We start from the raw sequence: 56122 nt of genomic DNA, 5'->3' as shown, positions 1-56122 counted from the left end.
CGACACCGGTGGCGTGCGGCGCTGCCATCGAGGTGCCCTGGAGGTAGCGGTAGAAGCCGCACTTGCCCTCGTCGTCGCACGCCTTCTGCACACCGGCGGCCACGCCGGCCGGGGTGATGTTGCCGGAGGCGTCGACCTGGCCTGAGTTCTGCAGGATGTGGGTCGGCGCCGTGGACAGGATCTGGTTGCCGTTGGCGCGGTAGGTCGGCGTGCCGAAGCCGTCGCGGAACCAGCCACCGGGAGCCGACACCTCGATCTCACCGGAGGTGAGGTCGGTGGTGTAGTTGGAGAAGTCCGACTTCTTGCCCGACGGGCCGAGCGAGGAGACGCCGATGACGTTGGGGCCCTCGACCGGGAAGATGTGGCAGGTGGCGTTGTCGATCGTGCGCTCGTAGGGGTCGGCGCCGTAGTCCGGGCTGGAGACGTCATGGCGCGGCTGGGACAGGTCCTCGTGGTTGTTGCCCAGCGAGCCGACCAGCGTGACGTCGTGGCCGTTGGCGTAGTTGATCGCACGGGTGATCGCCTCGATGGCAACGTCCTGATCGGCCGCCGCGCTGGCACTGTCCTCCGGCGCTCCGCCTGCGCAGTTGTAGAGCCACGGGTCGAGGTAGAACGACATGTTCACCACGTCGAGGCCGGCGTCGCCGGCGTAGGTGAGGGCGCTGGTGACCGGGCCCAGGAAGAAGTAGCCGCTGTCCTGGCCGGCCCGGATGTTGACCAGCGTGACGCCGGGCGCCACGCCGCTGAGGCCCATGCCGTTGAGCGCGGCCGCGACAGTGCCGGCGGTGTGGGTGCCGTGCCCGCTGTCGTCCCAGTTCGCCGGGTCGACGCAGCCGGCGAACTCGCACGGGCCGTCGATGTCGACGATGTCGGTGGTGAAGTTGCGCGACAGCTTCTTGCTGAAGTTGGAGTGCAGGTCGGGGTGGTCGCCGTCGATCCCGGTGTCGAGGATGCCGACGGTGACCCGGTGGTCGCCTCGCTCGATCTGGTGCGCGGCGGGAGCGTTGATCATGTCCATGCCCCACAACAGGCTGTCCAGCGGGTCGCCGGGCCGTGCCGAGGTGGCCGCGGCAGGCGCGTTGCCGGCGACGGCGGCCAGTTGGGCCTCGTTCTCGACTGCGTCGCGCGGGCCGGCTGCCTCGGGATGGGAGCCGATCGAGCGGTCGCGGCCGACGCCCTCGACGCCGGCCAGCCCACGGGTCCGGGAGACGAACCCGGTGTTGCGCGAGGTGACCGTGAGCAGTCCGATCGCCTCGTTGACCGAGGTGACGCTCGCGCCGTCGGCGCGCAACTGCTCAGCCAGCGTCTGGGCTGACTCGCCGGCCTGGGTGAGCACGACGTAGGACGTCGCCGCGCCCTGGTCGGACTGGTGATCGGCGTTCTGTGACGTGGCGCCAGCACTGCTCACGGCCAGTGCCGGCACGGCCAATGCCACGGCCACTGCCGCGACGATGATCCGGGATCTGCGCATATCGGGGTTGTCCCTCTCCTTCGGGGCGCGAAGGCGCCCCACCTAGCGTCAATCTAGGCACTGGGTAACAAAATAGGAACCCCTGGCGAATTGGCCGGACAAGGGCTTCCGCGACAGGGCCAGGTGCTGGTCCCATGCGGCCGCTGACTGCGGAACGGTCAGCACCTGACTGGTGGGCGCTGCGTGTAGCGCGCGGCCTCGCCCGCAGCGTCGCTATTGCAGTCGGCAGGAACAGCCCAAACCCAAGTAAATCCCGCATGACGGGCCGGGTGGCCAGCGATGGGAGCGAGGTATCGTCGCCTTGCAGACCCCGCAACCGCGCGAGGAGGCCGTCGATGAGAGTCGCGCTGTTCGCGACCTGCCTGGTTGACGGGCTGTTTCCCGACGTCGCCCGGGCTACGGTGCGGCTGTTGCGGCGGCTGGGGCACGAGGTGGTGTTTCCGCAGGAGCAGTCCTGCTGCGGCCAGATGCACCTGAACACCGGTTATCCCGCTGAGGCCCTGCCGTTGATCCGTCGTCAGGCTCAGGTGTTCGCCGACTTCGAGGCCATCGTGGCGCCGAGTGGGTCATGCACCGGCTCGATCCGGCACCAGCACGCCGACACCGCGCGCCGGTTCGGCGACGAGCGGCTTGCCGTGGCCGCCGAGGCGGTCGCCGCGCGCACCTACGAGCTGTCGGAATTCCTGGTCGACGTCGCCGGCGTCACCGACGTCGGCGCGCACTTTCCGCACCGGGTCGCCTACCACCCGACCTGCCACTCGTTGCGGCTGCTGCGGGTCGGCGACAAGCCGATGGCCCTGTTGCGAGCCGTTGCCGACATCGAGCTCGTCGAACTGGCCGCCGCGGACTCCTGTTGCGGCTTCGGAGGGACCTTCGCCCTGAAGAACAGCGCGGTGTCGGCGGCGATGCTGGCCGACAAGGTCGCCGCGGTCCGGGCGAGCGAGGCGACGGTCTGCTCAGCAGGGGACTCCTCGTGTCTGATGCACATCGGCGGTGGGCTGTCCCGGCTGCACGTCGGCGCCCGCACCCTGCATCTGGCGCAGATTCTGGCCAGCACCCGGTCCGAGCCGGCGCTGGTATGACGTACCTGGGCATGCCGACCGCTCCGCCCGGAGTGGGGCAGCTGCGCGGTGAGCAGTCGTTTCCCGACGCCGCCGAGGCCGCGCTGGCCAACCCCCAGCTCCGGCGCAATCTGGCCAACGCCACCGGCGCCATCCGCGCCAAACGGGCCGCGGTGGTGGCAGAGGTCCAGGACTGGCAGGAGCTGCGGGCCGCCGCCGCGGCGATCAAGGACGAGGTGCTGGCCAACCTGGACAGCTACCTGTCACAGCTCGAGGCGCGGGTCACCGAGCGGGGCGGGGTGGTGCACTGGGCGCGAGATGCCGCCGAAGCCAACCGGATCGTCACCGAGCTGGTAATGGCGACGGGCTCACGCGAGGTCGTGAAGGTCAAGTCGATGGCCACCCAGGAGATCGGCCTGAACGAGGCTCTCGAAGCGGCTGGCATTTTGGCGTTCGAGACCGACCTGGCCGAGCTCATCGTGCAACTGGGACACGACCGGCCCAGCCACATCCTGGTTCCCGCGATCCACCGCAACCGCAGCGAGATCCGTGACATCTTCCTGTCCGAGATGGCCGGTGTCGACCCGGAGTTGACCGATGAGCCGGCCGCGCTGGCCGAGGCGGCCCGCCGGTACCTGCGGCAGAAGTTCCTGAGCGCCAAGGTGGCGATCAGCGGCGCGAACTTCGCGGTCGCCGAAACCGGCGCCCTGGTGATCGTGGAGTCCGAGGGCAACGGCCGGATGTGCCTGACGCTGCCGGAGACCCTGATCACCGTGATGGGCATCGAGAAACTGGTGCCCAGCTTCACTGATCTAGAGGTGTTTCTGCAGCTGTTGCCGCGGTCTTCCACCGGCGAGCGGATGAACCCCTACACCTCCATCTGGACCGGCGTGCATCCCGGCGACGGGCCGAAAGAGTTTCACCTTGTCCTGTTGGACAATGGCCGCACCGCCACGCTGGCCGACGAGCAGGGCCGGGCTGCCCTGCGGTGCATCCGGTGCTCGGCCTGCCTCAACGTCTGCCCGGTCTATGAACGCACCGGCGGCCACGCCTACGGCTCGGTGTACCCCGGGCCCATCGGGGCGGTGCTGTCTCCCCAGCTGACCGGAGTGGCCGACAACGCCAGCCTGCCGTTCGCCTCCACGCTGTGCGGGGCGTGTTACGACGTCTGCCCGGTGGCCATCGACATCCCGACGATGTTGGTGCACTTGCGCGACCGGGTCAACCAGGACAAGGCGGCTGGCCACCGGCTGCCCACCGCTGAGGCAGCCGGCATGGCGGCAGCGTCCTGGGCGATGCGAGGTCGCCGGCGCTGGACGTGGCTGCTGCGCGCCGCTCGACTGGGCCGGCTGGCTCAGCTGTCCCGGCTCAGCAGGTCCGGCGCGGGGCGCCGCCTGTTGCCGCCGCCGCTGTCGTCCTGGGTGAACTCTAGGGATCTGCCGCAGCCGCCGGCGCAGTCGTTTCGCGACTGGTGGTCCGAGCAGCGATGACGGCCCGCGACGAGGTGCTGGCCAGGATCAGCGCCGCTCTGGCGCCGGTTCGCGGCCCGGCCCCCGGCGCCGGGGAGGTCAGCGCTCCCGCGGCGCTACCGCGGCGCTACCGCCGGGCCGGCGAGGTTAGCGCGGGCGATCCCGCTGGCGGCGCTCCTGCCGGCCCGGCGCACCGGGCGGGGTTGGCGGACCTGCTGATCGATCGGCTGGTCGACTACCGCGCCACCGTCACCCGGTGCGAGCCGGCCGGCGTCGCCGCCGTGCTGGCGCAGCGGCTGAGTCGGCATCGCATTGAATCGGTGCTGGTTCCCGACGGTTTTCCTGAGCGGTGGCTGATTGACACCAGCGCTGAGCGTCGCGCCGATGAGGCGTTGACGCCTGTGCAGCTGGACCGGATCGACGGCGTGCTGTGCACCTGCGCGCTTGCCATCGCCGAGACCGGGACCATCGTGCTCGACGCCGGGCCGGGCCAGGGCCGCCGGGCTCTCAGCCTGGTGCCGGACTACCTGCTTATCGTGCTCGAGTGCGAGCAGATCGTCGCAGGGGTGCCCGAGGCCCTGGCCCAGCTCGACGCGGGGCGGCCGCTCACCTGGATCAGCGGTCCCAGCGCGACCAGCGACATCGAGCTTCACCGCGTCGAGGGCGTGCACGGTCCGCGCACGCTCGACGTGATCCTGATCGACTCCGAGGGTGCCCTCGCCTGAGAAGGGCGGCCACTTGTTCCCTCGTGCGCACTTCGTCGGGCAGGGCGAAATGCGCGATCTTGCGCAGGCTCGAGGATGCGTGTGGGTGCGCCCGGCCAATAGGCGTGCCAAGCACCGTCAGCCAAGCTCGGCGGCAAGCGCTTCGATCCGATCACGGATGTCGTCTCGCACGCGCCGTACCACGGTGATGTCCTTGCCGGCGGGGTCTTCGAGTTCCCAGTCCTCGTAGCGTTTGCCCGGAAGGACAGGGCAGGTGTCGCCACAGCCCATGGTGATGACGACGTCGCAGTCGCGTACGGCGCCGACGGTGAGCAGCTTGGGCTGCTCGGTGGTGATGTCGATTCCCACCTCGCTCATAGCCTGCACGGCAATCGGATTGATCTGCTCGGCCGGTTGAGAACCCGCCGAGCGAACCTCGATCCGGTCGCCCGCCAGGTGCATGAGCCAGCCGGCGGCCATCTGGGAGCGTCCGGCATTGTGCACGCACACGAACAGGACACTGGGCTTGATGATCATGACTGGCCGATCAGCGCGCCCAGCTCAGCCAAGGCGTCCGTGCGCGCCCGGTAGTAGACCCAGACCCCCCGCTTCTCCCGATCCAGCAGGCCGGTTTGGTGCAGCACCTTCAGGTGGTGGCTGATCGTGGGCTGTGACAGGTCGAAGGCATCGGCCAGGTCGCAGACGCAGGCCTCACCGCCCTCCCGGGAGGCCACCAGCGACATCAGCCGCAGCCGCACCGGGTCGGCCAGCGCTTTCAACAGCGGGACCACCTGCTCCGCCTGCTCGGCGGACAACGGCTCCTGCGCCAGCGGACTGCAGCACGCGACCGGGCTCGCCGGGGTCAGCAACGGAAGCAAAGACTTCGACATAGATCTATATTGACAGCTGTCTATGTCTCAGGCAACCTTGACCAAGACATAGACGCCCATCTAAATCTCGGAGGCAAGCATGTCCCGCATCCAACTGGCCATCAACGTCGACAACCTCGACGAGTCGATCGCCTTCTACGCCAAGCTGTTCAACACCGAGCCTGCGAAGATCCGCCCCGGCTACGCCAATTTCGCCGTGGCCGAGCCGCCGCTGAAACTCGTCCTGCTGGAGCACCCCGGCCAGGGCGGCAGCATCAACCACCTGGGTGTCGAGGTCCCCGACATCGACACCGTCGATTCCGAGCAGACCCGCCTCGGCAGAGCCGGCCTGACCTCGATCGACGAACGCGGCGCCACCTGCTGCTACGCCAAGCAGGACAAGTTCTGGGTCGAAGGCGCGCCCAACGGTGAACGTTGGGAGGTGTACACGGTGCTGGCCGACAGCCAGACCTTCTCCGCCGAGCCGGCCGAAGCCGGCAGCACGTGCTGCGGAGCCGAGATCGGCGCGCAGGCCGAGCCCGCGGCTTCTGGCGCCTGCTGCTAGCCACCGGCGCCCAAGCCGGCTGCGGTTACAAAGCGCAGCCGGCCGAGGGACAGCGGCAGGTCAGGAAGGCGGTGTTCGGTCCAGCGACTCGGGATGCGCACCCCTGTCGGTGTCTCGGTGTGGGATGACGACATCGTCGGCTTGGTCACCGGCACTGGGGTAGAGAATCAGCACGATCACTATTCCGGCGATCAGGCCGAGAAGTTGCATGCCGATGAACCCTGGCGCCGAAGAAGGCGCGATGCCGGCGAAAGTGTCGGAGAAGACTCGCCCGATGGTGACCGCGGGATTGGCGAAGCTGGTGGAGCTGGTGAACCAGTACGCGGCGCCGAGGTAGGCGCCGACGGCCGGCGCTGCCAGAGCGCCTCGCTGGGTGCGTGCGAGGGCGAAGATGAGCAACAGCAATCCGGCAGTGGCGACGGCCTCGCCGAGCAGGTGGCCACCCGTTGCTCGGTGCTTGGTGGAGATATGGGTGCCCACGCCGAACATCGCATTAGCCAGCAGCGCCCCGCCGACACCGCCCACACACTGGACGGCGATGTAGGCGGCCACGTCCCGAACACTGAGGCCGGCTTCTGTGTGGCGCCCGAGGAACCAGTCTGCCAACGACACCACCGGGTTGAAGTGCGCTCCGGAGACGGGGCCGAGCATCAGGATCAACGCTGCCAGCCCGAACACAGTGGCGGTGCTGTTTTCCAGTAACTGCAGGCCGATGTCCTCAGGTGACAGCTGTTGGGCGGCGATGCCGGAACCGACGACCACCGCGACGAGTAGCCCGGTGCCGAGGAACTCCGCGAACAACCGGCGGCCCAATGGGGCGAGGCGGCCTACGGTCGGCGGCAGGTCGTTGGTCATGGTGGTCATCTTCCCGGCGCGGCTCCGCACGCTTGGCGGCGGGCTGGGGCGCTGATGAGCGAAGGTGAGGCGGGCGGCCTGGTAGGCGCAGTCTCTGGGCGCCTGCTTGGTGCTGACTACGGCTAGAGCCGAGGTTGGCCGGCGGCCTGAGCCGGTCAGCCGGGGTTGAGCGAGGACTCCTTGTGCGCTGCCTTGGCCCCGGACTTGTCCGACTCGACGATCCAGTACGGCTCGTCCGGCGAGGCGTTGAACTTCTGATCGGCGTGACTGAACGGCGCCGTCTTCTTCTCCACGGCGTGGCCGTGAGTGAGGCCCTGCGAGGTGTTCCACGTGACCTTGTCACCCTTGCTGATCGCCATCTTCTCACCGTACAAGCCGGCGGAGCCGCTCGACCAGGATGTCTCGAGCAGCGGGTGGCGCTGAGGTGAACGAGGTGGCTGGAAGTGAGAGAGTGTCGTCATGACGCATCTACCGACCTGGACCTACCAGGGAACCGTGCCGTTCACCGGCGACCTGTCCATCCTCGAATCGACGCTGCACTCCGGTCGGGTCGCGGCGGCTGAGCTCGGCTACACCGCCGAGCCGCAGACCATAGACACCGAAGAGGCGATGTTGGGCCACCCGGACGGCGACCCGGACACCGACCTGCTGACGGCAGAGCAGGCGGTGGCGGCCGGCGTCGAGTTCAGTCCCACGGTGCTCCGATACCAGATGACATGGGCTGCCGAGGGTGAGCCGGACAGCGATGGCACGCCGGACGGCAGTCGGGACAGTCTCAGCGACTCGGTCGGCTGAGCGCGCGATCCACCGCCGCAGCGGAGAAGACCTGCTGACGCACCAGGGCGGCCGCGCCGGTGATGCCGGCTTCGTCACCGAGCTGGCTGGTGGCGACCAGCAGGTTCCGGATCGCCAGCGGCTGGCTTCGCTGGTAGAGGACCTCTCGCAGGCCGCTGAGGTAGTGGTCATCGGTCAGCGACAGGTCGCCGCCCAGAATCAGCGCCGACGGGTTGAGCAGGCTGACCGCGGTGGCGATCACCTCGCCCAGGGTCTGGCCCGCTTTGCGGGTGAGCGCCACCGCTTCGGGGTCACCGAGCTGGACCAGCCGGGCGACGTCCCGGCTGCTCTGCACGCCATGTCCCGCGGCTGCCAGCTGGCGTACCAGAGCCGCGCCGCTGGAGACAGCGGCGAGGCAGCCCTCGGCGCCGCAGGAGCAGCGCAGGCCCGCGGCGGCGGGAACCTTGACGTGGCCGATGTCGCCCGCGCCGCCGGCGGCCCCGCTGTAGATCTGCCCGCCCACGATCAGGCCGGCGCCGATTCCCGTCGCCACCTTGACCAGCAGCAGCGACGGTTGGTTGGGATGCGCCAGCTGGGCCTCACCCAAGGCCATCAGGTTGGCGTCGTTCTCGATGAACGCCGGCACGTCGAAGCGCTTGGCCAGGTACTCGATGATCGGGTAGTCATGCCAGCCCGGCATCAGCGGCGGCTGAACGAGCCTTCCGGTCTCGGCGTTCACAGGTCCGGGCAGCCCCACCCCGATGCCGCACAGCGAGGAGGCCTGGCGTCCGGTCTTGTGCAGCGTCCGCTTCCACTGGGCGACCAGGCGAGTGAGCACCGCGGCGGGGCCGGCGTCGATCCGGGACTCCAGCGCGGTGTCGGCGATGACGCGGCCGGCGCCGTCCAGCACGGCGATCCTGCCGTGGGTGGCGCCCAGGTCGGCGGCGAGGATCGTCATCGCCTCGAAATTCGGGACGAGGGTCTTGGGCGGCCGGCCGCCGGTGGACAGGTTCTCACCGGCCTCGCGCAGCAAGCCGGCGCCCAGCAGCGCGTCGACCCGGCTGGTCACCGTCGAACGGGCCAGGCCGCTGTGGGATATCAGCTCTCCTCTGGTGCGCACGGTTCCGGCGCGGAAGAGCTGAAAGATGGCGCCGGCGGAGTTGGGCAGCCCGGCGCCCTCAGCCTCCTGATCCTCTGCCATGTGCCGCCCTTCGGTTTCTAGCCCTTTTCCGCTCCGGCCGTCAGGCCTTCGGTGAGCAACCGCTCGGAGAAGAAGAACAATATGAGGATAGGCAGTGTGAGGATCACCGAGCCGGCCATCAGCACTGTCGTCGGTATCTCGATGCTGCCCGACAGTTGCGCCAGGCCGAGTGACACCGTCCACCGGGAGCGGTCCTCGACCAGGAACAGCAGCGCGAACAGGTATTCGTTCCAGGCGATCATGAACACGTAGAGCGAGGTCGCCATGATCGCGGGCTTGGCCAGCGGCAGCGACACGCTCCACAAGATCCGCATCCGGCTGCAGCCGTCCACCGCGGCCGCTTCCTCCAAGCTAGCCGGAATCGTCTCGAAGTAGTTGCGCAGCATGTACACCGCGACCGGCACGGTCTGGGAGATATAGACGATCACCAGTCCTGCCAGGCTGCCGCGCAGGCCGATGCGGGTGAAAAGCACGAACAACGGAATCGCCAGGACGATGCTGGGGAACAGGTACACGGCGAGGAACAGGAAATGAACCTGTCGCCGGCCGGTGAAGCGCAACCGGCTGACGGCGTAGGAGCCCGGGATGGAGACAGCCAGGGTCACCAGCACGGTCAGCACCGAGATCAGGCCGCTGTTCCTCATCAACGTCACAAAGCCCTGGCCGCCGGAGTCGACGGACTTCAGCACCGCGGTGTAGGTCGAGAGGGTCAGCTCCTCGCGTGAGGGCAGTAACCGTCCCGGCTCCAGCAGCAGCTGCTGGATGCTGCGCAGTGACAGCAACACCATGTAGTAGAAGGGGAACAGGCACGCAAGGACGAACCCGGCGATGACGAGCCAGCGCAGCACCCGAAGGACCGAGGTCTCGACGTTGTCACGGGTCCACTGGAACGGCGGCTTCCCGCGCCGGCGCCGATCCGGGGTGACGCGCTCGACTCGGCGGTCCTGCTGCTCGGGAATCGCACGGGCGCCGGTCACTCTGAGGCCCCCGGCTTCTGGTTGCGGCCGAAGAAGAGGAAGTACCCGGTCAGGCAGATCGCCAGGATCACGGCGAGCACCGTCGCCTGGGCCGCGGCGCCGCCGACGTCGGCTTGGGCTGTCAACAGCTGGTACACCCGTACGCTGACCACCTCGGTGCCGGCGCCGCCGCCGGTCAGCAGGTAGACGTCGTCGAACTTGTTGAAGGACCAGATGAACCGCAATACCGCGAGCATCGCGATCACCGGTTGCAGCTGTGGCCAGATGATGTGGCGGAAGCGCTGGGTCGGCGTGGCGCCGTCCACCCGGGCTGCCTCCTCCAGCTCACCTGGCATCGCCTGGATACGAGCCAGGATGAAGAGGAAGGCGAACGGAAAGTAGCGCCACGCCTCGAAGGCGATCACGGTGACCAGCGCTGTCGGCACCGTGAGCTGCCATCCGAGAATCGACAGCTGACCGGTCTGCTCGGACAGGAACGGAATCGCCTGGTTCCAGCCGAGGATGTTGACACCGGCGTGGTTGACGATGCCGAATTGCGGGTCCAGCATGATCTGCCAGACGAACGTGGCCGCTACCACTGGCGCCACGTAGGGCAACAGCATGACCCCGCGCACGATCGTCCTGCCGCGAAAGGGCGTTCGCACGGCCAGCGCTGCGACCATCCCGAGGCTGATCGAGGTGGCGGTCCCCCCGACCGTGTACACGAGGGTGTTGATCAGGGATCGCCGCAGGTCCGGCGAGCTCAGGACGTCTTTGACGTTGTCCAGGGTGTAGGAGCTGAAAATGCCGGCGGTGCGGATGTTGAGCAACCGGATGTCCTGAAATGCCAGCATCACGGTCCAGAGCACCGGGACGATCACGACGACGAAGATGATCACCACGGTGGGAAAGATCAAGGCGAGCCCGGCGCGAGACTCCTGCTGGGCCAGGCTGCGGGTCCGGCCCCGGCGTGCCGAGGTGGAGGCCGTGCTCGTCATGCGGCTGCTCCTTGCGACAGTCCACGCCGCGGGCCGCCGATCCGGAGGCGGCCCGCGCTGCGGTATCGGGACATCACTTCAGCGAGGACTGCAGCTTCTGGACCGCCTGCTGCGCCTGCTTGGCGGCCTGCTCACCCGAGACGCCGCCATTGGCCGCGGCGTTGACCGCCTTCGGAACGGGCAGCGGCCCAAGAGTCGCGCCGAGCAAGGCGCCCTGACCCTGCGGCAGCGCCCAGCGAGCGATGGCCGCAGGGCTGTTCTTCAGAGCGTCCAGCACGTCGCGGGGATAGAACTGGGACAGCGGGGCCTTGCGGTCCACACCTGTCTGCAGCGCGGCCCAGGCGTCAACGAACTTCTTCGGCTCCGCGGAGCTGCCCTGCCGCACCGGGAACTTCCCCTCAGGAGACAGCCCGAGCCAACCCTGGTAGCCGTCGTTGAGCATGAACTCGACGAACTTTCCGGCGGCCTCCGCATTGGCGGACTTGGTGATCGTCCAGGACCCGATCTCGCCGAACTGCGCCGGCTTGGCCTGGCCTGCGCCCTGCAGCGAGGTGACGATGCCGCTGTTCTTGGCGAGGAATGCCGGGTCGGATTTGCACTCCGGGCAGGTGGGGAGCGCGTCGTCGCGCAGTCCGGCCATCTCGTCGAGGACGAAGGAGGACCACACGAACATCGCCGACTTTCCGGCGAGGTAAGTCGCTCGGGTGGTGTCGACATCCTGATTTCCGCGTACCGAGGTGTTCTTGATCAGGTCTGAGTAGGTGGTGAACGTGTCGACGCAGGCCGGGCTGTCGAGGGTGATCTTGCCGCTGTCATCGACCATCTGGCAGCCGTTGGCCAGTGCGAAGTACTCGAAGCTCTGCTGGGTGAACGAGTCGTTCGGCACGGTCGCCATCGAGATGCCGGCCAGCTGCGGGCTGTTCAGCTTCTGCGCCGCGGTCTGGATGGCAGCGAAGCTGCTGGGCGCGGCAAGGCCGGCCTTGTCGAAGAGGTCCTTGCGGTAGATGAGCATTTGCACCCAGGCGTCGCTGGGAACCGCCGCCTGCTTTCCCTTGTACTGGGTGAGGCTGACGGCGTTGGCGTTGAAGGTCTTGGTGTCCAGGTTCTGCAGCACCTGTTGCGCTGCGTCGGTGTTCACCAGGTCGTTGCTGGCCATGTATTGCACACCGGCCAGCGGGAGCGCGCCGATCACATCGGGGAGCTTGCCGGCTGCGGCCCCTGAGGTGATGAGCTGCTGGAACTGCTGCTCGTCGATGCCGACGATCTTGACATTGACGCCGGTGGCAGCGGTGAACTTCGCGGCCAGCGCCTGGGTGGCCTTGACGCGGTCGGCGTCGTTCTCCTCGCTCCAGACGGTGAGCTGCTTGGCCCCGTCCTTGCCCGTGGAGGACTCCGAGGACGAGCACGCGACGATGCTGGTGACGCCGAGCACGATCGCCGCGGCAGCCACGAACGCTTGTGGTTTCATTGGTTTCCCTTCGACTTGTCCCCGTGCGATTGGTCAGGCCGTGAGCAGTGGCGCGAGCGTGCGCTGAGCGATCTTCAGTCCGTTCAGGATCCGGTCATCGGCGCCGCGCCAGATCGGGTCCTCGTGCTCGATGGAGACCACGCCGTCATAGCCGCCCTCGTAGAGGACGTCGATGATCCGGCTCCAGTTCACCTCGCCGAGGCCAGGCATCCGGAACCGCCACCACGTGTGGTCCCAGGGGCCCTCGCGCTCGAGGGTCTTGCCGAAGAAGCTGTAGCGGTTGATCGCGCCGGGCAGCACCTCGATGTCCTTGGCTTGCACGTGGGCCACCTTGCCCACGTGGCCGCGCAGCACGGTGACCGGGTCGATGCCCAGCCCGACGAGATGGGAGGGGTCGTAGTTGAGGTAGAAGCCGAGTCCGATCATCCAGTCCCACAGCTCCGGCGAGTACGCCAGATTGGCCGGGTAGGCGTCGGGGTGCCACCCCTGCATCGGGCAGTTCTCCACGACGAGTCGCACGCCGCGTTCGGCGGCGTACTCGACCAGCGGTGGCAGCACCACCTCGCCCTCGCGCAGGTTCTGCGCCACCGACTTCGTGATGTCCCGACCGACGAACGTGCCCACCGTGGGCGTCGACAGCAGCGCCGCGGCGTCGACGCAGGCGCGCACATGGGCGTTGACGGCGGCTCGGGACTCCGGATCGCAGTGCAGGTTGTTCTCGTAGTAGGCGAGGCTGGAGATGACCAGGCCACGCTCGTCGAGCCGGCCACGAAGGTCGGTGGCCTGCTCGGGGCTCAACTGCTCGACCGCGATGTGCGCGGCGGTGAAGGGCCGGTCATCGATCGCTGGCCAGGCCGACACCTCCAGCGCCTGGAAGCCGCTGGCCTGGGCCCAGTCGGCGATCTTGTCCAACTCCCAGTCCGGCAGGCAGGCGGTGAGGAATCCGAGCTTCACAGTTGACGTCCAGTCGCCTCGACGCGATCTCTCGCAGGAATCAGTTCTGCATGATTGAAGCCTTACTTTGGTCGGTTGACAAGACTTAAGTGGGAACGTTGACTGGAGCGATGACCGAACCCCCCGCCGAGGTAGTCCGGTTCCTCGGCGCCAGGTCTGTGGACCTGCATCCCACCGCGCCGCTGACGCCGGCGCCGGACCAGGTCCGGTTGCGCACCCGTTACTCGGGGATCTCCTCGGGAACGGAGATGGCCACTTACACCGGGTCCAACCCGCATCTGCATCGCAGATGGGACGCCGACAGCCAGCTGTTCCTCGACGGCGCGCCCTCCATCAAGTACCCGGTCGTCGGCGCGGGCTATGAAGAGGTTGGTGAGGTCGTCGAGGTGGGCGCCGACACCGACGGCGTCGAGGTGGGAGACATCGTCTGGGGGGTCTGGGGGCACCGCAGCGACGGCGTCATGCTCGGGCTGGACGCGGCGGCCCAGAAATTGCCGGCTGCCATCGACCCGCTGGTAGGCGTGTTCGCCAGGGTCGGAGCCGTGGCGTTGAACGCGGTGATCGACGCCGACGTGCACGTGGGCGAGACCGTGGCGGTGTTCGGCCAGGGCGTCATCGGGCTGCTGGCCACCAGGCTGCTCGCCCTCAGCGGCGTGGACGTCGTCGCGGTCGACCTCGAGCCCGACCGGCTGCGGCTCAGCCGCGAGCTCGGCGCCCGGCACACGCTGCTGGCCGCCGACTCGCCCGCCGCGGCGGTCCGGAACGTGACCGGCGGGCTCGGCGCCGACGTCTGCATCGAGTTGAGCGGCTCGTATCCGGCCCTGCAAGAAGCCATTCGCACCTGCGGGTACAGCGGGCGGGTGATCGCCGCCGGCTTCTACCAGGGGGATGCCACCGCGCTGCGGTTGGGCGAGGAGTTCCATCACAACCGCATCGAGCTTGTGTCGTCTCAGATCTCGGGGTCGGCCGCGCGCTACGAGCGCCGCTGGAGCAGGCAACGGCTGCACCGCGGGTTCATGCGGCTGGTAGCCGACGGGCGCGTCGACCCGCTGCCGCTGGTGAGCCGGGTGCTGCCGGCAGCCGAGGTGAGCCAGGCCTTCGAGCTCATCGCGAGCAACCCCGAGGTCTTGCAGGTCGTCCTCGACTTCAACCCGAAGGCCATATGAGGCTCGCCTGCCAGGAGCAACTGCTGCCGGGCGTCACCCTCGAGGAGAAGTTCGAGTGGGCGCAAGACAACGGCTGGGACGCGATCGAGTTGCGCGGCAAGGGCAATCTGTCCTTCCGTGATCGGCTGCCCGAGCTGCGGCGCGCCCGGCGCTGCGGGGTGCAGATGCCCACCGTCTGCGTCGAGATGGCTCACTTCATCGGGGCCTTCGACGCCGAGCTGCGGGCCGACGCGGTCAAGAACATGACCTCACAGCTGAGCGTGATCGCTGAGATCGGCGGCCGCGGCGCCATGACACCGGCGTCCTGGGGGATGTTCAGCTACCGGCTGCCGCCGTTCACCCCGCCTCGCACAGCCGAGGAGGACCGCAAGGTGCTTGTCGAATCGCTGAGCACGCTGGGCAGTCACGCGCAGCGAGAGGGCGTGGAGCTCTATCTGGAACCGTTGAATCGCTACGAGGACCACATGGTCAACCGGTTGCAGGACGCCGTCTCGCTCATCGAGGAGATCGGCTGCCCGGCGATCAAGGTGGTGGCTGACTTCTTCCACATGGATATCGAGGAGACCGACATCAGCGCGTCGCTGCGCGCCGCTTTCTCCCACCTCGGCCACCTGCAGGTGAGCGATTCCAACCGTCTCGAGCCCGGCGCCGGGCACCTGGACTGGGCGCCGGCGATCGCTACCCTGACCGAGCTCGGCTACGACGGTTACTACGCGTTGGAGAGCAGGCTCAGCGGGCCGGCTGAGCAAGTGATACCGGCCGCGGCCGCCTTCCTGCGTTCGACCGAGCGCCGGTGAGCGGTTCGGCCGAGCTTGAGGCCGCGGCCGCCGCGGTGCTGCGGGCGAACTGGTCCGGAACGGCGACGCTTCCCTCGCGCGATCAGTACCCGCATCAGTGGAGCTGGGATTCGGCCTTCATCAGCATCGGTCTGGCCCGAGTGGACGCCGGTCGGGCCAGGCAGGAACTGCGCTCGCTCTTTCTCGGGCAGTGGAGCTCCGGGCTGGTTCCGCAGATCGTCTTCGACGCCGCCACCGATCCCGAGGCTTACTTTCCGGGCCCGGCCTTCTGGCGCAGCGCGGCCGCCCCCGGCGCGCCCGCGGCCGCGACGTCGGGCATCGTCCAGCCGCCGGTGCACGCCCGGGCGGTGCTGGCCGCCTACCTGGCCGAGGAGGGCTCCGACGAGGCATGGGAGTTCCTGCGCAAGACCTATCCGCGGCTGTGTGCGTGGCACAACTACCTGTATGAGCAGCGCGACCTCGGCGGCGCCGGGCTGGTGGCCATCGTGCACCCGTGGGAGTCGGGCCTGGACAACAGCCCGATGTGGGACGGCATGCTGCGCCACGGCGGCGAGCCTGCTGGGGACGCGCCGTTCCAGCGACGAGACCTCTCCCACGTCGACGCCGGCCACCGGCCGACCGACGCCGACTACCTGGCCTACGTTCAGCTGGCCACCCAGTACCGGGACGCCGGCTACGCCGATGCCAATCTGGGCGAGCATGGCTTCGTCGTGGAGGATCCGCTGTTCAACGCCTTGCTGCTCGACGCGGAGCTGTGCTGCGCGCGTCTGGCCGAGATCCTGGGCGCGGACCCGGCGCCGCACCGCGAGGCCGCGCAGCGCCTGCACCACGCCATGACGGCCCGCCTATGGGACGCGGGCAATTCCCGGTTCGCCGCGCGCGACGTCCGGACCGCGGCCCTGTCACAGGTCGCGACCGTCAGTTCGCTGGTGCCGCTGCTGGACCCGTGGCTGAGCCCGCGGGTCAGGCAGGCAGTCCTGGACCTGGCCTGGTCGCCGGAGTTCCTCGGCGGCTGCGATTACCCGCTGCCCAGCACCTCGTTGGCCTCGCCGCACTTCGACCGTCGCCGGTACTGGCGGGGTCCGACCTGGATCAACACCAACTGGCTGGTCTGGCACGCCGCCTGCCAGGCCGGCGCCACCGAGTTGGCCGACCGGGTCGCGGAGTCGAGCCTGGCTCTGGTGGCTCGCGGCGGCTTTCGGGAGTACTTCGATCCGATCAGCGGGGACGGGCTGGGCGCGCAGGACTTCAGCTGGAGCGCCGCGCTCACCCTGGACTTCCTGCACCACGCGCAGTCTGGCGCCGCCGGGCGACCGGCGGCGCCTGCCTCGGACGAGGTGGGCTCACCGGCAGGAGCCTCTGACACGAGGTGAAGCGAAAGGGCCGCCCGGCGCGTGAGCGCAGGACGGCCCTCGTGGCGTTTCCCAGCCTCAGCCGGTGACCTGCTCGTTGGGCACGCAGTGCGTCATGACCAGCCCGGTCACGTCGCGGGAGCCGTTCTTGCCCAGGTTGGCCAGCCGCTCGCGCTCGGCGTCGGTCAGCGTCTGGCTCTGCAACGGCGGCAGGTGCCGGACGTCATCGGCGGAGATGCCCAGCCCCTCACCGACCCGGCGCCCGTACTCGTCCTCGCAGAGGAACAGGTGCCAGACCATCCGCTCCTGGATCGGCCGGTCGCACTCGCTGAGCGCGTCGACCAGGTTGGCCACCAGGTCGTCCTGCTCCCACTGCTCGGAGAGCAGGAACCGCTCGCCGGCCTGGCGGTAGTCGTCGGTGCGCGGAATCCGCTTGCGGGTCAAGCGCCCGACGATCTCCGGGCCCTGCTCGTCATGGCTCGGGTAGGTGGCCTCGCGCAGCCCGCCGAGGATCGAGGGCTCGTAGTTGACGTGCGGGTTCTCCCCGGCCTGATCCTGGTAGTAGGCCATCTGGCCGTCACGCTGGTTGGTGTGGACCTTGGCGTGCTTGGCCTGGTTGACCGGCAACTGCAGGTAGTTCGGGCCCACCCGGTAGCGCTGGGTGTCGCTGTAGCTGAACGTCCGGCCGACCAGCATCTTGTCGTCGCTGAAGTCCAGGCCGTCGACCAGGACGCCGGTGCCGAAGGCGATCTGCTCGCTCTCGGCGAAGAAGTTCTCCGGAATCCGGTTGAGCACCATCTTGCCGACCGGCTTGAGCGGGAAGTCGTTCTGCGGCCAGACCTTGGTGTCATCGAGGGGGTCCCAGTCCAGCTCGGGATGGTCGTGGTCGTCCATCAGCTGAACGTGCAGCTCCCACTCCGGGTACTCGCCGCGCTCGATGGCCTCGTAGAGGTCCTTGGTGTGGTGACCGAGTTCCTGTCCCTGCAGCTGGGCCGCGGTCTCGGCGGTCAGCGACTTCACGCCCTGCTTGGGAATCCAGTGGTACTTGACCAGCTTGGTGTCGCCGGCGGCGTTGACCCACTTGTAGGTGTTGACGCCGAAGCCCTGCATGGTGCGGTACGAGGCCGGGAGGCCGCGCGGGCTGAACACCATGGTCACCATGTGCATGGCTTCCGGGGTCTGGCTGATGAAGTCGAAGACGCGGTTGGCGACCTGCCGGTCGAAGTTCACCGGGTCAGGCTTCTGGGAGTGGATGAGGTCGGGGAACTTGACCGCGTCCCGGATGAAGAAGACTGCCAGGTTGTTGCCGACCAGGTCCCAGTTGCCGTCCTCGGTGTACATCTTCACCGCGAAGCCGCGCGGGTCACGCGCCAGCTCGGAGGAGTCCCTGCCCCCGGCCACGGTCGAGAAGCGGATCGCCAGCTCGGTCTTCTTGCCCTTCTCCTGAAAGAGCTTGGCCCGGGTGAAGTCGGCGATCGGCTCGTCGCCCAGGCTGCCGTAGGCCTCGAAGTAGCCGAAGGCGGTGGCGCCGCGGGCATGCACGACCCGCTCTGGAATGCGCTCGCGGTCGAAGTGACTGATCTTCTCCAGGAACTGGTAGTTCTCCAGGGTCGCCGGGCCACGGGCTCCGACGGTGCGCTGGTTCTGGTTGTCATAGACCGGATGGCCCTGGCGGTTGGTCAGGACCGCCCGGCTGTCGCCCTCGGCCGATCCTTGTGAGGCCACGTCTGTCATGCGCTGTCTCCTTCTTCGGTTGGGAGCGGGGATGCTGCGGTGCACTGCATGCACTCTCCCCACCAGGTGATCTCGGCTTCTTCGATGGTGAAGCCCTTGCCGTCGGGCAGGTCCAGGCACGGCGCCTGGCCGACTGCGCAGGCGATGTCCTCGATCCGGCCGCAGGCTCGGCACACCAGATGGTGGTGGTTGTCACCGGTGCGCAGTTCGTAGCGCGTCGCCGATCCGGCAGGTTCGATGCAGCGCACCAGGCCCACCCGGGTCAGATCCTCGAGCACGTTGTAGAGGCCTTGCCGCGACACCTCGGAAAAGGCGCCCACCGGCAGCGCGGCGATGCGCGAGGCGATCTGGGCCGCGGTGGCATGAGCCGCGCCTTGCAGGGCGCCCAGGACCACTCGCCGCTGCGCGGTGACCCGCAGGCCCGCCTGCCGCAACGCAACCGAGGAGTCCATCAGCCCAGCTTCGCCCCTAATCTTGATCGAGTCAAGTATGGGGGCGGTTGGCCGGCTCTAGACTGTGCTCATGCCCGAGGCGTTGAGCGACGAGGAGATCGGCTTTCTGCTGGATGTGCTCGATCTGGCCAGGCACGGCCGCACCGAACGGCTGGCCGAGCTGCTCGACGCCGGCGTGCCGGTGAACCTCACCAACGCCGCGGGCGACTCGCTGCTGATCCTGGCCGCCTACCACCGCCATGGTGAGACGGTCCGGCTGCTGCTGGACCGCGGCGCCGACACCGCCCGGGTGAACGACCGCGGCCAGACCGCGCTGGCCGCGGCGGTGTTCGGCCGGGACCGCGGCATCGTCGAGGCGCTGCTGGCAGCGGGCGCTGACCCCCGCCACGGCGGGCGGTCGGCTGTGGAGATCGCGCGGTTCTTCGAGCTGGAGGACATGCAGCGGCTGCTGGCCGAGCACCCCGGCAAGGGCGGCGCGGCCGCGCCGGCCTAGCGCCTCACCTGCCCTTGTGGGCCTTCTTCTTCCGTTTCTTCGAGCGTTTCTCCTCTTCTGACTCCGATTCGGAGTCCGGCTCGGACTCGGAGTCGTGCTCGTACACGCCTTCCTTGCCGATGCTGGCCCGATCCACCAGGTCCTCCAGCTCATCCTCTGAGATCAGGCTCGCCGCGTAGGCATTCGGGTAGTCCTGCGCCGCACCCGCCAGCGCCTTCTTCACGGTCCGCTTCGCCAGCTTCGAATCGGCCTCGCCCACGTCGCACAGAGCCAGGATGTGGATCACCAACTGCTCGGGGGTCAACATCCGCTGACCCTTCTCGTAGGCGGCGAGTGCCATGCGGTGGCTGGCCTCGCCCTTGCCGCCGGTGTCGGTGGCGTCGAGGACGGAGCTGTCCGCGGCGTCGGTGATCTCATCGAGCAGGTCGGCGATGGCCACCTGAAGCTCGATCAGCGGCATCGACCCGACCGGTTGGTCGGCGTCTGCGCCCTCGGGGCCGGCCTCCCCGATCTCGAGCGTCATCGCCTCACCGGTCATCGACGCCTCACCGGTCATCGACTCCGACGGGGCGGTGGTGACCACGACGTCGCCGGCCAGCTTGGCCCTGACCGCGGGCTCTGTCGTGGTCTGAAAGGCAGCCAGCGCGGCCGCGGGCTGCTTGCCGATGATGTCGGCGTTGAGCCAGAGCACCCACTGCATCCACGGGATGGTGTGGGCGCCCTTGGTGTACTTGCCCTGCCGCCCCACCACCGCGCGCCCGACCGCGCCCGTGTCGTCGAGCAGGATCTGCACCGCGAGATCGGACTTGGGCAGCGGACTCGGTGGGTCGGACTTGCGCTTGGTGAAACCGTCGCGGCCGGTGTACACCTTCTTGGCCTGCCCGGGCGTCAACCCCCGGTAGAGCCCGTCGCCGTCCTCGACGGTCTCCGGCCCGCCCTCGCGTTCGCGCTTGGGAACGCGGCCGCTGCCCTTCTCCTCCTCGGTCAGCGCCGACGCCTTCATCCGGGTGGGCGCCGGGGTCTTCATGAACGCCGTCAGGGCCATCGCATCCCGGATGGCGGTCTCGGCCTCCTCGGCGCCCTCCAGCACCTGGGCCACCTGCGTCTGGTGGGCGTACTCCTTCTCCGCAGCCTCGGAATAGCGCATCCGGACGATCCGCCTCAGGTGGTTGAGGATGATCGTGAAGTCGGCGTCCTGGTCACGCTCGGCCTCCGCGCTGGACGCGCTGCTCGCCCCGGCGCCCTTGCCAATCGGCTCGCGGCCTTCGGCCCGCAGGATGTCATCGGCCAGGCCGGCGAAGTTCTGCGGAAAGTTGGTGAGCACCGACTGGACGTGCTGGCGCGCCATCAGCTCGGTGCGCTCGTCGGCGCTCAGGGCGTGGTCCAGGCCCGGCATCAGGATGGCCAGCGCGTCCTTGTTGGGCTCGATCGCCGCCTGGGCCATCCGGTAGGTGGCGATCGTGCTCAGGAAGTCCCGGCGGAGGTTGCCCGGCCGCTGGGTGCCGGGGGCGGCGAGAAAGCCCTCCAGGCCGGTCTCGCCATCGCCCTTGCCGCCCTTGCCGCGGTTGGCGCCTAGCCAGTTGGACGCTGACAGCGGGACCAGCTCGCGCAGCTCCAGGTAGGCCGCGACGTAATCCTGCAGCCGCAGCACCTTCACATCGTCGGTGGCGGCGGTGTCCACCAGCGCACGACGGGCGATCAGGTTCTGCTCTGCCTCCCGGAACCGGGCATGGTGGGATGCCCGCCGGTAGGGCTCGGGCCGGGCCGGAGCCTCCTCCTCGTCCAGGTCGATGACCGCGGTGAGAGCCGACGCGCTGCTGGGCAACGCCGATCCACTGGCCTCGCCCTCGATGTCGGCAGTCCCGAGGCTTGCCGGCTCTGTGACGGTCTCTGGCGACTCCTCCTCCTCGGCCGGCTTCAGCGAGTCGACCAGCGCCCAGCCGGGCAGCTTCTCCAGGTCGTCGACCATCTCACCGAGCTCCCGCACCGCGACCGGAAAGGACTGCCCGAACAGCGCGTTCTCCACGCCCTTGCGCGAGATCACGAAGGCGGTCATGTGATCGCCCATCGAACCGGTGAACAGCGTGGTCGGGCGCCCCACGATCGCCACCGACTCGATGACGAGCTCCCAGGCTTTGGCGGTTGGCGCGCCGGTGACCGTGAGCTCGGGCGTCATCGGCTCATCGGAGCTGCCGACGTGGGCCTCGGGCAGCGTCTCGGTGTGCGGTGCGGCCTCGGTGCTGGCGAGCTCCGCCTCCTCGGGCAGCTCCTCGTCCTCGGGCTGATGCCAGGCCGGGGTGATCTGCACGGCCAGCCGGCGCACCATCGCCCGGCGCGCGCCACCGCCGTCCTGCAGGGTGTGGGCCAGCTCATGGGCCATCAGGCGCCGGTCGGCGGGAGCGGCGGTGGTCGGCACCCGGTCGCCGAAGTAGATGTCAGAGCCGAGGGTGAAGGCATGGGCGCCCAGCGCCGCGTTGAGCTGCGCCGACGCCGGGCCCGAATGCACGCGCACGCCGCTGAAGTCGGCGCCGAAGGCGGCCTCGTACTCGCGGCGCACGGTGCTCGACAGCGGCGCGCCGGAGGACCTCGCCGCCTGCAGCGCCTGCTCGGTCTGGCTGTCGACCTCGCCGCCGGCCGCTCCGAGCGCTGCCGCGTGGGCAACAGCCGGCGTCGGCGTGCCGGCTGCTGCCCGGCGCAGCGGTCCGACCACGCCCTGATGCGGGTCGCCGGTGTCAGCGGCGCCTTCGTGCGGCAACCGGCCCAGCACGGCCTCGGCCATCGCGTCGGCCTCGATCTCGGCCGGGTCGTCAGCGCGTCCGACCATCAGCTTCGGACGGGCCGCCAAGGCTTGCAGGCCGGTCCGCAACCGATCCGGGGACCCCGCGCCCGGGGTCACAGCCAGACCCGGCAGCGCCACCATCGCACCGGCCGGCCGGGCGGGGTCGGCCGGTTGCAGCTCGGGTGTGCTCGGATCAGGCCTCGCCCGCCCGGGCTTGCCGGTCGTGCGAACCGGGTCACTACGCCTCGCGGCCACCGGAGCTCCTCTGCGCTGGCCAGCAGAGCGAGTGCCCCGCGCCTGGGCCAAGGGTAATCCGGCGGGGACACTTCTGTAGCCGGATTTCACATGATCGGACCCTTCCACAGTGTCCTGGCGACGCCGCGCGCTGAGGACCGCAGCCCGCAGCCGAGGCGCCTGGCGAGCTCGCCCGGTTCGACGTATGCTTGCCGATAGGCAAATATTTAGGGAGATCACCCGAGTGCAGAAGGACAAGCAGCGCACCCAGCGGTTCGCAGCCCAGGACGTGGACCGCTTGCGGATCGCGCTGGCGCGGATCGCCCGGCAGGTCGACCGGCAGGTCTCCGGGGACGGGATGACCCGCACCCAGCTGTCGGTGCTGGCCACCGTGGCCCGGCTCGGGCCACTCGGTCTCAGCGAACTGGCTGACATCGAAGGGCTGAACCCCACCATGCTGTCGCGGGTGGTGGGCAAGTTGGAGGCCGACGGGCTGGTGTCGCGGGCGGCCACCGAGGCCGACCGGCGCGCCGTGCGGGTGCAGACCACTGCCGCCGGACGCGCGCTGCAGCAGCGATTGCGCCGCCAGCGAAGCCAGCTGTTCGCCGCGCGCCTGTCCGGCCTGCCGGCCGAGCAGGTCGAGGCGTTGTCCGCCGCCCTGCCCGCCCTGGAGACGCTGGCCGAGCATCTCAACCGGCCGCAGCCGGTCAAGGCCGAGCTGGAGAAGGCAGGACGGTGACGAGCTTCGCCGGAGCGAGCCGGTTGACCTTCGCCGCCCTGGCCAATCCCAATTACCGGCGCTTCTTCACCGGCCAGGCCATCTCGCTGACCGGCACCTGGATGCAGAGCGTGGCGCAGGCCTGGCTGGTGCTGCAGTTGACCGGCTCGGCGACCGCGCTGGGCCTGGTGGTCGCCTTGCAGACGCTGCCGGTGCTGCTGCTCGGCCCCTACGCCGGAGTGGTCGCCGACCGGGTCGACAAGCGGCGGTTGATGATGGCCCTGCAGGCGGTCATGGGCGTGCTGGCCCTCGCGCTGGGCGTGCTCACGGTCACCGGCGAGGTGCGGCTGTGGCAGGTCTACCTGCTGGCGGTGCTGCTCGGACTGAACAACTGCTTCGAGAACCCGGCCCGGCAGGCCTTCGTGCTCGAGATGGTCGGCCCCGCCGACGTGCGCAACGCCGTCAGCTTGAACTCGGTGCTGGTCAACGTCGCCCGGGCGGTCGGCCCGGCGCTCGCCGGCGTGATCATCGCCACCGGCGGCCTCGGCGCCTGCTTCCTGCTCAACGCCCTCAGCTTCGTGGCGGTGGTCTTCTCACTCGCCACCCTGGACACCTCGACGCTGCGCCCGGCGCCGCCGGCCAGCCGGACGCCGGGCCAACTGCGCGAGGGCCTGCGCTACGTCCGGCGGACTCCGGCGCTGGCCGTTCCCCTGGTCATGATGGGCCTGATCGGTTGCTTCACCTACGAATTCCAGGTCGTCCTGCCGGTGGTCGCGAAGCAGACCTTCGGCGGCGGCCCGCAGGTGTACGGCTTCATGACGGCGGCGATGGGCGTCGGGGCGGTGCTGGGCGGGCTGTGGGTCGCGGCTCGCGGCCGGGTCGGCATCAGGTCGCTGGTCAACTCCGCCGCCGTGTTCGGGGTGCTGGTCGCCGCGGCCGCCGCGGCGCCGACGCTGGCCCTGGAACTCATTGCGCTGACCCTGGTGGGCGCGGCCAGCGTCGGCTTTCTGGCCAAGGGCAACAGCACCCTGCAGCTGGCAGCCGAGCCCGGCATGCGAGGCCGGGTGATGGCGCTGTGGTCGGTCGCCTTTCTCGGCTCCACGCCGATCGGCGGGCCGATCGCCGGCGCGATCAGCGAGCAGTTCGGCGGCCGGGCCGGACTGGCGCTCGGCGCGGCGGCCTGCCTGCTGGCGGCCGGGCTTGGCGCGCTGGTGCTGCGCCGGCTCGATCCAGCCGAGGTCGGGCAGGCGGCGGGCCAGCCGGCCCAGGGCGACCGCGGCCGGTCAGACGACGCCTGCGCTACCCGGTCTCACCAGGGCCACGCGGCCTGAGCAGGTGCTCGGCCAGCCGGTCCAGAAACTGTCGCTGACTGGTGATCAGTCGATCCCGGGCCACCTCCGGCTCACACCAGGCCAGCCGGTCCAGCTCGGGGAAACGCTCGACGCGCCCGGAGCCACGGGGCCATTCCAGCTCGAAGGTGCCCAGCACCACCTGATCGAGGTCCAGGTCGGCCTCGGCGGCCCAGGCGGTGACCTGCTTGCCGCCGCTCTGCCGCACGACGCCGAGTTCGATGAGCTCCGCCTCGGGAACCGGCAGCCCCAGCTCCTCGGTGAACTCGCGCCGGGCCGCGTCCAGGGCGGCTTCGTCCGGGCCGTACTCACCTTTCGGGATCGACCAGGCGGCGCTCTCGCGCCGGCTCCAGAGCGGCCCGCCGAGATGGCCGATCAGCACCTGCAGCTGCGGTCGACGGCGGAACAGCAGGATCCCGGCGCTTCGCTTGGCAGCCATGGTTGGAGTCTGGCAGCTCGTGAGGCTGGCCGGCGATGTCAGGCTATGAGTTCGCGCTGTTGCTTCTTGCCGGGGTGGCCGCGGGCCTGGCCGGCGCGGTGTTGCTGCTGCTGATCGCGACGGCGGGCCGTGCTGGCCGCCCTCCGGCTGGGGCTGCGGGCCTACTGGACCGCAGGGCCGACTTCGGCCGGCGACCGCAGGGCCGACTTCGGCCGGCGAAGCTGGTCGTCGACGAATTCCGGCCGCGCGGCGTACCAGGCGGCTGCCGCTGCTCCGAGGACGGCGATGATCAACAGCACCAGCGGCCAGGTCCAGCTGTCGGAGATCCCGAGCAGGACGCCGACCAGCAGCGGGCCGGTTCCGGCCATCAGGTAGCCGATGCCCTGGACGAACGCCGACAGCGCCGCGGTGGTCGGGATCTGGCGCGAGCGCAGCCCGATCATCGTCAGGGCCAGCGGGAACATCCCGCTGCTGATGCCGCCCAGCAGCATCCACAACCAGGCGCCGGCGACCGGCGCCAGCAGCATTCCCAGGTAGGACACCAGGCCGGCAGCCGAGAGCACGATCACGATCAGGCGCTGGCCGCGCACCGCCAGAGCGGGGATCGCCATGGACACCGGAACCGACAGCGCCGCGTAGAAGGCCACCAGCAGGCCTGCCTCGGTCGCGTCCAGGTTGTGATGGCGGAAGAAGTCGGTGAACCAGCCGAAGGCGATGTAGGCCTGAAAGGACTGGGTGCCGAACATCAGGGTCAGCGCCCACGCGAGCTTGCTGCGCAGCAACCCGCTCAACGGCACCCGGTCAGGCAGGCCGGCAGGCCCGGGGCGGTCTCCGGCCAGCATCGGCAGCCACGGCAGGATGGCGACCGCGGTCAACAACGCCCAGGCGCCGATGCCGAACCGCCAGTTCTGCCCGTCCAGCCCGGCCAGCGGCGCGCTGAGGCCGGCAGAGGCGGTCAGGCCGAGCGCCAGCGACGTGGTGTAGACGGCCGTCATCGTCCCGATCCGGTCGGGGAAGTGCCTCTTGACCAGCGTCGGCATCATCACGTTGGCGATCGCGCCGCCGGTGAGAGCCAGCATGCTCAGCACCGCGAACAGCCAGACGCTGTCGGCGACTGCCCGGAACACCAGGCCGACGGTGGCCGCCAGCAGCGCCGCTGCCACCAACCGGTGCTGACCGAAGCGGTGGGCCAGTCGCGGGCCGAGAAAGCCGATGCCGGCGAAGGCGATCACCGGCAGCGTGGTGATGACGCCGGCGACCGAGGGCGAGGCGTGCAGGCCGTGCTCGAGGTCGGTCAGCACCGCCCCCACGCTGGTGACGGCCACCCGCATGGTCAGGCCGGTGAGCACGATGGCCACCACGATCAGCATCCGCCAACGCCGGTCGGCCGGCGTCGGCGGGCCCCCCGCGACCGAGCTGCGTGCGCCGGTGCTGCTGAGCTCGGCGGAGGCGGACGTGGTCACGGTAGTGGGCAACCGCTCGGCGGCCCCATGGCATTCCCCACCGTGACCGGCGCCTCTCCGCGTGCCGGAGGCCGGGGTGGTTGGCTGTTCGGGGACACTGCTGAGAAGATGCCGTAGTGGCCACTTATCGGATTTGCGTGTTTTGCGGTGCCAGCGCCGGGGCGTCCACCGAGTACGTGTCGCAGGCTCACGCGCTCGGCGCCGAGCTCGGGCGCCGGGGCCTTGGCCTGGTCTACGGCGCCGGCGGGGTGGGTGTGATGGGCGCGGTCTCCGACGGCGCGCTCTCGACCGGCGGCGAGGTGATCGGGGTGATCCCGCAGGCCTTGATGGACCGGGAGTACGGGCGGTTGGATCTGAGCGACGTGCGGGTGGTGGCCACCATGCACGAGCGCAAGGCCGTCATGCACGAGCTGGCGGATGCCTTCATCGTGCTGCCCGGGGGCCTGGGAACCCTGGAGGAGATGTTCGAGACGCTGACCTGGTCACAGCTGGGCCTGCAGCACAAACCGCTGGTGGTGCTCAACATCGGCGGCTATTACACGCCCCTGCGCAGCCTGCTCTCGCACGCGGTCGCCGAGGGATTCATGAGCCGGGCCGACCAGGCGCTGATGGGTTTCGCCGACACGGTGCCCGAGATCTGGCCGGCGCTGGGGCTGGCCCCGAGCAGTCCGGCCTAGCAGGGAAGCGCCGGAGCGGCGCTGCTAAGTCCGTTTTGTTATTTAAAAGTATTATGGACGGTAAACCATATATATGGGACGCTGAACGCACGTCGCGTCGGCGTTCAGTGCCAGCGGCCCGCGCGACCTGTCCGCCCACCCGGCCGAGGCACTAGTGGGGATGCCGTGTGAACACCGTTGCCACTCCGACCGCACTGGATGACCTCAGCGACTCGGGGCTCTCGCTGCACGGCGTGCGGCAGATCCGGCAGGCCCAGCACGACCAGACGCTGGCAAAGCTGGCCGCGCTGAATATCAAGGCGCCCGCGGCGCAGCACGTCACCTGGGTCGGCGACCTGCAGCAGGGGGACGGCGGCAAGGGGGCGATGGCTGACCGGTTGGGCCCTTCGCACCAGCTCATCGTCCGCACCCAGGGCGGTGACAACGCCGGGCACACCACGGTGTTCACCGCCGGCAGCGGTCAGAACGTGGTGCTCAAGAACCACATCGTCCCGTCGGGCCTGCGCCACCCGGGTTGCGTCGGGGTGCTGGGCAACGGCGTGCTGCTCAACGCCGAGCGGCTCGCTGACGAGCTGGCCGCCTTCGCCCAGCACGTCCCGGACATCGACAAGCGGGTCCTGGTCAGTGCGCGGGCGCATCTGGTCCTGCCGCTGCATCGGTTGGTGGACGGCTACCAGGAAGACCTCAAGCGGCAGTCCGCGCACGAGATCGGCACCACCCACCGCGGCATCGGGCCGGCGAATGTCAGCAAGGTCAACCGCATCGGGATCCGGGTCGGCGACCTCTCAGACATGGACCTGGTCGAGGAGCGGCTGCATGCCAACGTGCAGTTCTTCCATCTCGAGCCCGACCAGGTCAGGCAGAACCTCGAGTGGCTGAGCGGCTACCGCAAGCTGCTGCTGTCACTGGCCATCGACTCGCGGCGGCTGATCAACACCGCTGTCTCCGAAGGCTATTCGGTGTTGTTCGAAGGCGCCCAGGGGCCGCTGATCGACCTGGAGCACGGCATCTACCCCTATGTGACCACCTCGCCGACCGCGGTCTACTCGGTGTGCAGCGGCAGCGGAGTGGACCTGAGCAAGGTGACCCGCCGGGTCGGCGTGCTGAAGCTGTACCAGACGATGGTGGGCAACGGCGCGTTCGTCTCCGAGGACCACGGCGAGCTCGGCGAGCGGTTGCGGCGGGTCGGCGAGGAGGTGGGCACCACCACCGGCCGCCCCCGGCGCTGCGGCTGGCTTGACCTGGTGCACGCGCACTGGGCGGTCGGGTTGAACCAGTACACCAGCGTGGTGCTCACCAAACTCGATGTCCTCGACGACTTCGACGAGATCGGGGTCTGCGTCGCCTACCAGCGCGACGGCGAGATCCTGGCGCACTTCGAGCCCGAGCACCGGGTGCTGACGCAGTGCACGCCGATCTACCGCTATTTCAAGGGATGGAAGTGCTCCACCAGAGAGCTGGACAGCTACTCGGAGCTGCCCGAGCGCGCCAGGCAGTTGATCGATTTCGTCGGTGAGTACCTCGGCGTGGACATCAGCGGCGTCACCAAGGGCCCGCGAGACAGCGACATCCTGGTTCCGGCGGCCTCTGAGCTGATCCCGATGCTGGCCGGGCCCGCCCGCGCTGGATCAGACCGTGCTGGATAGGTACACCTCGGCCGAGATGGCGGCGCTCTGGTCGGATCAACACACCCTGGAACTCTGGCGTGAGGTCGAGCTGGCGGTGCTGGAGGCCTGGGCGCACGCCGGCGCGGCCACCGCCTCGACGCTGGCCACGGCTCAGGCCGTCCCGGCGCCGCTGCCGCGCGAGGTCGTCGAGGAGGAACAACGGACCCGCCACGACGTGGTGGCCTTCGTCAACGTCTGGACCGCTGGGATGCCCTCGGTGGTCGCGAGCTGGGTGCACCGAGGGGTGACCAGCTCCGACATCGTCGACACCGCCACCGGAGTGCGGCTCGCCCAGGTCAGCGAGCTGCTGGTGGCCGCGGCCGACCGCCTGGTCGCCTCACTGCGCGATCACGCGCTGGCCCACCAGCACACCGTCCAGGTCGGGCGCACCCACGGCCAGCACGCCGCGCCGACGGTCTGGGGTCTGCGGGTGGCCGATTTCGCCTTCGCGGTGGCTCGCTGCCGGGACCGGCTGGCCCAAGCCCGCGGCGAGGTGGCGGTGGCCAAGATCTCCGGGCCGGTGGGCAGTTACGCCGGAGTGAGCCCGGGCATCGAGCGGCGAGTGGCCAGCGCGCTGGGGCTGCGGCCCAGCCCGGTCTCGACCCAGGTGGTGATGCGTGACTCGATCGCGCACTGGATGTCGTGCCTGGCATTGCTGGCAAGCGTCTGCGAGGCCGTCGCGCTGGAAGTGCGCCATGGCGCCCGCTCGGAGGTGGCCGAGCTCTCCGAGTCCTTCCGCGACGGGCAGGCCGGCTCCTCGGCGATGCCGCACAAGCGCAACCCCGTGTCGGCCGAGAAGATCTGCGGTTTGGCCAGGGTGGTGCGCGGCTACGTCAACCCGGTGATGGAGGGCGTGGCGCTATGGAACCAGCGCGACATCTCCCACTCCTCGGTCGAGCGGATCTGCCTGCCGGACGCCTCGGCGATCCTGGAGCACCTGCTCACCAGCACGACCGAGTTGATCGATGACCTCGTGGTGGACGCCGACCGGATGCGGGACAACCTGGCCGCGGCCGGGTCCACGGTGTTCAGCCACGCCGCGCTGACGGTTCTGCTGGACGCGGGCCTGGACCGGCGCCGCGCCTACGCGATGATCCAGAAGCGCGCGCACGCCGGCGACGCCCAGCCGTTGTCGACCTTGTTGCAGGCGGCGCTGCGGGCCGAGGGCATCGACATACCGCCCGAGCGCTGGGCCGCGGTCACCGACCTGGACCGGGAGCTAGCCGAGGTCGGGGCGGTGTTCCAGCGGTTGCGCGGCCTGCGCTGAGCAGCCGGCCAGCAGAAGCGACGCGGTCAGGGCATCCGGCGCCACAGCCACCGGCATCGCGTTGCCCCCGGCGAGGTTGAACGGCTTGCCCTCGGCGGTCCGGGCGTGCCCGCCGGCCTCGGCATGCAGGAGCAGCCCGGCGGCGTGGTCCCAGGGCAGCTCCCAGTTCACCACCATGGCCGAGCGGCGGCCGGCGGCAAGCTCGACGTAGACCAGCCCAGAGGTGTCGAAGAAGGCGGGGGAGACGCCGGTCAGGAACAGCGCGTTGAACCGCTCGCGGTCCGGCTCGGCCCACCAGCGCGGTTGCGGCAGTGCCACGTCCAGCCCGCGCAGGCCGGCGGCCGGCCGGGCCACCGTGAGCGGCCGGCCGTTGAGGTAGGCGCCCTGGCCGGCGACGGCGGTGGCGGTCAGCTCCAGCAGCGGCGCGTAGGTCCAGGAGGCCAGCAGCTCGCCTCGCTGTGCCAGGGCGACCAGGGTGGCGAACCGGGGACTGCCGGTCACGAAGGCCTCGGTGCCGTCGATCGGGTCGATGATCCAGACCGGCGCCCCGCCGTGCAGCGCCTGCAGAACGGCCGGGTCGGCCGCGACCGCCTCTTCGCCGACCACCACCGAGCCGGGCAGCAGCCGCGTCAGCAGCTCGGCCAGCGCCCGCTCGGCATCCCGGTCAGCGATCGTGACCAGGTCGCCGGGGGACTTCTCCTCGATGTCCCCGGCCGCCAGCTGGCCGAAGCGCGGCAGGACCACCTCGCCGGCCACCCGCCGGATCGAGTCAGTGACAAAGGCCAGCTGCGCGGGATCAAGCACGGGGCGCACGCTACTCGACGGCGTCGTCATGGCCCTGCGATGCGCTCGGGGTTCTCGGTGCGTTTTGTGTTTCAGGCGTGCCGTGGGCCTCCAGAGCCAGAACCGCCACCAGCAGGGCCGCGGCCGCGCAGAGCGCGGTCAGCAGGAACGAGCCGCGCAAACCCAGCGCGCCGCCGACGCTCAGACCCGAGATCGACGAGCCCAGCGCGCTGCCGGCCAGGAACAACGTGGTGACCCAGGCGAAGGCCTCGGTCACGGTGCCCGCCGGAGCATGCCCGGCGATCAGCACGAACCCGCACGCCAGGATCGGCGCCAGGAAGAAGCCGGCCAGGAACATGAAGGCGAACATCAGGGCAGGTGGCGGTGTCAGGGCCAGCGGAAGGTAGGCCAACGCCATCGCGGCCAGCAGCCAGCGCAACCGGTGGACCTCGTTGCCCTGCCATCGCCTGGCGCCGTAGAGCAGGCCGCCCACCAGGCCGCCGATCGAGGCGGTGCCGAGCAGGCCGCCGGAGTAGGCCTGCGAGCCCATCCGCTCGGCGTAGGCGACCACGACGACGTTGAGCACGCCGATCGAGCTGCCCACCCAGAACATGCTGGCCAGGATGACAGTCAGCGCCCGGGACCTGAGCGCGCCGGCCCAGTCCGGGGTGCGCGCCGGCGGTTTCCAGCGGCGGACCGGTGGGATGCTGACGAACAGCACGGTGCCGATCACCATGGTCGCGCTCAGGACGTACAGCGCCACCTCGGCGGGGAGGACGGCGAACAACGCCACCGCCAGGAAAGGTCCCAGGATGTAAAGCAGCTCCTGCAGCGAGGTGTCCAGGGCGTAGGCGACCTCGATGGTGGCGCGGTCTGTCAACAGGCTGGACCACAGGCTGCGCAACGCCGGTTCCAGCGGCGGCGACAGCAGGCCCGCGAGCACCACGCAGCCCTCGATGTAGAGCAGGTGGGCATGGCCGACGGCGGTGAGTAGGCAGAACCCGACGGCCGAGCCCACCGCGGCCGCGCTCAGGATCAGCGCCTGGCCGGCCCGGTCGATGGCCCGCCCCAGCGCCGGCCCGCCGACGGCCGAGGCCAGCCCGAAGCTGGCGATCACCGCCCCCACCTCGGCGAAGGAGCGGCCGCTGGCCCGCAGGAACAGCACGATGGACAGCGTCGCCATGCCGTTGGGTATGCGCCCCAGCAGGTTGGAGCTGATCAGCGCGACGGTGTAGGGCTGGCTCAGGCAGAGCCGGTAACTGCTCAGCCCGTGCTGGGCTTGGGCCGGTGCGGTCACCGAAGCCCGGCAACCAGGTGACCGGCCAGCGTCGAGGCCACCGCCAGCACGCTGAGCTGGGTGTTGGCCCGCGGCGTGCTCGGCAGGATGGAGGCGTCCAGCACGAACAGGTTGTCAAAGCCGTGCACCCGCCCCCGGGCGTTGACCACCGCCCCACGGTCGGGGTCGGTTCCCAGCGCGCAGCTGCCCACCGGGTGCCAGTAGGTGCCCAGGGAGTCTCGCAGCCGGGCCAGGCCCGCGGGGCTGCGGTCGGTCAGGTCCGGCGCCGGGCCGGGCGCTGCCAGGCCGGCCAACTCGGGCGTGGCCGCGAGCTCGCACGCCAGCTGCAGGCCGTCTGCCAGGGCTTGGATGTCCAGGCCGTCGGGGTCGGAGAGGTAATTCTGGTCCGGCTCGGCCTCGCCGTCGCGGTTGAGGCGGACGCTGCCGCGGGAGCGGGCCTTCATCAGGAAGGCGGTGATGCCGACCTCGAACTGCCCCGGCGTCCGGGCGCCGAACAGCGGCGCGCCGGCTGTCGGCAACAGGTGCAGGTCCCACTGGCCGGCCTCGGAGCCGGTCGAGCACACCGAGGAGGCGGCCTTGACGGCCACCTGACTGGCATACAGCTTGCCGCGCAGCTCAATCTCGGCCAGCGCGTCGCGCAGCTGCGCGGTAGCGGTGAGACCCAGCGTCACCCCGGGGTGGTCAGACAGGTTCGCCCCGACGCCGGGCAGCTCGTGAAGCGGTGAGACCCCGTCCTCGGCCAGCCGCTGCGGATGCCCGATCCCGCTGCGCATCAGCACCGCCGGTGAGCCGAAGGCCCCCGCGGTGAGCGCCACCGTCGCGGCCGAGAAGCGCTGGAGCCGGTCACCTCGGCGCACCAGCACCCCGCTGACCCGGGAGCCGGTGAACTCAAGCCGTTGCACGGTGGCCCTGTCGAGGATGTCGAGGTGTGGGTTGGAGCGGCAGTCGGCGAGGTAGCCGAAGGCGGCGTTCCAGCGCAGATCGCCCACGGCGTTGATCGGCGGCAGGCCGACTCCGGCGCCTTCGGTGCGGCCGGCGAGGTCCTCGACGAACGGATAGCCCAATCGCTGGGCGCCGGCCACGCTGGCGCCGCTCCACAACGAGGTCTCCTCCTCGGTCACCGCACGGACTCGCAGTCGCCGCGCGGCCGCCGCCCGGTGCGGTTCCAACGCCAGGGCGGTGAGGGCCGCGCCATCGGGCCCGGCGGCCGCGGCCCACTCGTCGTAGTCGGAGTCGGCGCCCCAGGTGTGCCAGCAGCCGTTCACGCAGGAGCTGCCGCCCAGCACCCTGCCCCGCCAGGCGCTCGGCGCCGAGCCCTGATCCCACAGGTCCTCTCGGGGCAGCTCTCGGGCGTCCAGGATGCCGGCCGGCCAGTCGTGGCGGTGTGGCCCGTAGTCGGCGCCGGCTTCGACCAGCAACACCGACAGCCCCGGCAGCTGCTGAGCGGCCGATGCCAGCACGCAGCCCGCGACGCCGCCGCCGACGATGATGAGGTCATAGTCGCTTCGAAGCTCTGCGGTCACCCCGCGGTCCTTTCGCTAGCCGGAGAATGGGGCGGAACTGGCGAACCCGCAAACATACCCTGAGTAGCGAGGGTCAGCGGGTGTCGGTGGCCTGATCCGGATTCGCCCGCCAGCGGGCGGGCAGGTGGTCGACGTTGCCGAGCTCGATCAGCCGCGGCCGGGCGCCGTCGAAGGAGATCCGGGTGACCGAGCAGACTCCGACCGGCGCGATCTGGCGGTACTGACGCGGCGGCAGCCCCAGGAAGTGGCAGACCAGCAGCCGGACCGGCGCCTTGTGCGTCAGCAGCGCCACCTTGGCGCCGTCGAACCGGCCGGCTCGGGTCAGCGCCTCGGTGGCCGCTGCCAGCGCCCTGGCCAGCACTGCCAGCCCGGCCTCGCCGTCCGGGGGCGCGCACCGGGCCGGATCGCGTCGCCAGCGCCGGTAGGCAGGCTCGGAGTCGACCTGTTCCGGAGTGCGGCTCTCCCACCGTCCGAAGCTCAGCTCCCGCAGCCGCGGCTCCACCCGCGTCGCCAGCCCGAGCCGGGCGGCCAGCGCGGCACTGGTCTGCACGCTGCGCCGGGACGGGCTGATGTAGAGCCGCCGCACGCCGGCCAGCCCGGCGGCGTCGGGTAGCGCATCCGACATCAGACGGCCGACCGGCGACAGCGGCGGGTCGTGCTCGCCGCAGAAGAGGCCGTCGACCGTGCAGCCGGTCTGGGCGTGGCGCAGCAGCACCAGCTCTCCGGACCAGCCCGCCATCGCCGGGCCGTGCTCCGTCGCCGGTGGGGCCATCAGGTCCTCGCGCCGTCGAGGGCGTGCTGGCAGCCGCAGTCGAACTCCGTCGGCAACGCGTTGACGATTCGCTTGACGGCCTCGACGAAACGTCCCGAGTCGGCGGCGAAGGCCTTGAGCACCCTGGCATGGCTGACCAGGTCCTTGTCTTCCTCGGCGCCCACCACCTCGGCCAGCGCCACGTCGTAATCGGTGACGTAGGACAGGTTCATGTAGCAGAGCTCCTGCTCGCGGGCCAGCACCACCTCGGGGTACTGGGTCATGTTGAGCACATGCCAGCCCTGGGACCGGTACCAGCGGCTCTCGGCCATCGTGCCGAACCTCGGGCCCTGGGTGACGACCACGGTGGCGCTCTCGTGCACGCCGCCCTCGATGCCGGCCAGCGCATCCTTGGCCAGGCCGCGCATCCGCAGGCAGTAGGGGTAGGCCGAGCTGATGTGGGCGGCGGCGTTGCCCGAGAAGAAGGTGTCGATCCGGCCGCTGGTCCGGTCGATGAACTGGTCGACCAGCACCAGGTCGCCCCGGCGGTACTCGGCCTGCAGGCTGCCCACCGTGTTCAGCCCCAGGATCTGCCGCACGCCGAGTTCCTTGAACGCCCATAGGTTCGCCCGGTAAGGGATCTCGTGCGGCAGGTACTCGTGGTCACGGCCATGCCGGGGAAGGAAGGCCACCGGCCGGCCGTCCAACGACGACAGGCTGATCGGGGCGCTGGTCGGGCCGTACGGGGTCTGCCGGCTGACTTCGGTGACCGGCTCCAGGAACTCGTAGAAGCCGGTGCCGCCGATGATCGCAATGACTGGTTGTTCCATGTCGCTCCTTGGTCGCTGGTGGACGGGCTCAGGTGTCATGGGTTGGCTCAGTCGCGTCAGCCGCGTCAGCCGCGTCAGCCGCGTCAGTCGCCGTCGATGGCCGCAGCGCGGCTTGCAACGCGGCCTGCAACTGCGTCTCGGACAGCACCGGCCCGGAGAACTCGGCGTAGGCCCGCACCAGGTTCTCGGTGCTCGATCGCCGCACCGAGAGCCACTGCCGCTCGGGCAACGCCAGCCGAACGCCGTCCACCCGGTCCATCGACTCGACCTCCAGGCCGAGCCCGGTGTTGGCCAGCACGGCGGTGGCGGTGGCCGGCAGGTCCAGCTCGCCTGCCGGGCAGCTGACCGAGGTCTCAAGGTGATGCCGCCGGCCGTACCGGCTGCGGAGGGCCTCCAGCGCGGCGTCGAGGCTCTGGTCGCTGTCGGCCAGCAGGCGGCTCAGCAGCGCCACCACCACCGAGGGGTCCCGGTCGAAGCCGTACGGCGCGAACGCCAGATCGCCGACGTTGCCGCCGGCTGCGCAGATCTGGCCACCGGCCAGCAGCGCGGCCATGTTCTTGAAGCCCACCCCGGTGACGAACACCTCGCCACCGTGCTCGGCGGCGACCCGGCCAGGCAGGCTGGTGGTCGTCGAGGTCACCGCGATCCGGCGGCTGGGCAGCTCGGGGTGGCTGCGATAGAGCTGACCCAGCAACAGCGCGTAGAGCTCGCCGCAGCCCACCAGGCCGCCGTCGGAGCCGAGCAGGAAGACCCGGTCGCCGTCACCGTCCAGCACGATTCCGAAGTCGGCTCGGTGGGCTCGCACCGCCGCGCTCAGCCGTCGCCGGGAGGCTGCCAGCGTCGGGTCCGGTGTCAGCCCGCCGAAGTCCGGGTCGGGCTCGCAGCCGATCGGGTGCGCCGTCCAGCCGAGCAGCTCGGCCAACCGGACCATGGCGGGCCCGGCGATGCCGTGCAGGCCGTCGATGACCACCCGCCAGGACGGCCCGGGCTTGCCACCGACCCGCGCCAGCACCTGGGCGAGGTGGGCCTCGATCATCGGCTGCGGCGATCCGGCAGCGGCGCCCGGCCCGACGTCCGGCCTGACGCCCCTGCCCGGCCCGGCGCCCGCGGCTGCCGGCGCCGCGGTCTCGGCCGCTGCCAGCTCCAGATACCGGCCCTCGATCTGGCGCTCCATGGCGGGCGAGATGCTGCCCGCGACCCCGGACTTGACCTTGAGCCCGTTCCACTCGGCCGGGTTGTGGCTGGCGGTGACCAGGAACGCCAGATCGAACTCGCCGGCCGAGACCGCGGCCGAGGCCACCGGCGTGGGCACCCCGCCGAGCAGCTCCGCCGTCCTCGCCAACCGGTCGCCGACCGCTGCCTGCACCGCTGCCGCGACGGCCGGGCCGCCCCGGCGACCGTCGTGACTGATCAGGATCCGGCGCAACGGGCCGCCGGCCGACAGCACGTCCAGCACCGCCGCGGCGAGCAGGCCGGCGGCTGCCGGGGTGAAGCTGACGCCGATCTGGCCCCGCCAGCCGTCGGCGCTGGACCTCAGGGTGAGCATGCCGGCCAGCCCGCCAGGTCGGCCAGCGTGCACTGCCGGCCACGAGCGCCGATCGCCGTCACCGCGAGCGCGCCGCTGATGTTGCCGACCGCCAGCCGTCGCGGCAGTGCCAGCCCGGCCAGCGCGGCCAGGACGTAGCCGGCGGCGAAGGCGTCACCGGCCCCGGTCGGGTCCAGCATCGACACGACTTCACCGGCCGCGTGCGTCACCGTGTCGGCGCCGCGCCCGATGGCGCCGTCGGCTCCGAGGGTCTGCACGACCTCGGTCCGGTCGGCCCACCCCGGTGGCAGACCGGCCTGGACCGCCGGCCACTCGTTGCGGTTGACGAAGATCGACCGGCAGCGCGGCAGGTAGCGGCGGGCGGACTGCTGATGGGCGTACACGCCGCCCGGATTCCAGAAGACGTTGTCTGCGACAGCTGATCCGGCGGCCGCCGAGAAGATCTCGGCCAGTGCCGCCGGCGCCGGGTCGAAGAGCACCAGCGCGTCGTAGTCCGCGCTCAGCGCCTGCCGGACGTGCTCGCTGGAGAGCTGGTCATTGGCTCCTGGCAGCAGCAGCATGAAGTGCTGCTCGCCCAGCACCGGGATGACCACCCGGCCGGTCGGGCTGCCGGAGATCCTGGCGATGCCGGAGACGTCGACGCCGTGCGCGCGCAGGTCGGAGATCAGCAACTCGCCGGTGTCATCGGCGCCGACCGCGGCCAGCAGCGACACGTCGACGCCGAGGGCTGCCAGCGCCGAGGCGCAGTTGCCGGCGTGCCCGCCCGGCGCGGTGACCCGCTCGCGGACCAGCACCGCGCCCTCGTCGCCCGGGTCGTGGTCAGCGATCAGGATCTCGTCGTGATTCAGTGATCCGGCGACCAGGACGCGGCTGCGGCTGCCGGCCTGCCGCAACGCCTCGATCTCGGCGTCAGCCAGCCTGCAACCGCTGTGCCGGCTGGTCATAGCGGCTCGCGGTCGGCAGCGATCCCAGCGGCGGCGATGCCGCTGATCTCGACCAGGCAGCCGTCCTCGACGAGGTCCTGGACACCGATGAAGGCGCTGGACGGCCCGGGCTCGCTGAGCCTGGCGTCGCGCACCGCTGACACCGCGGCGAAGTGGGACCGCAGGTCGCGGACGTAGATGGTCAGGCTCACCAGGTCGGCCAAGGTCAGGCCGGCAACCTCCAGCACGGCGGCCAGCCGGTCGAAGACCACTTCGGCCTGCCGCCCGGCATCGCCTGGATGCAGCATCCGGCCGTGCTCGTCGGTCGCGACCTGGCCGCTGAGGAAGACCAGGCTGCCGGCCACCTCCGAGCCCAGCGCGATACCCGGGCTGTACCTGCCGACCGGCTTGGAATGCCCCTTCGGGACAAGGGGAATCCTGGCGATCCTGGCCTGGGTCATGGCGAGGCCTCCTGGTACGGGCCGAAGGTCGAGGTCAGCGCGGACAGCTGAAGCTCGCGGACCTCCACTCCTTCTGGCAGCTCGAACAGCCAGCCGATCACCTCGGCGACGTTGTCGGCGGACAGCGAGCCGGGCCGGCAGCCGGCGCCGGCGGACTCCAGGCTGCCCTGAAAGGAGGTGTCCACCCGGCTGGGCACCAGCGCGGTCACCCGGACGCCGGACTCACGGGCCTCTCGCCGAGCCACCTCCAGCAGCGCCGCCAGACCGGCCTTGGACGCGGCGTAGGCGCCTCGGCCGGCGAAGGGGTACTTCGCCGAGTCCGACAGGACGCCCACGATCAGCCCGCCGCGAGCCTGTCGCAGCTCCGGCAGGACCTGCTTCAGCACGAGCATCGCGCCGCGCAGGTTGGTGGACAGCGTCTGGTCCCAGACCGCGTCGTCGATCTCGGTGATCGGCTGCCAGATGCCTGAGCCGGCGTTGAGGACCAGGCCGGCCAGCGGCGAGTGCCACCGGATCGCGGCGTAGCCGGCGCTGACCTGCGCGGCGTCGGAGACGTCGACGGCGTCGATGCCGACGTCGACGCTGAACTCCGCGGCCTGCTGCTGAATCTGCCGCAGGTCCTCCAGGGTCCGGGCCCACAGCACCAGGTCGAAGCCCGCGGCGGCCAGCCGCAGCGCGGTCCGCCCGCCGATCCCCCTGCTGGCGCCGGTCACCAGGACCGTCGCGTGCCGGGCTGCCGGCGCGCTCACGGCTGCTCCGGCGTCGCGGTCTCAAGCGTGCGGCCCTGGGAAAGCTCCATTCTGGCCAGCAGCTCAGGCAGCAGCCCGGCGCCATGATCGGCCACCAGTTGCAGAGCCAGGTCCACCGACTTCACCGAGCTGCGGCGATCGCCCCCCACCGAGGTCAGGCCGGCGTTGAGGACCAGCCCGGCTCCGGGCGTGCAGTCTCCCGCACGCGCCAGGTCCGCGCGCTTGGCAGCGTGGATGGCCAGCGTGGCGCCGGCGGCGATGCCCGACGCCGCGACCAGCAGCGCGCCGGAGCACACGCTGTACACCGCGGCGCCGTGCCGGTGGGCCGCGCGGAGGTACTCCAGGTAGGGCGCCGAGGTCAGGATCCGCTGAATGCCGCGGCCGCCGGGCACCAGCACGGCATCGGGGCGGCGGCCCTCGTCCAGACCTGCCTGCGCCTGGAACCGCAGGCCGCCGGCGGTGCGCAGCTCCGGTTGGCAGCCGGCGATCGCGACGTCCCATCGCGGCGGGCGGCCCTCGGCGATCTCGGCGGCCTTGCTCAGCACCGCGTAGGCGCCCATCAGGTCGAGGTCATCGACCTCGGGAAAGGCCAGAACCCTCACTCCGAAGGCGGCAGGCGCCTGGTCAACGGGCATGTTCGATGCTTGGCTGCTCGTTGACCGCGACGTGCAGGCCGGCGTCGAGGGTCACCAGGCTCTGCGCCACCAGGGCCTCGGTGTAGAACGGGTGCCCGCCCGCCGGTGACTTCAGGACCCTCGCGGCGGCCGCGGGAAAGCCGCCGAGGCCCAGCCGCTTGGCAACCGCTCCCATCCGGATCAGGTCGATGATGACCCCTGCGGCATTGCTGGAATCCTGCACCTTGAGCTTGAGGTCCACCGAGATCGGCGTGCCGGCCCAGCCGACCGCCTCGATGTTGAGCATCCCGACCTTGTTGTCATTGAGGTGCTGGACGAAACCGGCGGACGGGATGACCTCCACCCTGCTGGTGTCCAGCCCCTCCTGCGCCAGCGCGTTCAACTTGGAGGCCCGCTTGCTCTCACCGGCCACCCGCAGGTTCTTGAAGTCCTCGTTTCCGCCGAGGTTGAGCTGGTAGGAGCTCACCAGAGACAGCCCGCGATCGGTGAGCAGGCCCAGCAGCGCGCGGTGCACGACGGAGGTGCCGAGGTGGCTGGCGAGGTCGTCGCCGATCAGGGGCACCCCGCGGCGCTCGAACTCCGCCAGGGTGGCCGGCACCCGGGCGACCAGCTCGGGCGTGCAATTGACGAACGCGGCGCCAGCCTCGAGCGCGACCTGCGCGTAGGCGTCGGCTGCCCACTGCAGGCCGGTGGGCAGCGAGTAGAGCAACACGTCGGCGCGAGTGTCGCGCAGTCGTCGCACGATCCGCTCGAACGCCGGGCCGGACACCGCGCAGTCAGCCTCTGTGAGCCCCGGCTCGACGGCGAAGTCGGTCTCGGGAAGTGTGACGTCCAGCCGCGGATAGTTGTTCGGCGCGGCCAGGACCGCGATGTGGAACGGGAGGCCGACCTTGTCGGGGTGAACGTCGAAGGCGGCGACGAAGTCGATGTCAGCGACGCTGAGGCCGCCGATCTCGGGATGTTTGATGCCCGGGAAGTCGGCAGCCGCCACGCCTTGAGCGGTCAGTTCCCGGTAGTACTGCGCGCCCTGGAACAGCGCCGAGATGTTGTTGCCGACCCCGCAGACGGCGAGGCGAAGTGGTTCAGGCATCTTCTGGCTCCTCTGGTGCGTGGCGAGACGACTCTGGTGGTCTGCTGGCGCTGCTCAGCTGGGCAGGGCAGGTGGCGTTCGGGCTGCCAGGGCAACGGCTTCGGCCAGTCGTGCCTGCGCCCGCAAGCCGTCGTCGAAGCTGGCCAGCAGGCCGTCCGGGTCCTGCTTGCCGGCCATCACCGCGAGCAGCGGGGGATAGGGGTCCAGCGAGGTGGGCCCGTACCGCGCGGTCTTGCTGGTTCCGTCGCTGCCGTGCGTCGTGAGTTCGGCCGAGCCGTCATCGGCTTCCAGGCGCAGCCGCAACGTCCGGTCCGACCCCTGCACCTCGAACTCGATCGCGCGCACGCCGCAGACCAGCCGGGACAGCGAGACGGTCGCCAGGCAGCCGGACTCCGGCTCCTGCAACCAGACCTCGGCCAGGTCCTCGGTGCGCCCGGCTGCCGGCTCCAGCCGCTGGCCGTCCGGGTCCTGGCGCACCGTGCTGGTCTGGGCCGCGACGGCGGACCAGTCGCGCGGGATCAGCCAGTGCAGCAGGTCGAACAGGTGCACCCCCTGGTCACCGAGCGTTCCGGCTCCCGCGCTGGCCGGCTGCTGCCGCCAGGAGGCTTGCTGGCCGCGAAAGAAGTCGTGATAGAAGCTGGCGTGCACCCGATGCAGGACTCCGACGCCGACGGCGAGCTGGTCGCGGACCTCGCGCACGGCGGGATGGCTTCGCCACTGGAAGTTGACCGCGCACCGCTGTGGCGCACCGGCCGCCAGCGCGGCCAGTTCGGTGGCTGACTCCAGCGAGTGACTCAATGGCTTGTCCACGAAGGCGAAGGCGCCGGCGTCGAGAGCGGCCCTGACCAGCGCCTGCCGGGTGTCCGGCGGCGTGACGATCACCGCCAGCTCGATGCCTCGGCGGCTGAGCTCGCCGACCGGGTCCGCGCTCACGCTGGCGATGCCGTAACGGTTGGCCAGCTCCACTGCCCGTTCCCGATTGTGCTGATAAAACAAGGTGTCCAGATCGAATTCGGGATGTTGGGAAAGCCAGTCGAGGTGCTGTGCGCCGAATCCGCAGCCGAGGACCGCCACTCGCATCGTCAGCCTCCTCCGCAGTCGCGGAGCGAACGACATCAGAGTGACTTGTCCGAATCGCCCCTAATAACTGGTTAAGGCCAATGTTCCATAAAGATGGAGATTGAGCAAGCATGTGCCAGCAGGCTAGGGGCAATCCGATCACAGGCGTGATCGATGTGGTCTCCAGACGCGTCTTTGGTCAATGACCCGAGGCGTACGGGGGAAACGCGAACCAGCCTGCGGGTCAGCTGGTCGCCACTGACCGCCACAGGTCGATGTCGCCCTCGACGGCGTGCTGGTCGATCTCCGCGAGCTCTTCGGCGGTGAAGGACTGGTGCTCCAGGGCGGCGATGTTCTGCTCGAGCTGGCGCACCGATGAGGCGCCGATCAGCACCGAGCTGACCCGCTCATCCCGGGCGGCCCAGGCCAGCGCCAGCTGTGCCAGTGACTGACCGCGCCGCGAGGCGATCTGGTTCAGGGCCCGGATGCGCTGCAGGTTCTGCTCGGTGAGCAGCTCCGCGGGCAGCGAGGTGTTCGCCGCCATCCGGGAGTCGGCCGGCACCCCGTCGAGGTACTTGTCGGTCAGCATCCCTTGCGCCAGCGGTGAGAACACGATGACGCCGGCTCCCACGGCCGCCGTGGTCTCGAGCAGGCCGTCCTCGATCCAGCGGTTGAGCAGGGAGTAGGACGGCTGATGGAGAAACAGCGGGGTGCCCATCTCGCGCAGTATCCGAGCGGCCTCTTCGGTGCGCTGCGGGGAGTAGGAGGAGATGCCGGCGTAGAGCGCCTTGCCGGAGCGGACCGCCTGGTCCAGCGCCCCCATCGTCTCCTCCAGCGGGGTCTCAGGGTCGTTGCGGTGGTGGTAGAAGACATCGACGTAGTCGACGCCCATCCGGGACAGGGACTGGTCGAGGCTGGCCAGCAGGTACTTGCGCGAGCCCAGGTCGCCGTACGGGCCGGGCCACATGTCCCAGCCGGCCTTGGTGGACAGGAACAGCTCGTCGCGGTACGGGCGGAAGTCCTGCTGGTAGATCCTGCCGAAGTTCGACTCGGCCGAGCCGAAGGGCGGGCCGTAGTTGTTGGCCAGGTCGAAGTGGGTGACGCCCAGGTCGAAGGCGCGGCGCAGGATCGCCCGCTGGCCGTCCAACGGGCGGTCCTCGCCGAAGTTGTGCCAGAGGCCGAGCGAGATCAGCGGCAGCTTGATGCCGCTGCGGCCGGCCCGGCGGTAGGTCATGCGCTCGTAACGGTCATCGGCTGCGAGATAGGTCATGCCTCCAGCATGGCGCCTGGCCGGCCGAACTCAGCTGGCGGCGGTGACCGGGTCGATGGTGAGCGGGCAGCCGCGCAAGGACAGCCGCGCGAGGAACCTCTCGGTGCGGTTCGGCGGGAAGATCTGCACCGAGTCGGACTTCTCGGCCTCGCAGGTCGAGGCGCCGACCAGCCGCGCGGTGGCTGACTTCCCAGGCGCCAGTCGCACCCTGCTGATCGGTTTGCCGCTGCGGACCGCGGGCTTGCCCAGGGTGGCGCCCGCCCTGATCAGCTGAACGCCGGGGTATCCGGTGAGCGAGCAGGTCTTGGCGGAGTTGTTGGTGAACTGCAGGAACGCGTACTGGTGCCCGGCCGCCCCGGATGCTCGCAGCGCCGCCACCGCCAGCGTGGCGCTCGGGCAGCCGTTCGGCCCGTCGACCGGACCGGCCGCCGATGAGCTGGCAGGCGCCCGGGAAGGGCTGCTCGGCGCCTGCGTCACCGAGGAGGGCGCGGCGGTGGGCCGGACAGGGCTGGCTGTCGCTGTCGCGCTCCAGCTGGCCGAACTAGCCGGCGCCGCCGCCGACGCCGACACCGCCGCCGACGCCGACACCGCCGCCGACGTCGACGCCGGCATGGACGAGGCGCTGGCCGGTGGCGCCGTCGAGGCAGCCGGTTGATCGGCAGCCGTGGACGCCGATGAGCAGGCGGTCGCCAGCGCCAGCGTGGTCAACAGCGCCAGCGTCAGCCGCCGGGTGCTCCAGCGGTGAGCTGCCGTGCCGGTGGATGCGGTGATGGTGAGGGCTCCTAGTTGATGCGGAGGTCGGTGCCGTGCGGCATCTGGGACTGCCTGGTGGCAGTCGTGGACGAGATCGCGCTCCACAGCCGGTTCCAGGCGTCGACGTTGCCGATGCTGTCACAGGTTCCGGCCTGGTCGCAGGCGGTGACCTCGGTGAGCGGGCCGCCGAAGTAGATCCGGGGCTTGCCGGCCGCTGTGCCGGTGAGCGAGATGTTCTTCCACTGCAGCGGCATCGCGTAGTTGTAGATCTGCGGCAGGCTGATGGTCCGGGTCGGCGCCGCGCCGCCGCTGACCCACTGCATGTCAGCCTGCGTCCAGCCGTTGTTGCACCGGCCACCCGTGGTGTAGGTGGAGCAGCCGTCGGCCGAGCCGTTGAAGACGTACTTGGAAGCGGTGGAAGCCAGGTAGCCAGAGACCCAGGCGCGGCTCTCGCTCACCGTCGCCGAGAAGCCGGGTTCGATGTCGTTGGCGCCGGCGATGACCACGCCGGGGTGCCGGCTGGCGGCGTAGGCGGCCACCGGGTTGACGATGGCGCGCGCCCAGGACACGCCGGCCGAGTAGCTGACGTCGATGTCGTTGTTCGTGCCGATCGCCAGGGTCAGCGGAGCGGAGGGCCGTTGGGTGGTGGCGTAGCCGTCCAGGTAGGCCTTCATCGCGGTCACCACGGCGGGGTAGCTGACGTAGCGCGAGGTCGCCGACAGCAGCGTGCCGCCGCGGTACTCGTCCTGGCCGCCGATCTGCAGGAGCACCAGGTAGCTGTGCCCGGACGGGTTGCGGCTGGCGTCACCGGCGCCCATCTGGCGCATCAGGGCGGTGTCGGTGGTGACGTTGCCGGTCAGGTTGCGCACGTAGTGGCTGGTCGAGATCGGAGCCGGGGTGACCTGCGGGGCGATGGCGGTCGGGGTGGCCTTGACCTCTGCCACCGAGCTGCGTCCCAGGGCGTTGACCGCCCGCACCGAGAAGGTGTGCACGACGCCGTTGGTCAGGCCGGTGATCGCTGTGGAGACCGCCGTTCCCGGGACGGTGACCACGCGTCCGCCCGGCGTGACGGTGATCTGGTAGCTGGTCACCGGGGAGGCGACCGAGCGGGAGGCGATCCAGCTGAGGCTGGCCATCTTGCTGCCGGGCGCCGCGCTCAGCCCGGTGGGAGCGGCCGGGGCGGTGGCGCCCGAGGTGCTGATCAGCTTGCAGCCCTGGGCGACGTCCTTGCCCGCGCCGACGTTGACAGCCGTGACGCACACCGTGTGCTCGAACCCGTCGAGGGTGACGTTGGCGGAGTAGCCGTGGTAGCCGCCGTAGCTGGGCCAGGCCGTGGTGGACCCGGCAGAGGCCAGGTTGGCGCTCAGCAGCTGCTTGCTCACTCCGTCGCTGGTGACCCGCACCTTGATCGGCGAGGCGGTGTCGGGGTCCAGGGCCCAGCCCGAGACCGCGACGGCGTTGGAGACGCCGACCCGCGCGATGCTGGCGCCGGAGCCGACCGGGTCAGACGTGCGGGACACCGTGCGGCAGCCGAACCGGGTGTTGACCGTGCCGGCCCCGACGTTCATCCCGTAGGCGCAGAGCTGGTGAGCGCCGGCCGGAACGGGGGTGAAGATCGAGAAGCCGTGATTCTGGCCGTGCTTGGGGTAGCGGGTCAGCAGGTCCGGACGCGGGATGGAGGCCGGGCCGCTGGCGACCCATTTGCCGTCGACGTAGACGCGCACCGAGATCGAGCTGGTGACGTCGGGGTCCAGCGCGTAGCCGGTGGCCAGGAAGCCGCCCGGCTTGGCGATGCTGCTCTCCAGCGCGCCGACCGGGTTGTTGATCATCGTCACCGTGCGGCAGCCGAACCGGCTGTTGACCGTGCCGGCCCCGACGTTCATCCCGTAGGCGCAGAGCTGGTGGGCGCCGGCCGAAACGGGGACGAAGATCGAGAAGCCGTGGTTCTGCCCGTAAGCGGGGTAGCGGGTCAGCAGGTCGGGACGGGCGGCGGACGCCAGGCCGCTGGTGACCCACCTGCCGTCGAGGTAGAGGCGCACCGAGATCGAGCTGGTGACGTCGGGGTCCAGCGCGTAGCCGCTGACCAGGAAGCCACCCGGCTGCTGGATGCTGCCTTCCAGCGCGCCGACCGGGTTGTTGATCATCGTCACCGTGCGGCAGCCGAGCCGGAGGTTGACCGTGCCGGCGCCGATGTTCATCGCGTAAACGCAGATCTGATGAGTGCCGGCGGTCATGGTGGCGAGGAAGGAGAACCCGTGGTTGGAGCCGGCGTTGGCGTACTGGGTCGGCAGGCCCGAGCGGGGTGCGCTGGCGAGCCGGCCGTTGACGTACTTGCCGTCGAGGTAGGTGCGGACCAGCACGGCGGCGGTGGGGGCGTTCGGGTCGATCGCGTAGCCGCTGACCTGGAAGCCGCCCGGCCGTTGCGGGCTGACCTCCAGGACGCCCACCGGGTCGTTGCTGACCCGGACGGTGCGGCAGCCGAGCTCGGTGTTGGCGCCGCCGACGTGGTTGAGGGCCAGCGCGCAGACCTCGTGCACTCCGGTCTTGCCGGCGTAGCTCACGGTGAAGCCGTGGTTCGGGCCGGCGGTGGGCAGCGCGAGGCCGACGTCGGGTCGAGAGGCACGGGCGATCACCGCCGTGGCGTAGGAGCCGTTGTCATAGATCTCCACCCGCAACGGCTCGGCCGGGTCGTCGAGGTCGGCGGTCCAGCCCGAAATGGTGACCGTCCCGTCGGACGGGCGGACGGTCACCGAGTCCAGCACCCCGACCGGGTTCGCGCCGGTGGCTGCCCCGGCGACCGGGATCAGCAGGGCCAGCACGGCGCCTGCGATGGCGCCGGCGGCGATGAGCGGCCTGAACAGGCGGGCCCGCCGGTGCGTGCGAGACGTAGCGAGGCTGTGCATATGTGGTCGTCCTGACTGCTCTGGTGGTCGCTGACTTGACCCCCGGTGTGCTCTGAGCAGCCATCGCTCAAGGCACTTTGGTCACTTTGGTCACATCGGTGAGTGCGGTGCGTCAGCTGAACCCATCGTCCGACAGGCAGTCATCGTTAGCGTTCGGGCACTGTGAACCGAGCTCTGGAAGCAAACACCCTGGAGCCGGCGAGGTTTTTACCCCTATCGCCGGATAAGCGGCCGGAGCCGGCAGCGCGGGGTCAGTCGCTGAATCGGCGCTCGGCGAACTGCTCCCGCAGCGTCCTCTTGGAGAACTTGCCGACGCTGGTCTTGGGGATCTCGTCGAGGAACACGATGTCGTCGGGCAGGCCCCACTTGTCCACCCGGGCGGCCAGGAAGTCCTGCAGCTCGGCCTTGTCCACCGCGTGATCGGCTTTGAGCACCACGCAGGCCAGCGGTCGCTCCATCCAGCGGGGGTGCGGGATGGCGATGACAGCTGCCTCGGCCACCGCCGGATGGGCCATGATCTGGTTCTCCAACTCGACCGAGGAGATCCACTCACCGCCGGACTTGATCAGGTCCTTGGTCCGGTCGACCAAGCGCAGGTAACCCAACTCCGAGATCGCCGCGACGTCACCAGTGCGCAGCCAGCCGTCGGGGGAGAACTGCTCGCCGGGCTCGTCAGTGCGGTAGTACTGCCGGGCGATCCACGGCCCTCGGGTCTCCAGCTCGCCGGTGGCCTGGTCGTCCCACGGCAGCTCCTGGCGGGTCTCGGAGTCCACGATGCGCATCTCCACGCCCGGCGGTGGCACGCCCACGGTGGTGCGTATCTCGGCCTTCTGCTCCTCCGGCAGGTCGAGGTGCTCGGCGCGCAGCGAGCAGACAGTGCCCAAGGGCGAGAGCTCGGTCATGCCCCAGGCCTGGGTGATCGGCAGCCCGATCGCCTCCCGCCACCCTTCAGACAGCGCCTTGGGCACTGCCGAGCCGCCGCAGATCACGCTGCGCAACGCGGGCAGCTCGCGGCCGGCCAGCAGCGGCAGCATGCCCATCCAGATCGTGGGCCCCCCCGCGGTGAGGGTGATCCGCTCGCTCTCGAGCAGGTCCATCAACGCCGCCGGGGTCATGCCCGGGCCCGGCATCACCAGGCTGGCGCCGGCCATCACGCTGGCGTAGGGCAGGCCCCAGGCCATCGCGTGGAACATCGGCACGACCGGCAGCGTGACGTCGGAGTCGCGCAGCGCGAAGGTGCCGGGCAGCAGGATGGCCAGGGCGTGCAGGTAGGTCGAGCGGTGGGAGTACAGGACGCCCTTGGGATTTCCGGTGGTGCCGGTGGTGTAGCAGACCGCCGCGGCGGTGTGCTCGTCGGTGACCATGCCGCTGAAGTCCAGCTCGGGTCCGACCACGTCCTCCCACAGCACCACCCGGGGGTCCTCGGGCAGCGGGCTGGGGGCGCCGTCGTCGAAGACCACCACATGCCGCACGGTGCTCAGCGACGGCAGGTATTTGGCGAACAGCGGCAGCAGCGACCGGTCCACGAAGACGACCTCGTCCTCGGCGTGCTCGACGGTGTAGACCAGCTGCTCGGGGAACAGCCGGATGTTGAGGGTGTGCAGCACCCGGCCGGTGCCGGGCACGCCGAAATACAGCGCGGTGTGGTTGGCGGTGTTCCACCCGAAGGAGCCGACCCGGCCGTCGGCCGAGACGCCCAGACGGTCGAGGACCCCGGCGACCTGCCGGGCGCGGACGGCCAGGTCGGCGAAGGTGATCCGCTCCTTGCCCTGCACCAGCTGCGTGGTGATCGTCCGGCTGCCGTACACCTGCTCGCCCCGCCGCAGGATGGACTCGATGGTCAGTGGAAAGTCCTGCATCAACCCAAGCATCGCCTGATCTTGCTGCACTGCCGCGTTTGAGGCAACGTCTGCCCGGCATTCGGCTGCGTGCGGATCGGGACTCACTCGGCGCGCCGGATCTGAAACACCTGGGTGGCGACCCGCTCGGCGCTGAGATATCCGGCAGCGGTGCGGCGCCAGCTCGCCAGCCCCGGGTCAGCGCACCCGTCCAGGTCCAGGGCTCCGGCCAGATAGGACTGCAGCGAGTGCTTGCCCAGCACCGTGGGATCGCCGTGGGCGGTCCGCACGGTGATCCAGCCGGCTCGCCGCGGGTTGGCCGCGCCGTCCAGCTCGGGCACGACGTCGCCGCGATTGTGCAACGACAGCACCGACACCGATCGCGGCACGGGGGCCAGCCCGACCGGTGCGCCGGCGGTCACCAGGTGGGTCACCGTGAACTCGGCGCCGGCCTGCAGCCGGCTGGCCAACCGGGCCGCGATCATGCCGCCCTGGCTGTGACCCACCAGCATGATCGGCTCGCTCGGTGTGACGCCGGCCTGGCGCAGCGCCTGGAGCACCCCCCGCTCGAAGACCGAGGACTGGTTGGCCAGCGCCCGCAGGTTCGTCCCAAGGTCGCTGACGTGTGCCGTGCGGCGCGTCGGGTCGAGGTTCCACACCGTGGTCCCGGTGATGTCGAGGATCACCCGGCGCCCGCCCGCGCCGTCGAGGATCCGGACGTCGACCGCGCCGCCGCCGTCGTTGTGGGCCTCGCGCAGCGCCAGGGCGCGGATCAGGTCGGCCGTGCCGCGAGGCGGTCCGCCCCGGTCACCGGTGGGCTTGTCAGGCTGAGCGGTCACCACGGCGGCGCCGTCCGGGAAAGGGCGGGCCAGCAGGCCCGCCAGCCAGGCGGTGGCCCCGGGCGACGGCAGGCCGGCGACGCTGGCCGTCAGCAGCCGCACCGCCGCGTGAGCCAGTTCAGGGTCGGCGCTCAGCCCTGCCTGCAGGCCGCCACGCGCCCGGCCGGCCGCAAACGGGCCGGCCGGGCCGGCCGGACCGGTCAGCGGCGCCAGCGCCAGCGGCAACCGCAAGCCCGCCGCGAGCGCCGGCGTCAGCCGCCGGTCGAGCTCGTCAACCGCCCGGTAGGAGCCGGCGGCCAGCCGAAGGCCGCTCGCCAGGGACCGGCACCCGGCCAGGACGCCGGCTGCCGCGGCCATCGCCACGCCGGCCAGGGCCAGGACCTCGGCGGCGCCAGCGGGGTCCAGAGCCGCGGCAGCCAGCATCGCCGGGTCGGCCAGGCACCGGGCCAGCGTCCGCAGCGCGTCGTGGAGGGGGTCAGCGGCCCGGTCCAGCGCGGTGGCGAACCCGTCCAAGCGCTCGAAGTCGGCGGCGATCGAGTCACTGCCGCCCCGGACGGTGACCGGACCGCTCACGGCAGCCGCACCGTTCGTTCGAGCAGTTCCAGGCCGGAGTGGGCAAGGCGGGCCCCCGAGGCGGCTCGACCGCCGGCCTGCCGGCGGTGGGCTCGAACGGCGGCCGCCAGCTCGGCCAGGCGTGACCCGCACTGGCCCAGCTGCCCGAGCAGCTCGTGCAGGACGCCTTGAAAGGCCCGGGCCGCGCCGGAGTGCCACCGCAGGCCGGCGGCACTGGAACGCAGGGCGTCGCGCAGGCCGGCCAGCTCGTCGGCGCGGCCGGCCAGCTCGCGGCTGAGCTGGTCGAGGCGGTCGAGGTCCAGCAGCTGGAACGGCTCACCGAGATGCATGAGACGACAGTGCCGTCGACCGCGCCGCACCTGCGCCGGCCTGGCGGATCTGTGGAGCGCGCCCCGCGCTGTGGATAGCCTGTCCCACTGGGCGGTGTGGATAGCCCCGTCCCGCTGGGACGGCCCCTCGACACGGTCGCTCGGCGTGTTCTTGTCGGACCGGCATGGTTCAATGAGGCACGCGAATGACAACGGTGCAATTAGTCCGCGCATCCCAGCCCACGCCATGATCGGAGGCCGCATGGAACCCGCGCCCGCCGCCCACGACGCCGCTGCGGCAAGCGGCGATCACCCCGCCGCTGAAGGACTGGACGCTGGCGAGGCCGGTGGCCTGAACCGCCGTGACCGGGAGATCCTCGCGTTTGAACGCCAATGGTGGAAGTACGCCGGCGCCAAGGAGCAGGCGATCCGGGAGCTGTTCGACATGTCCGCTACCCGGTATTACCAGGTGCTCAACAGCCTGATCGACACACCCGAGGCGCTGGCCGCCGACCCGATGCTGGTCAAGCGGCTCAGGCGGTTGCGCGCCAGCCGGCAGCGGCAACGGTCCGCGCGTCGGCTGGGCATCGAAATTTAAGATAAACTTCACATCATGCTCCATGCTGCTGTGCCGGCCGCGCCCCGCCGAACCACTGAACGCTTGCTGGGCGTAGTGCTGGTGCTGGCTGGATTGGCCTTGGCCTTCATCGCTTACCTCGCGCTTGTCAATCCCGGTGGTCGCAATGCCGGTGCAGACCTGCTCCGTCCGCTCGCGACGCCGCCGGTCATGGCGGCCGGCCCGGCCGCTGCCGCCGGTCCTGCGACGGCGCCGGATGAGACCGGCCGCGATCAGGGCCAGGCCGGTCAGGGCGCCGCGGCGCATGAGGCCCGCAGCAGCAGCTCACCCCGCGCCTTGTTGACGGTGCTGGACAACACCGGCAGGCCCGAACTAGCGCGCAGCGCCGGCGACCGCTTCACGCAGGGCGGCTGGACGGTCACCGAGGTCGGCGCCTTCGACGGCGACATCCTGTCCACCGCTGCTTACTACGATCCGTCGGCCGCCGGGTCGCAGGCCGCGGCCGAGGCGCTGCGCACCCAGTTCCCCGTGATCCAGCGGGTCCTGCCGAAGTTCGACGGCCTGGGCCCCGGGGCGGTCGTCGTGGTGCTGACCTATGACTACAGTCAAGGGCAGACAACTTCATAGTTCCGCTCATCCAGAGGGGCAGAGGGACCGGCCCGTTGAAGCCCCGGCAACCACCAGCACGACTCGCGCACTGAGAACAGCTCCGCACCAGCTCGACTGGCGCGCGGCTGCGTGTCGAGGAGTGCGTACGGAAGGTGCCAACTCCGGCCTGCCACGCGTCTTCGCGTGTTGACAGGGAAGATGAGGAGAAAGGGCCTCGTAATGACCGCGACCATCAACCGCCTCAGCCAGCCACCGGCCTCGCCGGCTTCCGGTCTGATCTGCCGCAACTGCGGAGCTGACTACCCCCTCGGCGCGCAACACGCCTGTTTCGAGTGCTTCGGCCCGCTTGAGGTCGGCTACTGCGCCGACCGGCTCGGCTCGGTCACTCGGCAGAGCATCGAGGCCGGCCCGCACTCGCTGTGGCGCTACGCCGGATTGCTGCCGGTCGGGCAGGACCCGGCCACCAGGGTCGACTCCGGCACCGGCATGACGCCGCTGATCCGGGCCGACCGCCTAGCCGACCGGCTCGGCTTCACCGCGCCGCTGTGGGTCAAGGACGACTCGGCCAACCCCACCCACTCCTTCAAGGACCGGGTGGTCTCGGTGGCCATCACAGCCGCTCGCGAGCTGGGCTTTCGCCGGATCGCCTGCGCCTCGACGGGAAACCTCGCCAACTCGGTCGCCGCCCACGCGGCCCGGATCGGCATGGACTCCATCGTCTTCGTGCCCTCGGACCTGGAGCCGGCCAAGATCACCCAGACAGCGGTGTACGGCGGCGTCCTGGTCGCCGTCGAGGGCTCCTACGACGACGTCAACCGGCTCTGCAGCGAGCTGGCCGAGACCGATGAGTTCGCCGAGACCGCGTTCGTCAACGTCAACGTCCGGCCCTACTACGCCGAGGGGTCAAAGACCCTGGGTTACGAGGTGGCCGAACAGCTCGGCTGGCGGCTGCCCCAGCAGGTGGTGGCCCCGATGGCGTCGGGCTCGCTGCTGACCAAGGTGCACAAGGCCTTCAAGGAGCTGGCCGGCGTCGGGTTGGTCGAGCCCTCGGACTACCGGGTCTACGGCGCGCAGTCCTCGGGCTGCTCGCCGATCGCCCACGCCTTCGAGACCGGCAGCGACACCGTGCTGCCGGTGCGCCCCCGGGGGATCGCCAAGTCGCTCAACATCGGCAACCCGGCTGACGGGCCGTATGCCCTGGACGCGGTGCGCAGCACCGACGGGGCGATGGCCCACGTCGACGACGATGAGATCCGGGCCGGCATCGAACTGCTGGCCCAGACCACCGGGGTGTTCGCCGAGACCGCCGGTGGGGTCACCACCGCGGTCTGCAAGAAGCTCGTCGAGACCGGCCGGCTCGACCCGAGCCGGGAGACGGTTCTCTACAACACCGGCGACGGCCTCAAGACCCTGGACGCGGTGGCCGGCCGGTTGGCCCCCACCGCGGTGATCGCTCCGACGCTCAAGGCCATGCGCGCCGCCGGCCTGCTCTGAGGCAGCTCGGGACAGCGCTCGGCGGCGGGCGGCAAATGCGCCGATCCGGTGGCGAGGTGTGACGCCAGCCGGTAATTTCCGGCTTGGTCGAGTGACGGGCGTTTCGCCAACGCAGGACCACGGGGAGCGGTGATCCGCCACCGTGCGCACTGAGCTGCCGGGACCGAGGAACGAAGACCCCGGCGCCACGAGGTGTGGCGACCCGGTCGGCAGCCAGCAGGGAGTGCAGCGTGGCACAGGGCACCGTGAAGTGGTTCAACAACGAGAAGGGCTACGGCTTCATCGCCGTAGACGGCGGCCAGGACGTCTTCGTCCACTACAGCGCCATCCAGAGCGACGGTTACCGGTCGCTGGAAGAGGGCCAGCGAGTGGAGTTCGAGGTGGCTCAGGGCCCGAAGGGTCCGCAGGCCGACGCCGTTCAGGTGGTCACTGCCTGATTCAGGTCGCCGCCGTGGCTCGTTGACCGCCGACAACGGTGTCGCCAGATCTGCCAACGAGCCACGGTGGCCCCGGCGTGAGCTGATCGGCTCGCCTGCTAGACGAGCCGGTCGAAGGCAAGCCGGCGTGAGCTGATCGGCTCGCCTGCTAGACGAGCCGGTCGAAGGCCAGGCCGGTGTGGTGGCCGATGAAGGCCAGCAGGTCGGTGCGCTCGGCGATCAGCGTCGAGCGCGACTTGCCCTGCCCGTGCCCGGCGCTGTACTGCACCCGCAGGTAGGCCACCGCGTCCGGCGGGCTCACTGCCTGCAGCCGGGCGGCGAACTTGAAGCTGTGCGCCGGGACCACCCGGTCGTCATGGTCGGCGGTCATCACCAGGGTCGGCGGGTAGCGCACGTCGGGCCGTAACCGGTGGTAGGGCGAGTAGGCGTACAGCGTCTGGAACTCCGCGCGGCTGCGGCTTGCGATGCCGTAGTCGACCGCCCAGGCCCAGCCGATGGTGAACCGCTCGTAGCGCAGCATGTCCATCACGCCCACCTGCGGCGCCGCGGCGGCGAACAGCTCGGGCCGCTGGGTCATCAACGCCCCCACCAGCAGCCCGCCGTTGGAACCGCCGTTGACGGCCAGCCGGTCCGGCGCCGTCCAGCCGGTGGCGATCAGGTGCTCAGCGGTGGCGATGGCGTCGTCGAAGACGTTCTGCTTGTCGGCCAGCCGGCCGGCGTCGTGCCAGTCCGCGCCGTACTCGCCGCCGCCGCGCAGGATCGCCACCACCCAGACCCCGCCGGCTTCGGCGAAGGTGGCGATGGCGGGTGAGAAGGCCGGTGTCAGGCTGACGTTGAAGCCGCCGTAGCCGTACAGCGTGCAGGGATGGGGACCGATGTCCGCCGTCACGTCGGCACGGTGCACGACGAAGGCCGGCAGCTTCGTGCCGTCCGGGCTGGTGACCCAGATCTGATCGGTGACGATCTGCACCGGCTTGGCCCCGGCGGCGGCGTCGAAGACCACCGAGGTGCTGCCGGTGCTCAGGTCGTGCTCCAGGATCTTGGGCGCCGCCTCGTAGGAGGAGAAGGCCAGGTGCACCAGGTCCGACCGGGTGCTGGCAGCCAGCTCGCTGACGCTGCCCAGGCCAGGCAGCTCGATGACGCCGGTCTGAGCGCCGTCGAGGCCATGCACCGTGACCACCGACCGGGCGTCGGCCAGCCAGCTGAGCACCAGGGCATTCGTGCCGGCCCTAGCAGTGAGCAGCAGGTCGTCCCGTTCGGCCACCAGGGTGCTCACCTGCCCGGAATCGGGGTCCAGCAGCACCAGCCGGCCGCGCGGGGCGCCGTCGTCGGTGCGCAGGATCAGGCCTTGCGGCGTCGCGGTGACGAACTCCCACTCCGCCTGGGTCGGCTTGGTCAGCCGCCTCATCCGGGCCTCCGGCTCGGTGAGGTCGCGAACCCACACCGAGCGGGTGTCAGCCGCGGAGTCATCGACTTCCATCACCAGCCAGTGGCCCTCGTCATCGATCCAGGGCCAGAAAGAAGTGGTGGGCTGCTCGGGCAGGGAGTAGAGCAGCTCGTCCTGCTCCTGCGCCGTGCCCAGCCGGTGCAGCATCAGCTGCGGCGCTCCGGCGGCGGAGGAGTAGATGTCGTCCGGGTCGGTCGGCGGGAACATGGTGTAGACGAAGCCGCTGGAATCACCCAACCAGCACGGCTCGGCGAACTTGGCCCACCGGACCTCGTCGGGCAGGTCCGAGCCCTCGTGCGCGCTGCCGTCCAGCGAGCGCACCCGCCACCGGCGCCAGTCACTGCCGGCTTCCTGGTAGGACCAGGCGATCAGGGCGCCACTGCGGTCAGCGACCGCGCCGGCCAGCGAGGTGCTGCCATCGGCTGCCGCCGGGTTCGGGTCCAGCAGCACCTGGCCCGCCCCCATCGGCTCGTCCGACACCCGCAGCACCGCTTGCTGCTGGCTGCCGTCGTTGGTCAGCCGGAACCACCTCCCGCCGTGCAGCGACGGCACGGTCGAACTGGGCAGCGTCGACAGCTCGCCGAGGCGGGCCGCGAGCTCGGGACGTCCGGGCAGGCTCTGCAGGTACTGCTCGGCGGCCTGGGCCTGCGTCCGGACCCAGTCCTGGACCTCCGAGCTGGCCTGGTCCTCCAGCCAGCGGTAGGGGTCGGCCACGGCGGCGCCGTGGAAGTCATCGACCTGGTCGACCGTGCGGGTCTGGGGAAAGGTCATTCCTGAGACGGTAGCGGGCCGCGCCCTGCCTCACACGCGGGGTTGGGCCCAGGCCGTTCCCCCGGCTCGCCCTGGGTGGCGGGCGCACCTTGCACTCAAGGGGTCCGAGTGCTAAACCTGACTTAGCACTCGGGTACTGTGAGTGCTAAGCCGATCGTGATGAGGCGCCCTCCGATACGGGCGCCGGCCGTCGCGGGCATCTCAGGTCGGTCGATGGCTGGTCAGTGCTGATTCAGCACAAGACAAGTAAAGGACGACACGCATGGCTAAGTTGATCGCGTTCAACGAGGAGGCCCGTCGCGGCCTCGAGCGCGGCATGAACACCCTTGCCGACGCAGTAAAGGTGACGCTGGGCCCGAAGGGCCGCAACGTCGTGCTGGAGAAGAAGTGGGGCGCCCCCACGATCACCAACGACGGTGTCTCGATCGCCAAGGAGATCGAGCTCGAGGACCCGTACGAGAAGATCGGCGCCGAGCTGGTCAAGGAGGTCGCCAAGAAGACCGACGACGTCGCCGGCGACGGCACCACCACCGCCACCGTGCTCGCCCAGGCCCTGGTTCGCGAAGGTCTGCGTAACGTCGCTGCCGGCGCCAACCCGATGAGCCTCAAGCGGGGCATCGAGGCTGCGGTCATCGCGGTCACCGAGCACCTGCTCAGCGTCGCCAAGCCGGTCGAGACCAAGGAGCAGATCGCTGCCACCGCCTCGATCTCGGCCGCTGACACC

54 protein-coding genes and 1 riboswitch (1 of these 55 cut by a window edge) are annotated in these 56122 nt (G+C 70.3%); of the genes, 20 read left to right on the top strand and 34 right to left on the bottom strand.

Features of this window, described 5'->3' with window-relative positions:
* A protein-coding gene (locus VGB75_14965) for a S8 family serine peptidase (GenBank protein ID HEY0168341.1) crosses the window boundary here: on the bottom strand, nt 1–1471 show its 5' portion. 248 nt of this gene lie to the left of the window's left edge; the window shows 1471 of its 1719 coding nt (coding positions 1–1471); it begins with the start codon at nt 1469–1471; its stop codon lies off the left edge, out of view.
* A 335-nt stretch (nt 1472–1806) separates the two neighbouring features.
* Between VGB75_14965 and VGB75_14960 the strand changes: the two genes are divergently transcribed.
* The 3 genes from VGB75_14960 to VGB75_14950 are packed head-to-tail and all read left to right on the top strand — an operon-like array spanning nt 1807 to nt 4726.
* Nucleotides 1807–2553: a (Fe-S)-binding protein gene (locus tag VGB75_14960; GenBank protein ID HEY0168340.1), complete on the top strand. Its 747-nt coding sequence runs from the start codon at nt 1807–1809 to the stop codon at nt 2551–2553.
* 11 nt (nt 2554–2564) lie between these two features.
* On the top strand, nt 2565–4022 hold the full coding sequence (locus VGB75_14955) for a LutB/LldF family L-lactate oxidation iron-sulfur protein (GenBank protein HEY0168339.1): 1458 nt from the start codon (nt 2565–2567) through the stop codon (nt 4020–4022).
* Complete coding sequence (locus VGB75_14950) at nt 4019–4726, top strand: LUD domain-containing protein (protein ID HEY0168338.1); 708 nt, start codon at nt 4019–4021, stop codon at nt 4724–4726. The genes VGB75_14955 and VGB75_14950 overlap by 4 nt, the downstream gene beginning before the upstream one ends.
* 117 nt (nt 4727–4843) lie before the next feature.
* Here the strand turns inward: VGB75_14950 and VGB75_14945 are convergent, their stop codons facing one another.
* Both VGB75_14945 and VGB75_14940 read right to left on the bottom strand, forming a co-directional pair.
* Nucleotides 4844–5242: an arsenate reductase ArsC gene (locus tag VGB75_14945; GenBank protein ID HEY0168337.1), complete on the bottom strand. Its 399-nt coding sequence runs from the start codon at nt 5240–5242 to the stop codon at nt 4844–4846.
* Nucleotides 5239–5595, bottom strand: a complete 357-nt coding sequence (locus VGB75_14940; GenBank protein HEY0168336.1) for a metalloregulator ArsR/SmtB family transcription factor — start codon at nt 5593–5595, stop codon at nt 5239–5241. The genes VGB75_14945 and VGB75_14940 overlap by 4 nt, the downstream gene beginning before the upstream one ends.
* Before the next feature lie 79 nt (nt 5596–5674).
* Between VGB75_14940 and VGB75_14935 the strand changes: the two genes are divergently transcribed.
* Nucleotides 5675–6139, top strand: coding sequence for an ArsI/CadI family heavy metal resistance metalloenzyme (locus tag VGB75_14935; protein HEY0168335.1), 465 nt, complete (start codon nt 5675–5677; stop codon nt 6137–6139).
* 60 nt (nt 6140–6199) lie between these two features.
* On the opposite strand, the gene VGB75_14930 is transcribed toward VGB75_14935, so the two are convergent.
* Both VGB75_14930 and VGB75_14925 read right to left on the bottom strand, forming a co-directional pair.
* Complete coding sequence (locus tag VGB75_14930; protein ID HEY0168334.1) at nt 6200–6994, bottom strand: MIP/aquaporin family protein; 795 nt, start codon at nt 6992–6994, stop codon at nt 6200–6202.
* Nucleotides 6995–7149: 155 nt separating this feature from the next.
* Complete coding sequence (locus VGB75_14925; protein HEY0168333.1) at nt 7150–7353, bottom strand: DUF2945 domain-containing protein; 204 nt, start codon at nt 7351–7353, stop codon at nt 7150–7152.
* 100 nt (nt 7354–7453) lie between these two features.
* On the opposite strand from VGB75_14925, the gene VGB75_14920 reads away from it, so the two are divergent.
* Nucleotides 7454–7789 (top strand): hypothetical protein, encoded by a 336-nt coding sequence (locus VGB75_14920; GenBank protein HEY0168332.1) that lies wholly within the window; start codon nt 7454–7456, stop codon nt 7787–7789.
* Here VGB75_14920 and VGB75_14915 read toward each other — a convergent pair.
* The 5 genes from VGB75_14915 to VGB75_14895 form a co-directional block, all read right to left on the bottom strand.
* Nucleotides 7770–8969 carry an ROK family protein gene (locus tag VGB75_14915; protein ID HEY0168331.1) on the bottom strand — a complete coding sequence of 400 codons (1200 nt, stop codon included), beginning with the start codon at nt 8967–8969 and terminating at the stop codon, nt 7770–7772. The two genes, VGB75_14920 and VGB75_14915, sit on opposite strands and share 20 nt — an antisense overlap.
* Nucleotides 8970–8986: 17 nt before the next feature.
* Complete coding sequence (locus VGB75_14910; protein ID HEY0168330.1) at nt 8987–9946, bottom strand: carbohydrate ABC transporter permease; 960 nt, start codon at nt 9944–9946, stop codon at nt 8987–8989.
* Nucleotides 9943–10923 (bottom strand): sugar ABC transporter permease, encoded by a 981-nt coding sequence (locus VGB75_14905; protein HEY0168329.1) that lies wholly within the window; start codon nt 10921–10923, stop codon nt 9943–9945. Before VGB75_14905 ends, VGB75_14910 begins: the two co-directional genes overlap by 4 nt.
* A gap of 73 nt (nt 10924–10996) precedes the next feature.
* Complete coding sequence (locus VGB75_14900; protein HEY0168328.1) at nt 10997–12391, bottom strand: extracellular solute-binding protein; 1395 nt, start codon at nt 12389–12391, stop codon at nt 10997–10999.
* A gap of 33 nt (nt 12392–12424) precedes the next feature.
* Entirely contained in the window at nt 12425–13345 is a 921-nt protein-coding gene (locus VGB75_14895; protein ID HEY0168327.1) for a sugar phosphate isomerase/epimerase, read from the bottom strand.
* Between the two features lie 110 nt (nt 13346–13455).
* Here VGB75_14895 and VGB75_14890 point away from each other — a divergent pair, with 110 nt between their 5' ends.
* Genes VGB75_14890 through VGB75_14880 form a run of 3 tightly spaced genes read left to right on the top strand, consistent with a single transcriptional unit; the run spans nt 13456 to nt 16681 of the window.
* On the top strand, nt 13456–14511 hold the full coding sequence (locus tag VGB75_14890) for a zinc-binding alcohol dehydrogenase (GenBank protein ID HEY0168326.1): 1056 nt from the start codon (nt 13456–13458) through the stop codon (nt 14509–14511).
* A complete protein-coding gene (locus VGB75_14885; GenBank protein HEY0168325.1) occupies nt 14508–15308 on the top strand; it encodes a sugar phosphate isomerase/epimerase family protein in 801 nt (266 codons plus the stop codon). The genes VGB75_14890 and VGB75_14885 overlap by 4 nt, the downstream gene beginning before the upstream one ends.
* Nucleotides 15305–16681, top strand: a complete 1377-nt coding sequence (locus VGB75_14880; protein HEY0168324.1) for a trehalase family glycosidase — start codon at nt 15305–15307, stop codon at nt 16679–16681. The genes VGB75_14885 and VGB75_14880 overlap by 4 nt, the downstream gene beginning before the upstream one ends.
* 57 nt (nt 16682–16738) lie before the next feature.
* Here VGB75_14880 and VGB75_14875 read toward each other — a convergent pair whose 3' ends face one another.
* Both VGB75_14875 and VGB75_14870 read right to left on the bottom strand, forming a co-directional pair.
* A complete protein-coding gene (locus tag VGB75_14875; GenBank protein HEY0168323.1) occupies nt 16739–18394 on the bottom strand; it encodes a catalase in 1656 nt (551 codons plus the stop codon).
* On the bottom strand, nt 18391–18846 hold the full coding sequence (locus VGB75_14870; GenBank protein HEY0168322.1) for a transcriptional repressor: 456 nt from the start codon (nt 18844–18846) through the stop codon (nt 18391–18393). Before VGB75_14870 ends, VGB75_14875 begins: the two co-directional genes overlap by 4 nt.
* 70 nt (nt 18847–18916) lie before the next feature.
* Here VGB75_14870 and VGB75_14865 point away from each other — a divergent pair, with 70 nt between their 5' ends.
* On the top strand, nt 18917–19339 hold the full coding sequence (locus VGB75_14865) for an ankyrin repeat domain-containing protein (GenBank protein HEY0168321.1): 423 nt from the start codon (nt 18917–18919) through the stop codon (nt 19337–19339).
* Nucleotides 19340–19343: 4 nt separating this feature from the next.
* Here VGB75_14865 and VGB75_14860 read toward each other — a convergent pair whose 3' ends face one another.
* On the bottom strand, nt 19344–22373 hold the full coding sequence (locus VGB75_14860) for a DUF4157 domain-containing protein (GenBank protein HEY0168320.1): 3030 nt from the start codon (nt 22371–22373) through the stop codon (nt 19344–19346).
* A 184-nt stretch (nt 22374–22557) separates the two neighbouring features.
* Between VGB75_14860 and VGB75_14855 the strand changes: the two genes are divergently transcribed.
* A complete protein-coding gene (locus VGB75_14855; GenBank protein ID HEY0168319.1) occupies nt 22558–23091 on the top strand; it encodes a MarR family transcriptional regulator in 534 nt (177 codons plus the stop codon).
* The gene (locus VGB75_14850) at nt 23088–24401 is read left to right on the top strand and encodes an MFS transporter (GenBank protein ID HEY0168318.1); all 1314 of its coding nucleotides are present in this window, start codon (nt 23088–23090) and stop codon (nt 24399–24401) included. Before VGB75_14855 ends, VGB75_14850 begins: the two co-directional genes overlap by 4 nt.
* Here the strand turns inward: VGB75_14850 and VGB75_14845 are convergent.
* A complete protein-coding gene (locus VGB75_14845) occupies nt 24370–24858 on the bottom strand; it encodes an NUDIX domain-containing protein (protein ID HEY0168317.1) in 489 nt (162 codons plus the stop codon). The genes VGB75_14850 and VGB75_14845 overlap by 32 nt on opposite strands.
* 161 nt (nt 24859–25019) lie before the next feature.
* A complete protein-coding gene (locus VGB75_14840; GenBank protein HEY0168316.1) occupies nt 25020–26321 on the bottom strand; it encodes an MFS transporter in 1302 nt (433 codons plus the stop codon).
* Nucleotides 26322–26458: 137 nt separating this feature from the next.
* Between VGB75_14840 and VGB75_14835 the strand changes: the two genes are divergently transcribed.
* The 3 genes from VGB75_14835 to purB all read left to right on the top strand — a co-directional run bounded on the left by VGB75_14835 (nt 26459) and on the right by purB (nt 29932).
* Nucleotides 26459–26998 (top strand): TIGR00730 family Rossman fold protein, encoded by a 540-nt coding sequence (locus VGB75_14835; protein ID HEY0168315.1) that lies wholly within the window; start codon nt 26459–26461, stop codon nt 26996–26998.
* A 167-nt stretch (nt 26999–27165) separates the two neighbouring features.
* Nucleotides 27166–28644, top strand: coding sequence for an adenylosuccinate synthetase (locus VGB75_14830; protein ID HEY0168314.1), 1479 nt, complete (start codon nt 27166–27168; stop codon nt 28642–28644).
* Nucleotides 28634–29932 (top strand): adenylosuccinate lyase, encoded by a 1299-nt coding sequence (gene purB / locus VGB75_14825; GenBank protein ID HEY0168313.1) that lies wholly within the window; start codon nt 28634–28636, stop codon nt 29930–29932. The genes VGB75_14830 and purB overlap by 11 nt, the downstream gene beginning before the upstream one ends.
* Here purB and VGB75_14820 read toward each other — a convergent pair.
* The 14 genes from VGB75_14820 to VGB75_14755 form a co-directional block, all read right to left on the bottom strand.
* Nucleotides 29885–30736, bottom strand: a complete 852-nt coding sequence (locus VGB75_14820; GenBank protein ID HEY0168312.1) for an inositol monophosphatase — start codon at nt 30734–30736, stop codon at nt 29885–29887. The two genes, purB and VGB75_14820, sit on opposite strands and share 48 nt — an antisense overlap.
* A gap of 10 nt (nt 30737–30746) precedes the next feature.
* Nucleotides 30747–32012, bottom strand: coding sequence for an MFS transporter (locus tag VGB75_14815; GenBank protein ID HEY0168311.1), 1266 nt, complete (start codon nt 32010–32012; stop codon nt 30747–30749).
* Nucleotides 32009–33535, bottom strand: a complete 1527-nt coding sequence (locus VGB75_14810; protein ID HEY0168310.1) for a GMC family oxidoreductase — start codon at nt 33533–33535, stop codon at nt 32009–32011. The genes VGB75_14815 and VGB75_14810 overlap by 4 nt, the downstream gene beginning before the upstream one ends.
* A gap of 73 nt (nt 33536–33608) precedes the next feature.
* Nucleotides 33609–34307, bottom strand: coding sequence for a histidine phosphatase family protein (locus tag VGB75_14805; protein ID HEY0168309.1), 699 nt, complete (start codon nt 34305–34307; stop codon nt 33609–33611).
* Nucleotides 34307–35116 (bottom strand): MTAP family purine nucleoside phosphorylase, encoded by an 810-nt coding sequence (locus tag VGB75_14800; GenBank protein HEY0168308.1) that lies wholly within the window; start codon nt 35114–35116, stop codon nt 34307–34309. Before VGB75_14800 ends, VGB75_14805 begins: the two co-directional genes overlap by 1 nt.
* A 28-nt stretch (nt 35117–35144) precedes the next feature.
* Complete coding sequence (locus VGB75_14795; GenBank protein HEY0168307.1) at nt 35145–36662, bottom strand: hypothetical protein; 1518 nt, start codon at nt 36660–36662, stop codon at nt 35145–35147.
* On the bottom strand, nt 36650–37606 hold the full coding sequence (locus tag VGB75_14790) for a PfkB family carbohydrate kinase (GenBank protein ID HEY0168306.1): 957 nt from the start codon (nt 37604–37606) through the stop codon (nt 36650–36652). The genes VGB75_14795 and VGB75_14790 overlap by 13 nt, the downstream gene beginning before the upstream one ends.
* A complete protein-coding gene (locus VGB75_14785) occupies nt 37603–38046 on the bottom strand; it encodes a RidA family protein (protein ID HEY0168305.1) in 444 nt (147 codons plus the stop codon). The genes VGB75_14790 and VGB75_14785 overlap by 4 nt, the downstream gene beginning before the upstream one ends.
* A complete protein-coding gene (locus VGB75_14780; protein ID HEY0168304.1) occupies nt 38043–38795 on the bottom strand; it encodes an SDR family NAD(P)-dependent oxidoreductase in 753 nt (250 codons plus the stop codon). The genes VGB75_14785 and VGB75_14780 overlap by 4 nt, the downstream gene beginning before the upstream one ends.
* Nucleotides 38792–39430, bottom strand: coding sequence for a DJ-1/PfpI family protein (locus VGB75_14775; protein ID HEY0168303.1), 639 nt, complete (start codon nt 39428–39430; stop codon nt 38792–38794). The genes VGB75_14780 and VGB75_14775 overlap by 4 nt, the downstream gene beginning before the upstream one ends.
* Nucleotides 39420–40520, bottom strand: coding sequence for an inositol-3-phosphate synthase (locus tag VGB75_14770; protein ID HEY0168302.1), 1101 nt, complete (start codon nt 40518–40520; stop codon nt 39420–39422). Before VGB75_14770 ends, VGB75_14775 begins: the two co-directional genes overlap by 11 nt.
* Before the next feature lie 54 nt (nt 40521–40574).
* On the bottom strand, nt 40575–41600 hold the full coding sequence (locus tag VGB75_14765) for a Gfo/Idh/MocA family oxidoreductase (GenBank protein ID HEY0168301.1): 1026 nt from the start codon (nt 41598–41600) through the stop codon (nt 40575–40577).
* A gap of 223 nt (nt 41601–41823) precedes the next feature.
* A complete protein-coding gene (gene mgrA / locus VGB75_14760) occupies nt 41824–42849 on the bottom strand; it encodes an L-glyceraldehyde 3-phosphate reductase (GenBank protein ID HEY0168300.1) in 1026 nt (341 codons plus the stop codon).
* A gap of 30 nt (nt 42850–42879) precedes the next feature.
* Nucleotides 42880–43227: a DUF4232 domain-containing protein gene (locus tag VGB75_14755; GenBank protein ID HEY0168299.1), complete on the bottom strand. Its 348-nt coding sequence runs from the start codon at nt 43225–43227 to the stop codon at nt 42880–42882.
* A 7-nt stretch (nt 43228–43234) separates the two neighbouring features.
* Between VGB75_14755 and VGB75_14750 the strand changes: the two genes are divergently transcribed.
* Nucleotides 43235–43504: a hypothetical protein gene (locus tag VGB75_14750; GenBank protein ID HEY0168298.1), complete on the top strand. Its 270-nt coding sequence runs from the start codon at nt 43235–43237 to the stop codon at nt 43502–43504.
* Nucleotides 43505–43631: 127 nt separating this feature from the next.
* Here the strand turns inward: VGB75_14750 and VGB75_14745 are convergent, their stop codons facing one another.
* The 4 genes from VGB75_14745 to VGB75_14730 all read right to left on the bottom strand — a co-directional run bounded on the left by VGB75_14745 (nt 43632) and on the right by VGB75_14730 (nt 50084).
* The gene (locus tag VGB75_14745; protein ID HEY0168297.1) at nt 43632–46505 is read right to left on the bottom strand and encodes a fibronectin type III domain-containing protein; all 2874 of its coding nucleotides are present in this window, start codon (nt 46503–46505) and stop codon (nt 43632–43634) included.
* Nucleotides 46506–46756: 251 nt separating this feature from the next.
* The gene (locus tag VGB75_14740; GenBank protein ID HEY0168296.1) at nt 46757–48376 is read right to left on the bottom strand and encodes a long-chain fatty acid--CoA ligase; all 1620 of its coding nucleotides are present in this window, start codon (nt 48374–48376) and stop codon (nt 46757–46759) included.
* 71 nt (nt 48377–48447) lie between these two features.
* The gene (locus VGB75_14735) at nt 48448–49755 is read right to left on the bottom strand and encodes a lipase family protein (protein ID HEY0168295.1); all 1308 of its coding nucleotides are present in this window, start codon (nt 49753–49755) and stop codon (nt 48448–48450) included.
* Nucleotides 49752–50084: a hypothetical protein gene (locus tag VGB75_14730; protein HEY0168294.1), complete on the bottom strand. Its 333-nt coding sequence runs from the start codon at nt 50082–50084 to the stop codon at nt 49752–49754. Before VGB75_14730 ends, VGB75_14735 begins: the two co-directional genes overlap by 4 nt.
* Before the next feature lie 241 nt (nt 50085–50325).
* Between VGB75_14730 and VGB75_14725 the strand changes: the two genes are divergently transcribed.
* The 4 genes from VGB75_14725 (at nt 50326) to VGB75_14710 (ending at nt 53180) form a co-directional block, all read left to right on the top strand.
* Nucleotides 50326–50661 carry a DUF3263 domain-containing protein gene (locus tag VGB75_14725; GenBank protein ID HEY0168293.1) on the top strand — a complete coding sequence of 112 codons (336 nt, stop codon included), beginning with the start codon at nt 50326–50328 and terminating at the stop codon, nt 50659–50661.
* A 15-nt stretch (nt 50662–50676) separates the two neighbouring features.
* Nucleotides 50677–51267, top strand: a complete 591-nt coding sequence (locus VGB75_14720; GenBank protein ID HEY0168292.1) for a LytR C-terminal domain-containing protein — start codon at nt 50677–50679, stop codon at nt 51265–51267.
* A 3-nt stretch (nt 51268–51270) separates the two neighbouring features.
* Nucleotides 51271–51454, top strand: a riboswitch (SAM riboswitch).
* A 14-nt stretch (nt 51455–51468) separates the two neighbouring features.
* The gene (gene thrC, locus VGB75_14715; GenBank protein ID HEY0168291.1) at nt 51469–52743 is read left to right on the top strand and encodes a threonine synthase; all 1275 of its coding nucleotides are present in this window, start codon (nt 51469–51471) and stop codon (nt 52741–52743) included.
* A gap of 230 nt (nt 52744–52973) precedes the next feature.
* Nucleotides 52974–53180, top strand: a complete 207-nt coding sequence (locus VGB75_14710) for a cold-shock protein (protein HEY0168290.1) — start codon at nt 52974–52976, stop codon at nt 53178–53180.
* Between the two features lie 148 nt (nt 53181–53328).
* Here VGB75_14710 and VGB75_14705 read toward each other — a convergent pair whose 3' ends face one another.
* Nucleotides 53329–55398, bottom strand: a complete 2070-nt coding sequence (locus VGB75_14705; protein ID HEY0168289.1) for a prolyl oligopeptidase family serine peptidase — start codon at nt 55396–55398, stop codon at nt 53329–53331.
* Between the two features lie 262 nt (nt 55399–55660).
* Here VGB75_14705 and VGB75_14700 point away from each other — a divergent pair.
* The coding region (locus VGB75_14700; GenBank protein ID HEY0168288.1) for a TCP-1/cpn60 chaperonin family protein at nt 55661–56122 on the top strand (462 nt) is incomplete at its 3' end.

This window comes from Jatrophihabitans sp. (assembly GCA_036399055.1).
GTDB lineage: Bacteria > Actinomycetota > Actinomycetes > Mycobacteriales > Jatrophihabitantaceae > Jatrophihabitans_A.
The sequence above is the reverse complement of the archived record's forward strand: the minus strand, read 5'-3'. Positions and strand labels throughout refer to the sequence as shown.

Bases quoted from the DNA above. Each gene is read 5' to 3' on its own strand.
- VGB75_14740 (HEY0168296.1), bottom strand. From the start codon at position 48,376: ATGCTTGGGTTGATGCAGGACTTTCCACTGACCATCGAGTCCATCCTG.
- VGB75_14785 (HEY0168305.1), bottom strand. From the start codon at position 38,046: ATGACCCAGGCCAGGATCGCCAGGATTCCCCTTGTCCCGAAGGGGCAT.
- VGB75_14950 (HEY0168338.1), top strand. From the start codon at position 4,019: ATGACGGCCCGCGACGAGGTGCTGGCCAGGATCAGCGCCGCTCTGGCG.
- VGB75_14915 (HEY0168331.1), bottom strand. From the start codon at position 8,969: ATGGCAGAGGATCAGGAGGCTGAGGGCGCCGGGCTGCCCAACTCCGCC.
- VGB75_14960 (HEY0168340.1), top strand. From the start codon at position 1,807: ATGAGAGTCGCGCTGTTCGCGACCTGCCTGGTTGACGGGCTGTTTCCC.
- VGB75_14795 (HEY0168307.1), bottom strand. From the start codon at position 36,662: ATGCTCACCCTGAGGTCCAGCGCCGACGGCTGGCGGGGCCAGATCGGC.
- VGB75_14945 (HEY0168337.1), bottom strand. From the start codon at position 5,242: ATGATCATCAAGCCCAGTGTCCTGTTCGTGTGCGTGCACAATGCCGGA.
- VGB75_14870 (HEY0168322.1), bottom strand. From the start codon at position 18,846: ATGGACTCCTCGGTTGCGTTGCGGCAGGCGGGCCTGCGGGTCACCGCG.
- VGB75_14805 (HEY0168309.1), bottom strand. From the start codon at position 34,307: ATGGCCCCACCGGCGACGGAGCACGGCCCGGCGATGGCGGGCTGGTCC.
- VGB75_14775 (HEY0168303.1), bottom strand. From the start codon at position 39,430: ATGCCCGTTGACCAGGCGCCTGCCGCCTTCGGAGTGAGGGTTCTGGCC.
- VGB75_14705 (HEY0168289.1), bottom strand. From the start codon at position 55,398: ATGACCTTTCCCCAGACCCGCACGGTCGACCAGGTCGATGACTTCCAC.
- VGB75_14770 (HEY0168302.1), bottom strand. From the start codon at position 40,520: ATGCCTGAACCACTTCGCCTCGCCGTCTGCGGGGTCGGCAACAACATC.
- VGB75_14845 (HEY0168317.1), bottom strand. From the start codon at position 24,858: ATGGCTGCCAAGCGAAGCGCCGGGATCCTGCTGTTCCGCCGTCGACCG.
- VGB75_14930 (HEY0168334.1), bottom strand. From the start codon at position 6,994: ATGACCAACGACCTGCCGCCGACCGTAGGCCGCCTCGCCCCATTGGGC.
- VGB75_14940 (HEY0168336.1), bottom strand. From the start codon at position 5,595: ATGTCGAAGTCTTTGCTTCCGTTGCTGACCCCGGCGAGCCCGGTCGCG.
- VGB75_14725 (HEY0168293.1), top strand. From the start codon at position 50,326: ATGGAACCCGCGCCCGCCGCCCACGACGCCGCTGCGGCAAGCGGCGAT.
- VGB75_14865 (HEY0168321.1), top strand. From the start codon at position 18,917: ATGCCCGAGGCGTTGAGCGACGAGGAGATCGGCTTTCTGCTGGATGTG.
- VGB75_14875 (HEY0168323.1), bottom strand. From the start codon at position 18,394: ATGACAGACGTGGCCTCACAAGGATCGGCCGAGGGCGACAGCCGGGCG.
- VGB75_14920 (HEY0168332.1), top strand. From the start codon at position 7,454: ATGACGCATCTACCGACCTGGACCTACCAGGGAACCGTGCCGTTCACC.
- mgrA (HEY0168300.1), bottom strand. From the start codon at position 42,849: ATGACCTATCTCGCAGCCGATGACCGTTACGAGCGCATGACCTACCGC.
- VGB75_14730 (HEY0168294.1), bottom strand. From the start codon at position 50,084: ATGCATCTCGGTGAGCCGTTCCAGCTGCTGGACCTCGACCGCCTCGAC.
- VGB75_14765 (HEY0168301.1), bottom strand. From the start codon at position 41,600: ATGCGAGTGGCGGTCCTCGGCTGCGGATTCGGCGCACAGCACCTCGAC.
- VGB75_14790 (HEY0168306.1), bottom strand. From the start codon at position 37,606: ATGACCAGCCGGCACAGCGGTTGCAGGCTGGCTGACGCCGAGATCGAG.
- VGB75_14890 (HEY0168326.1), top strand. From the start codon at position 13,456: ATGACCGAACCCCCCGCCGAGGTAGTCCGGTTCCTCGGCGCCAGGTCT.
- VGB75_14925 (HEY0168333.1), bottom strand. From the start codon at position 7,353: ATGGCGATCAGCAAGGGTGACAAGGTCACGTGGAACACCTCGCAGGGC.
- VGB75_14955 (HEY0168339.1), top strand. From the start codon at position 2,565: ATGCCGACCGCTCCGCCCGGAGTGGGGCAGCTGCGCGGTGAGCAGTCG.
- VGB75_14885 (HEY0168325.1), top strand. From the start codon at position 14,508: ATGAGGCTCGCCTGCCAGGAGCAACTGCTGCCGGGCGTCACCCTCGAG.
- VGB75_14800 (HEY0168308.1), bottom strand. From the start codon at position 35,116: ATGGAACAACCAGTCATTGCGATCATCGGCGGCACCGGCTTCTACGAG.
- thrC (HEY0168291.1), top strand. From the start codon at position 51,469: ATGACCGCGACCATCAACCGCCTCAGCCAGCCACCGGCCTCGCCGGCT.
- VGB75_14935 (HEY0168335.1), top strand. From the start codon at position 5,675: ATGTCCCGCATCCAACTGGCCATCAACGTCGACAACCTCGACGAGTCG.
- VGB75_14900 (HEY0168328.1), bottom strand. From the start codon at position 12,391: ATGAAACCACAAGCGTTCGTGGCTGCCGCGGCGATCGTGCTCGGCGTC.
- VGB75_14745 (HEY0168297.1), bottom strand. From the start codon at position 46,505: ATGCACAGCCTCGCTACGTCTCGCACGCACCGGCGGGCCCGCCTGTTC.
- VGB75_14855 (HEY0168319.1), top strand. From the start codon at position 22,558: ATGCTTGCCGATAGGCAAATATTTAGGGAGATCACCCGAGTGCAGAAG.
- VGB75_14905 (HEY0168329.1), bottom strand. From the start codon at position 10,923: ATGACGAGCACGGCCTCCACCTCGGCACGCCGGGGCCGGACCCGCAGC.
- VGB75_14720 (HEY0168292.1), top strand. From the start codon at position 50,677: ATGCTCCATGCTGCTGTGCCGGCCGCGCCCCGCCGAACCACTGAACGC.